The sequence below is a fragment of the Brevundimonas sp. NIBR10 genome, assembly GCF_027912515.1.
Taxonomy (GTDB): Bacteria; Pseudomonadota; Alphaproteobacteria; order Caulobacterales; family Caulobacteraceae; genus Brevundimonas.
In genome coordinates this window covers 1-55,127 of the sequence record NZ_CP115464.1, presented here as the reverse complement: position 1 = coordinate 55,127, position 55,127 = coordinate 1, and the positions used below count along the sequence as shown (strand labels likewise).

At 68.0% G+C, this 55,127-nt stretch carries 55 protein-coding genes (1 of these 55 running past the window's edge); 28 read left to right on the top strand and 27 right to left on the bottom strand.

Going from position 1 to position 55,127, the window contains the following annotated elements; translation table 11 throughout:
• From rplU to O5K39_RS00265, 3 genes are all read left to right on the top strand, one after another.
• Positions 1-474: the 3' portion of a 50S ribosomal protein L21 gene (rplU, locus tag O5K39_RS00275; RefSeq protein ID WP_271145307.1), read on the top strand. Its footprint begins 72 nt before the window's first position; only the last 474 of its 546 coding nucleotides appear in the window; its start codon lies off the left edge, out of view; its stop codon occupies positions 472-474.
• A gap of 87 nt (positions 475-561) precedes the next feature.
• Positions 562-846, top strand: coding sequence for a 50S ribosomal protein L27 (gene rpmA, locus O5K39_RS00270; RefSeq protein WP_271145306.1), 285 nt, complete (start codon positions 562-564; stop codon positions 844-846).
• A gap of 165 nt (positions 847-1,011) precedes the next feature.
• Positions 1,012-1,545: a GNAT family N-acetyltransferase gene (locus tag O5K39_RS00265; protein WP_271147201.1), complete on the top strand. Its 534-nt coding sequence runs from the start codon at positions 1,012-1,014 to the stop codon at positions 1,543-1,545.
• 19 nt (positions 1,546-1,564) lie between these two features.
• On the opposite strand, the gene O5K39_RS00260 is transcribed toward O5K39_RS00265, so the two are convergent.
• From O5K39_RS00260 to O5K39_RS00245, 4 genes are all read right to left on the bottom strand, one after another.
• Positions 1,565-2,236 carry a hypothetical protein gene (locus O5K39_RS00260; protein ID WP_271145305.1) on the bottom strand — a complete coding sequence of 224 codons (672 nt, stop codon included), beginning with the start codon at positions 2,234-2,236 and terminating at the stop codon, positions 1,565-1,567.
• 153 nt (positions 2,237-2,389) lie between these two features.
• On the bottom strand, positions 2,390-2,587 hold the full coding sequence (locus O5K39_RS00255; protein WP_271145304.1) for a hypothetical protein: 198 nt from the start codon (positions 2,585-2,587) through the stop codon (positions 2,390-2,392).
• A 98-nt stretch (positions 2,588-2,685) separates the two neighbouring features.
• On the bottom strand, positions 2,686-3,312 hold the full coding sequence (locus tag O5K39_RS00250; protein ID WP_271145303.1) for a BA14K family protein: 627 nt from the start codon (positions 3,310-3,312) through the stop codon (positions 2,686-2,688).
• 56 nt (positions 3,313-3,368) lie between these two features.
• Complete coding sequence (locus tag O5K39_RS00245; protein WP_271145302.1) at positions 3,369-3,911, bottom strand: hypothetical protein; 543 nt, start codon at positions 3,909-3,911, stop codon at positions 3,369-3,371.
• Between the two features lie 153 nt (positions 3,912-4,064).
• Here O5K39_RS00245 and O5K39_RS00240 point away from each other — a divergent pair, with 153 nt between their 5' ends.
• Together O5K39_RS00240 and O5K39_RS00235 are read left to right on the top strand one after the other, a co-directional pair.
• Positions 4,065-5,267: a threonine ammonia-lyase gene (locus O5K39_RS00240; protein ID WP_271145301.1), complete on the top strand. Its 1,203-nt coding sequence runs from the start codon at positions 4,065-4,067 to the stop codon at positions 5,265-5,267.
• A 16-nt stretch (positions 5,268-5,283) separates the two neighbouring features.
• Positions 5,284-5,841 (top strand): FKBP-type peptidyl-prolyl cis-trans isomerase, encoded by a 558-nt coding sequence (locus O5K39_RS00235; RefSeq protein ID WP_271145300.1) that lies wholly within the window; start codon positions 5,284-5,286, stop codon positions 5,839-5,841.
• 147 nt (positions 5,842-5,988) lie between these two features.
• Here the strand turns inward: O5K39_RS00235 and O5K39_RS00230 are convergent, their stop codons facing one another.
• Positions 5,989-6,840 carry an FkbM family methyltransferase gene (locus O5K39_RS00230; RefSeq protein WP_271145299.1) on the bottom strand — a complete coding sequence of 284 codons (852 nt, stop codon included), beginning with the start codon at positions 6,838-6,840 and terminating at the stop codon, positions 5,989-5,991.
• A 4-nt stretch (positions 6,841-6,844) separates the two neighbouring features.
• On the bottom strand, positions 6,845-7,870 hold the full coding sequence (locus tag O5K39_RS00225; protein WP_271145298.1) for a 2'-deoxycytidine 5'-triphosphate deaminase: 1,026 nt from the start codon (positions 7,868-7,870) through the stop codon (positions 6,845-6,847).
• Between the two features lie 121 nt (positions 7,871-7,991).
• Between O5K39_RS00225 and apaG the strand changes: the two genes are divergently transcribed.
• A complete protein-coding gene (gene apaG / locus O5K39_RS00220; RefSeq protein ID WP_271145297.1) occupies positions 7,992-8,399 on the top strand; it encodes a Co2+/Mg2+ efflux protein ApaG in 408 nt (135 codons plus the stop codon).
• 347 nt (positions 8,400-8,746) lie between these two features.
• On the opposite strand, the gene O5K39_RS00215 is transcribed toward apaG, so the two are convergent.
• A complete protein-coding gene (locus O5K39_RS00215; protein WP_271145296.1) occupies positions 8,747-9,280 on the bottom strand; it encodes a GcrA family cell cycle regulator in 534 nt (177 codons plus the stop codon).
• A gap of 240 nt (positions 9,281-9,520) precedes the next feature.
• Between O5K39_RS00215 and O5K39_RS00210 the strand changes: the two genes are divergently transcribed.
• Positions 9,521-10,777, top strand: coding sequence for a cation:proton antiporter (locus O5K39_RS00210; RefSeq protein WP_271145295.1), 1,257 nt, complete (start codon positions 9,521-9,523; stop codon positions 10,775-10,777).
• Between the two features lie 59 nt (positions 10,778-10,836).
• Here O5K39_RS00210 and O5K39_RS00205 read toward each other — a convergent pair whose 3' ends face one another.
• Positions 10,837-11,610, bottom strand: a complete 774-nt coding sequence (locus O5K39_RS00205; RefSeq protein ID WP_271145294.1) for a PhoH family protein — start codon at positions 11,608-11,610, stop codon at positions 10,837-10,839.
• Between the two features lie 338 nt (positions 11,611-11,948).
• On the opposite strand from O5K39_RS00205, the gene O5K39_RS00200 reads away from it, so the two are divergent.
• The gene (locus tag O5K39_RS00200) at positions 11,949-12,476 is read left to right on the top strand and encodes a gamma carbonic anhydrase family protein (RefSeq protein WP_271147200.1); all 528 of its coding nucleotides are present in this window, start codon (positions 11,949-11,951) and stop codon (positions 12,474-12,476) included.
• Here O5K39_RS00200 and O5K39_RS00195 read toward each other — a convergent pair.
• Positions 12,473-13,000: a PAS domain-containing protein gene (locus O5K39_RS00195; RefSeq protein ID WP_271145293.1), complete on the bottom strand. Its 528-nt coding sequence runs from the start codon at positions 12,998-13,000 to the stop codon at positions 12,473-12,475. The genes O5K39_RS00200 and O5K39_RS00195 overlap by 4 nt on opposite strands.
• Before the next feature lie 162 nt (positions 13,001-13,162).
• On the opposite strand from O5K39_RS00195, the gene O5K39_RS00190 reads away from it, so the two are divergent.
• Positions 13,163-14,158 (top strand): hypothetical protein, encoded by a 996-nt coding sequence (locus tag O5K39_RS00190; RefSeq protein ID WP_271145292.1) that lies wholly within the window; start codon positions 13,163-13,165, stop codon positions 14,156-14,158.
• Between the two features lie 121 nt (positions 14,159-14,279).
• On the opposite strand, the gene O5K39_RS00185 is transcribed toward O5K39_RS00190, so the two are convergent.
• Entirely contained in the window at positions 14,280-17,153 is a 2,874-nt protein-coding gene (locus O5K39_RS00185; RefSeq protein WP_271145291.1) for a M16 family metallopeptidase, read from the bottom strand.
• 208 nt (positions 17,154-17,361) lie between these two features.
• Here O5K39_RS00185 and nadA point away from each other — a divergent pair, with 208 nt between their 5' ends.
• From nadA to nadC, 5 genes are read left to right on the top strand one after another with little or no spacing between them, the layout of a single operon-like run.
• Positions 17,362-18,441, top strand: coding sequence for a quinolinate synthase NadA (nadA, locus tag O5K39_RS00180; RefSeq protein WP_271145290.1), 1,080 nt, complete (start codon positions 17,362-17,364; stop codon positions 18,439-18,441).
• Positions 18,441-19,334 carry a site-2 protease family protein gene (locus O5K39_RS00175; protein WP_271145289.1) on the top strand — a complete coding sequence of 298 codons (894 nt, stop codon included), beginning with the start codon at positions 18,441-18,443 and terminating at the stop codon, positions 19,332-19,334. The genes nadA and O5K39_RS00175 overlap by 1 nt, the downstream gene beginning before the upstream one ends.
• On the top strand, positions 19,331-20,854 hold the full coding sequence (locus tag O5K39_RS00170) for an L-aspartate oxidase (RefSeq protein WP_271145288.1): 1,524 nt from the start codon (positions 19,331-19,333) through the stop codon (positions 20,852-20,854). The genes O5K39_RS00175 and O5K39_RS00170 overlap by 4 nt, the downstream gene beginning before the upstream one ends.
• An 8-nt stretch (positions 20,855-20,862) precedes the next feature.
• A complete protein-coding gene (locus tag O5K39_RS00165; RefSeq protein WP_271145287.1) occupies positions 20,863-21,465 on the top strand; it encodes a Uma2 family endonuclease in 603 nt (200 codons plus the stop codon).
• Positions 21,462-22,322: a carboxylating nicotinate-nucleotide diphosphorylase gene (nadC, locus tag O5K39_RS00160; RefSeq protein WP_271145286.1), complete on the top strand. Its 861-nt coding sequence runs from the start codon at positions 21,462-21,464 to the stop codon at positions 22,320-22,322. The genes O5K39_RS00165 and nadC overlap by 4 nt, the downstream gene beginning before the upstream one ends.
• A gap of 295 nt (positions 22,323-22,617) precedes the next feature.
• Here nadC and O5K39_RS00155 read toward each other — a convergent pair whose 3' ends face one another.
• A complete protein-coding gene (locus O5K39_RS00155; RefSeq protein WP_271145285.1) occupies positions 22,618-23,697 on the bottom strand; it encodes a cell wall hydrolase in 1,080 nt (359 codons plus the stop codon).
• Between the two features lie 461 nt (positions 23,698-24,158).
• Between O5K39_RS00155 and O5K39_RS00150 the strand changes: the two genes are divergently transcribed.
• Together O5K39_RS00150 and O5K39_RS00145 are read left to right on the top strand one after the other, a co-directional pair.
• Positions 24,159-24,347: a hypothetical protein gene (locus O5K39_RS00150; protein WP_271145284.1), complete on the top strand. Its 189-nt coding sequence runs from the start codon at positions 24,159-24,161 to the stop codon at positions 24,345-24,347.
• A gap of 250 nt (positions 24,348-24,597) precedes the next feature.
• Positions 24,598-24,957 (top strand): DUF6481 family protein, encoded by a 360-nt coding sequence (locus O5K39_RS00145; RefSeq protein ID WP_271145283.1) that lies wholly within the window; start codon positions 24,598-24,600, stop codon positions 24,955-24,957.
• Positions 24,958-25,016: 59 nt separating this feature from the next.
• On the opposite strand, the gene O5K39_RS00140 is transcribed toward O5K39_RS00145, so the two are convergent.
• Positions 25,017-29,045: a PAS domain S-box protein gene (locus O5K39_RS00140; protein ID WP_271145282.1), complete on the bottom strand. Its 4,029-nt coding sequence runs from the start codon at positions 29,043-29,045 to the stop codon at positions 25,017-25,019.
• A gap of 251 nt (positions 29,046-29,296) precedes the next feature.
• On the opposite strand from O5K39_RS00140, the gene O5K39_RS00135 reads away from it, so the two are divergent.
• The 5 genes from O5K39_RS00135 to O5K39_RS00115 all read left to right on the top strand — a co-directional run bounded on the left by O5K39_RS00135 (position 29,297) and on the right by O5K39_RS00115 (position 33,704).
• Positions 29,297-29,770 carry a Dps family protein gene (locus O5K39_RS00135; RefSeq protein WP_271145281.1) on the top strand — a complete coding sequence of 158 codons (474 nt, stop codon included), beginning with the start codon at positions 29,297-29,299 and terminating at the stop codon, positions 29,768-29,770.
• A gap of 124 nt (positions 29,771-29,894) precedes the next feature.
• Positions 29,895-31,061: a cell wall hydrolase gene (locus O5K39_RS00130; RefSeq protein WP_271145280.1), complete on the top strand. Its 1,167-nt coding sequence runs from the start codon at positions 29,895-29,897 to the stop codon at positions 31,059-31,061.
• A 96-nt stretch (positions 31,062-31,157) separates the two neighbouring features.
• Positions 31,158-32,714: a PAS domain-containing protein gene (locus O5K39_RS00125; protein WP_271145279.1), complete on the top strand. Its 1,557-nt coding sequence runs from the start codon at positions 31,158-31,160 to the stop codon at positions 32,712-32,714.
• 25 nt (positions 32,715-32,739) lie between these two features.
• Positions 32,740-33,180, top strand: coding sequence for a response regulator (locus O5K39_RS00120; protein WP_271145278.1), 441 nt, complete (start codon positions 32,740-32,742; stop codon positions 33,178-33,180).
• The gene (locus O5K39_RS00115) at positions 33,177-33,704 is read left to right on the top strand and encodes a BLUF domain-containing protein (protein WP_271145277.1); all 528 of its coding nucleotides are present in this window, start codon (positions 33,177-33,179) and stop codon (positions 33,702-33,704) included. Before O5K39_RS00120 ends, O5K39_RS00115 begins: the two co-directional genes overlap by 4 nt.
• 6 nt (positions 33,705-33,710) lie before the next feature.
• On the opposite strand, the gene trxB is transcribed toward O5K39_RS00115, so the two are convergent.
• Positions 33,711-34,730 carry a thioredoxin-disulfide reductase gene (trxB, locus tag O5K39_RS00110; protein ID WP_271145276.1) on the bottom strand — a complete coding sequence of 340 codons (1,020 nt, stop codon included), beginning with the start codon at positions 34,728-34,730 and terminating at the stop codon, positions 33,711-33,713.
• Positions 34,731-34,803: 73 nt separating this feature from the next.
• On the opposite strand from trxB, the gene O5K39_RS00105 reads away from it, so the two are divergent.
• Positions 34,804-35,100 (top strand): hypothetical protein, encoded by a 297-nt coding sequence (locus O5K39_RS00105; RefSeq protein ID WP_271145275.1) that lies wholly within the window; start codon positions 34,804-34,806, stop codon positions 35,098-35,100.
• Here O5K39_RS00105 and O5K39_RS00100 read toward each other — a convergent pair.
• From O5K39_RS00100 to O5K39_RS00070, 7 genes are all read right to left on the bottom strand, one after another.
• On the bottom strand, positions 35,097-36,089 hold the full coding sequence (locus O5K39_RS00100) for a mitochondrial fission ELM1 family protein (protein ID WP_271145274.1): 993 nt from the start codon (positions 36,087-36,089) through the stop codon (positions 35,097-35,099). The genes O5K39_RS00105 and O5K39_RS00100 overlap by 4 nt on opposite strands.
• Positions 36,080-36,553 (bottom strand): transcription elongation factor GreA, encoded by a 474-nt coding sequence (gene greA / locus O5K39_RS00095; RefSeq protein WP_271145273.1) that lies wholly within the window; start codon positions 36,551-36,553, stop codon positions 36,080-36,082. The genes O5K39_RS00100 and greA overlap by 10 nt, the downstream gene beginning before the upstream one ends.
• A gap of 150 nt (positions 36,554-36,703) precedes the next feature.
• Positions 36,704-36,901 carry a hypothetical protein gene (locus O5K39_RS00090; RefSeq protein ID WP_271145272.1) on the bottom strand — a complete coding sequence of 66 codons (198 nt, stop codon included), beginning with the start codon at positions 36,899-36,901 and terminating at the stop codon, positions 36,704-36,706.
• Positions 36,902-36,964: 63 nt separating this feature from the next.
• Positions 36,965-37,630, bottom strand: a complete 666-nt coding sequence (locus O5K39_RS00085) for a glutathione S-transferase (RefSeq protein WP_271145271.1) — start codon at positions 37,628-37,630, stop codon at positions 36,965-36,967.
• A gap of 63 nt (positions 37,631-37,693) precedes the next feature.
• The gene (locus tag O5K39_RS00080) at positions 37,694-37,918 is read right to left on the bottom strand and encodes a cysteine protease (RefSeq protein ID WP_271145270.1); all 225 of its coding nucleotides are present in this window, start codon (positions 37,916-37,918) and stop codon (positions 37,694-37,696) included.
• An 83-nt stretch (positions 37,919-38,001) separates the two neighbouring features.
• Positions 38,002-39,315: an amidohydrolase gene (locus O5K39_RS00075; protein WP_271145269.1), complete on the bottom strand. Its 1,314-nt coding sequence runs from the start codon at positions 39,313-39,315 to the stop codon at positions 38,002-38,004.
• Positions 39,315-41,501: a discoidin domain-containing protein gene (locus tag O5K39_RS00070; protein ID WP_271145268.1), complete on the bottom strand. Its 2,187-nt coding sequence runs from the start codon at positions 41,499-41,501 to the stop codon at positions 39,315-39,317. Before O5K39_RS00070 ends, O5K39_RS00075 begins: the two co-directional genes overlap by 1 nt.
• Before the next feature lie 109 nt (positions 41,502-41,610).
• Here O5K39_RS00070 and O5K39_RS00065 point away from each other — a divergent pair, with 109 nt between their 5' ends.
• Entirely contained in the window at positions 41,611-42,918 is a 1,308-nt protein-coding gene (locus tag O5K39_RS00065; protein ID WP_271145267.1) for a dicarboxylate/amino acid:cation symporter, read from the top strand.
• 13 nt (positions 42,919-42,931) lie between these two features.
• Here O5K39_RS00065 and thrS read toward each other — a convergent pair whose 3' ends face one another.
• From thrS to O5K39_RS00045, 4 genes are all read right to left on the bottom strand, one after another.
• A complete protein-coding gene (gene thrS / locus O5K39_RS00060) occupies positions 42,932-44,854 on the bottom strand; it encodes a threonine--tRNA ligase (protein ID WP_271145266.1) in 1,923 nt (640 codons plus the stop codon).
• The gene (gene yidD, locus O5K39_RS00055; protein ID WP_271145265.1) at positions 44,851-45,105 is read right to left on the bottom strand and encodes a membrane protein insertion efficiency factor YidD; all 255 of its coding nucleotides are present in this window, start codon (positions 45,103-45,105) and stop codon (positions 44,851-44,853) included. Before yidD ends, thrS begins: the two co-directional genes overlap by 4 nt.
• Before the next feature lie 38 nt (positions 45,106-45,143).
• Complete coding sequence (locus O5K39_RS00050) at positions 45,144-45,599, bottom strand: iron-sulfur cluster assembly scaffold protein (RefSeq protein WP_271145264.1); 456 nt, start codon at positions 45,597-45,599, stop codon at positions 45,144-45,146.
• A gap of 209 nt (positions 45,600-45,808) precedes the next feature.
• A complete protein-coding gene (locus O5K39_RS00045) occupies positions 45,809-46,621 on the bottom strand; it encodes a tetratricopeptide repeat protein (protein WP_271145263.1) in 813 nt (270 codons plus the stop codon).
• Between the two features lie 140 nt (positions 46,622-46,761).
• Between O5K39_RS00045 and O5K39_RS00040 the strand changes: the two genes are divergently transcribed.
• On the top strand, positions 46,762-47,250 hold the full coding sequence (locus O5K39_RS00040; RefSeq protein WP_271145262.1) for a peptidase S1: 489 nt from the start codon (positions 46,762-46,764) through the stop codon (positions 47,248-47,250).
• Positions 47,251-47,354: 104 nt separating this feature from the next.
• On the top strand, positions 47,355-48,740 hold the full coding sequence (locus O5K39_RS00035; RefSeq protein ID WP_271145261.1) for a leucyl aminopeptidase family protein: 1,386 nt from the start codon (positions 47,355-47,357) through the stop codon (positions 48,738-48,740).
• A 618-nt stretch (positions 48,741-49,358) separates the two neighbouring features.
• Here O5K39_RS00035 and O5K39_RS00030 read toward each other — a convergent pair.
• Complete coding sequence (locus O5K39_RS00030) at positions 49,359-49,490, bottom strand: hypothetical protein (RefSeq protein WP_271147230.1); 132 nt, start codon at positions 49,488-49,490, stop codon at positions 49,359-49,361.
• Here O5K39_RS00030 and O5K39_RS00025 point away from each other — a divergent pair.
• Together O5K39_RS00025 and O5K39_RS00020 are read left to right on the top strand one after the other, a co-directional pair.
• Positions 49,476-50,732, top strand: coding sequence for a M10 family metallopeptidase C-terminal domain-containing protein (locus O5K39_RS00025; RefSeq protein ID WP_271147199.1), 1,257 nt, complete (start codon positions 49,476-49,478; stop codon positions 50,730-50,732). The genes O5K39_RS00030 and O5K39_RS00025 overlap by 15 nt on opposite strands.
• A gap of 136 nt (positions 50,733-50,868) precedes the next feature.
• Entirely contained in the window at positions 50,869-51,675 is an 807-nt protein-coding gene (locus O5K39_RS00020) for an NlpC/P60 family protein (protein ID WP_271145260.1), read from the top strand.
• A 374-nt stretch (positions 51,676-52,049) separates the two neighbouring features.
• Here the strand turns inward: O5K39_RS00020 and O5K39_RS00015 are convergent, their stop codons facing one another.
• Complete coding sequence (locus O5K39_RS00015) at positions 52,050-52,787, bottom strand: cytochrome c family protein (protein WP_271145259.1); 738 nt, start codon at positions 52,785-52,787, stop codon at positions 52,050-52,052.
• 184 nt (positions 52,788-52,971) lie between these two features.
• On the opposite strand from O5K39_RS00015, the gene O5K39_RS00010 reads away from it, so the two are divergent.
• Positions 52,972-53,694 (top strand): 3-deoxy-manno-octulosonate cytidylyltransferase, encoded by a 723-nt coding sequence (locus tag O5K39_RS00010; protein ID WP_271145258.1) that lies wholly within the window; start codon positions 52,972-52,974, stop codon positions 53,692-53,694.
• On the opposite strand, the gene dnaA is transcribed toward O5K39_RS00010, so the two are convergent.
• Positions 53,691-55,127, bottom strand: coding sequence for a chromosomal replication initiator protein DnaA (gene dnaA, locus O5K39_RS00005; protein WP_271145257.1), 1,437 nt, complete (start codon positions 55,125-55,127; stop codon positions 53,691-53,693). The two genes, O5K39_RS00010 and dnaA, sit on opposite strands and share 4 nt — an antisense overlap.

Below are 55,127 nucleotides of genomic sequence, written 5' to 3'. Positions count from 1 at the left end.
CTTGACGGCGACGCTGGCCAGGAACTGAAGTTCGACAGCGTCCTGATGCTGGGCGGCGACAACGGCGTCACGCTGGGCGCTCCGATGATCGACGGTGCCTTCGTCGGCGCGACCCTGATCGAGACCCGCAAGGGTGAGAAGATCAAGATCTTCAAGAAGACCCGTCGTCAGGGCTATCGCCGGACCAACGGCCATCGCCAGATGGAATCGGTCCTGCAGATCACCGGCATCGAAGGCGCCGGCGAGAGCGCCAAGTGGGACGGCACGGTCAATCTGATGACCAAGGCCGAGATCAACCTGCGCGCCCGTGGCCTGGCCAAGCGCGAAGCGACCTCGGACCTGGGTTCGACCGAAACCGTCGTCGCCGATCATGACGGAGCTCAGGTCGACGCCGTCGTCGTCGAGAAATCCGCACCCGCCAAGAAGGCCCCGGCGAAGAAGGCTGCCAAGCCCGCCGAGACCGACGAAGCCTAAAGAACAACCGCGCTACCCAGCGCGACCCCACGAGACGCGCTCAACCAGGCCGCAAGGCCGGTAGCGCAGAGAAAGAGGAGCAAACCCATGGCTCACAAGAAATCCGGTGGTTCGTCGCGTAACGGTCGCGACTCCCATTCCAAGCGCCTCGGCGTGAAGAAGTTTGGCAGCGAGCAGGTCGTGGCCGGCAACATCATCGTGCGCCAACGCGGCACGACCTTCCACCCCGGCGACAACGTCGGCATGGGTCGCGACCACACCCTGTTCGCCCTCGAGCACGGCGCGGTGAAATTCACCAAGAAAGCCAACGGCCGTTGTTACGTGTCGATCCTTCCGGCGAACGACGATCAAGTGGCGCTCGCCGCCGAGTAGCACGACTGGAAATCCCGGATCGTGTTGCTTGAAACAGCAGCCGATCCGGACCAGGGAAATTTTCCGCGGGGAGTCTGGATCACAGGCTCCCCGTTTGCGTTTCCCCGCCTCGAAGTCCGCCCGAGCCCTCAAAAGGAGGCGGACCGAATGAGAGAGGCGAACGCCATGTGCATCATCGAAACCTCCCCGGTCATCGAGACCCGGCGACTGGTCCTTCGTGCGCCCGCGCCCCAGGACGTGAGCCGCATCGCCGCCCTGGCCAATGATCCCGACATCGCCCGCATGACCTGCCGGATGCCCCATCCGTTCGGCACCGGCGACGCCGAGGACTTCGTGATCTCGGTCGCGGGCCAGGACCCGGCGCGGGCCAACACCTTCCTGATCGAGCATGAGGACGCGGGCCCTGTCGGGGTCATCGGCCTGTTCGAGAGCGGGGATCGGGTGCCCGAGACGGGATACTGGATCGGGCGCGAGTTCTGGGGCCGGGGCTTTGCCACCGAGGCGCTGGAGGCGGCCACCGTCTGGGCCAGCCGCAAGTGGCGCAGGCGGGCGTTGATGGCCGGCCATTTCTCGGACAACCCGGCCTCGGGCCGCGTGCTGGAAAAGGCGGGGTTTTTGTACACCGGCGAGACCCGGCGTCAGTTCAGCCGCGCGCGGGGTGAACCCACCGATACGCGGATGATGGTCTGGCTGGCCTGACGCGTGGACAGTCGGGAGGTCAGCCGACGAGGCCGGCCGCCCATCCCGCGAAGGCCAGCCACGCCGGCGTCATCCAGACCATCGGGGTCGCGATCATGACCACGGCCACGACCAGTCCGCCGATCAGGGTCGCGGGATGCACACGCTTGAGCGTGTAGAGATCCCATAGGACCAGGGCGACGACGAACAGCAGAGGTAGCAGCCCCTTGAACGGCTGATCGATCGGCAGTGTCATCCGACCGAGAGAGGGCTGGAGCATGTCGAACATCGCCAGCATCATCAGCCGCTTGTGCGTCGCCGGTGTCCTACGGAAGGCCAAGGCCGCCACGATCAGTCCGCAGAAGACGGGGATGTCGAGCAGCGGCACCGCGAGCCAAGACAGCGGCGGAATTCCGGGTGGTGCCGTGAGCGGCCGGTCGACGCCGTGCAGCGCCACCAGGATCGCCAGCGGAATCATCAATGTGACCAAGACCAGGCCTGCGACGCCTAACCGCCTGTGGACAGCGACCTTGCCGCCGGCGACCAGCCCCGCCTGAACCGCGAAGAGCAGGATCCAGAGGGAGAAGACCAGTCCATGCAGATGGACCAGCAGATTCAGCGGCTCATAAGGGTGGGCCGGGGGGAGGGTTCCCCGCAGATAGTAGCTCGGCGCGAAGCCCACGATCGTGCTGATCAGCACGATGATGGCCATGGTGGTGAAGAATATCCGGTCGCGAGGCAATCGCGGCCTGGCGGAAACGCGTGGTTCAACCGCTGCGATCATGTCCAGACCCCCGAGTAGGACCCTAGACGATCATGGTCGAACGGTGTTGTCCAGAGCGTGATGCGTCATTGCCGTGACGGCTCAGCCGCCCGCCAGACCCGGTCCGAACAGGACGATCGCGCCGACGACTCCGCCGACGATCGCCGCCGCTGCACCCGCCACGAAGGCGATGGCGGTGCGGGTGCGTCGGCGACGCATGCCGCCGGTGCGGACGTTACGGATATAGACCTTGGGCGTGCGGTCGAAGGCTTCGGATCCGCTGATGTTATGCTGGGACATGGACGCGCTCCCCACTGAACTGAAGGTTCAGTCAGGGACGCCCGGAAAGGCCAAACAAAGGCGAACGGCGCTCGACCGATCACCTTTCCGTGGACGGATCAGCCGCAGAAGACCCGCTGGCCGCTGTAGGCCGTGTAATAGCCGGTCGCGGGGTCGTAGGATCGGTACTCGGCGCAGCACCAGTTGATGCGCTGAGGATCGCGGCCATACTGGGCGTAGGTTGTGTGGTTATGGCCGTGCGGGTCGGCATAGGTCTGGCCATGGCTGTAGCCCCCCGAATAGACGACGTCGGGGCGGCCGTACTCGCCGGGATAGATCGCGGGCCCGCCATAGCTGGGGCGGCTGGTCGAATAGGAGCGTCTCGGCGTGCCGCGATATTGTCTCTGGTCCCGCCAGCGGGCGTCGCAGTCGGTGCGGCCCCGATCCCAGTAGGCGTCGCAGCGGAAGTCTCCCGGCACGTCCTGCTGGCCGTTGAAGGCATAGGGTCGGCGTGGACCACGATCGTGGCGACGGTCGCAGGAGGAACCGCAGGACCGGTCATAGGATGAGGCACGACCCTGGCCATAGCCGTAGCCCTGGCTGGAGTAGGTCTGGCTGGAATAGCCGTAGGATTGCGCGCCATAGGACTGCGCTGCATAGGCCTGGCTGGTATGGACCTGGGCCTGGACTGCCGAGGACGTCCCGAGGATGAGGGCCGCAGCGGCGACGATGATACGCGAAATCATGGTGAACGCCTCAGGCCAGGCGGAGCCGTTCTGGCTCCGTTAACCATGGAACAGCGTTACAGGGTGACGGTCAAGACGCGGCCGCCCCGGGTCACCACCCGGCGCATCAGGATCACCCGTTCTCCGCCGGCGCTGACGGGGGTAATGATGAACCAGCCACCGTCCGGCAGGCCCGCAAAGGTGAAGCGGCCCTCGGTGCAGGTCGTGGAGCGCACGAAGGAACGATAGTCGGCGTTCGGATCGGCGACGGTGCGGGCACGGACCACGGCCTCGGGAACCGCTGCCTGACTGGTCGAACCGTACAGGGTCGCAAACCGCTGGCGCGTGTAGGGGGTGTCGGGCGTCAGGGCGACCGAGCCGGTGCAGGCATAGGCCGCGCCCTCGCGCTGGAAGCTGACCCTGCCCTCGATCCCGTTACGCCCGCCCGCCGTGGACCAGGCGAAGGCTTCAGCGCTGAAGGCCGTCGAGGGTGGCGGCGGCGGCACCATGGGGCCGCTCATCGTCGTCGGGGCGCAGGCGGCACCCATCACGGCCATGGCGGCGAGCGACAGAACGGTCAGCGGCCGAACTGCCAGCGGTGGACGCAAACGCGTGGTCATGGTGCGGTTCCCTAAACCCGTCCGATTCTGCGCGACCGGACCTTGGGCGACATACGCCAAACGCGGGGCCCAAGGTCAAGGTTGCGAGGACCGATGACGCGCGCCACAAGTCGGGTCGGGCGAGAACGAGGCCCGGTGTCGGAGTGTGGTCCCATGAGCGTCGTCTTCGCCGATATCCAGGCCGCGCAGGGGCGGATCGCCGGTCAGGTGGACCGGACCCCCGTGCGTCACTCTCGCCGCCTGTCCCAGCTGACCGGGGCCGAGGTCTGGGTGAAGTACGACAACCTCCACTTCACCGGCAGCTTCAAGGAGCGCGGCGCGCTGAACCGTCTGCTGTCCCTGACCGAGGACGAGAGGCGGCGCGGCGTGGTGGCGGCCTCGGCCGGAAACCATGCCCAGGCCCTCGCCTATCACGGCGGACGGCTGGGCGTGCCGGTGACCATCGTGATGCCCGAGGGTACGCCCTTCACCAAGGTGGACGGCACACGCAGCCACGGGGCGACCGTGGTCATCAAGGGCTCGGACTTCACCGGCTCGACCACCGAGGCGCACCGGTTCCGCGACGAGGAGGGGCTGGTCTTCATCTCGGCCTTTGACGACGAAGGCATCGTGGCGGGCCAGGGTGTCTGCGCGATCGAGTTCCTGGAGGATGCGCCGGATCTCGATGTCCTCATCATTCCCATCGGCGGCGGCGGGCTGATCGCCGGATGCGCGGTGGCGGCCAAGGCGATGAAGCCGGACATCCGCATCTTCGGCGTCGAGGCCGAGATGTATCCGTCCTTCGCGGCGCGGCGCGCGGGCGTGGACTCCAAATGCGGCGGGGCGACGATCGCCGAGGGGATCGCGGTCAAGGACGTCGGCGACATCCCCTTCGCCATCGCCAATCCCCTGGTCGAGGACGTTCTGGTCTGCGCCGAGGAGGATTTCGAGAAGGCCGTCGCCTTCTATGCGACCTATGAGAAGTCGGTGGCCGAAGGGGCGGGGGCCGGGGGGCTGGCGGCCCTGCTGCGCTATCCCGAAAAGTTCGCGGGGATGAAGGTCGGACTGGTGCTGTGTGGCGGCAATATCGACGCGCGGATGCTGGCCGTGGTGCTGAACCGCGAGATGGTCCGTGAACGGAGGTTGCTGACCTATCGCATCCTGGGCGACGACCGGCCGGGGATGCTGTCGGCCATGGCGGCGGTGATCGGGGGGCTCGGAGGCAACATCATCGACGTCGTCCACAACCGTCTGGCGCTCGACGTCCCGGCCAAGGGTGCCGAGTTCGACATCATGGTCGAAACACGCGATAGCGCCCACGCCGACGAGATCGGGCAGGCGTTGAAGGACAAGGGCTATGCGCTTCGGATGGGTTAGAGCGTTTTCAAGCGAATTGGACACCGGTTCGCGTCAAGAAAACGCGACCAAACTAATCTTTGCGGCGGCGACGGCCGCGGCGATTCTGGCCGTGGCGGCCTGTGGTCGGGCTCACGAGGCGGTGCCCAGCGTCGATCCGGCGAAGAACGCCGAGGTCGCAGCGGCGTGGATGGCGAACAACGCCAAGGCGGCGGGGGTGCAGACCCTGCCCAGTGGCTTGCAGTACAAGGTCGTGCAGTCGGGACCGCCGGGGGCCCCGACGCCGGACCGCAACGACCTGGTCATGGTGGATTACGAGGGCGCGCTGACCGACGGGACGGTTTTCGATTCCTCGTTCCAGAAGGGCGTGCCCTATGCCACCCACGTCGATGAGGTCGTGCCCGGCTGGACCGAGGCGTTGCAACGGATGAAGGCCGGTGACGAGTGGGTGCTCTATGTGCCGCCGGCGCTGGGTTACGGCGATCAGGACAAGGGCGACATCCCGCCGAACTCGGTGATGGTGTTCCGGATCAAGCTTCTTGCCGTCGAGCCTGTAGCGGGCGGTGGCCGCGGTGTAGGGCTGGCGAACGGCTGAAACCACACTTCCGCTCACCCCGGCGAAACCCGGGGCCCAGTTCTTTCGCGAAGCTCTGTGTCCGGGATGGAGGGCTGACCCCACGGTCGTTGTCCATCGCCCAAAGCACGGGGTCCCGGCTTTCGCCTGGATGAGCGGAGGAGAGAGTTATCTGCATCGCGGATCGCGGCGGCAGGCGACGATGTCGGTGTGGCCTGCCGCCTTGAGGGCATCGATCGAAAGGGGTGTGAGCCTGGCGTCGCGTTCCATCCGCCAGAACCGGAACCCGTCGGCGGCCATTCGATCGACGAAGGCGGCCGGGTCGGTGCGCGACACGATCTGGACCGGGCTCCATTCCATGCAGACCACGATGTCGGGATTGTCGCTCAGGATGCGTTCGGCACCGGTCATGACGAAGGGCTCGGAGCCCTCGGCGTCCATGCGGATCAGGTCGACGCGACCCTGGATCAGGTCGTCGAGCCGCGCGGCCGGGGCCTCGATGACTTCGGAATCGGCGAACGGCGGCTGGTCCAGCACGGCGACATGGCCGCCGCCGGAGACGGTGCGCGAGGTCACGAAGGACACCGTCCCCATTCGGTCAAGCGCCGCCTGGGCCAGCACGCGCGCACGATCGTCCAACCCGTTCAGCGCCAGCGACCGCTGGGCCAGGTCGGCTAGCCGGGGATTGGCCTCCAGCGCTAGCACCGAGCCGGTCGGCCTCACGGCATCGGCCATCAGTACGGTGTAGTAGCCGAGGTTGGCGCCTACCTCGACGATCCGGTCGCCGGGACGGATGAGGGACAGCACCGACAGGGTGGTCCACCGCTCCCAATAGCCGCGCCGGATCAGACTGCCGCTGATGTCGCCGTCCTGGGGATCGACGTAGAGCGAGAGCCCGCCCGCCAGCCGCACGCGACCCAGATCGGGACCCAGGGCTTCATAGTGGTCGGTCGTGACCGCCTGGGCCGCCGGTCGGAACCGCCGGGTCAGCCGGGCGAGGGTGCGCTTCAGGCCGCCCACCCGGTCAGGCCCAGGGGCTGAAATGTTTCGACAGCTTCAGGCCCTGGCGCTGGTAGTGGCTGCCACCCTCGCCATAGAGGCGTGTCGGTTTTTCGGTCAGGGGTTCGTAGACCAGCCGGGCGACGATCTGGCCGTGTTCCAGCAGGAAGGGGGTGTCGTGGGTGCGAACCTCCAGCACGCCCTTTGACCCCGCGCCATGCGCCTCGTCCGTGCCGAAGCCGGGGTCGAAGAAGCCGGCGTAGTGGACGCGGAACTCGCCGACGCTGGGGTCGATGGGGGTCATCTCGGCGGCCTGGAGCACCGGGATCTCGACCGCCTCGTTGGACGCCAGGATGTAGAACTCGCCGGGGTCCAGCAGCAGTTCGCCGCGCCGCAGGGTCAGGGGCTCCCAGAAGTCGCGCGGGTCGTGGCCGTCGATGCGGTCCAGATCGACGACACCGGCGTGGCGACGGCCGCGGAAGCCGACGACATCGCCGCCCTGAAGATCGACGCCGACGCTGCGGGTCTCCAGCCTGGGCGGCTCGCCGGCCTTGAGCCGCAGCTGGTTCAGCCGGGTTCCGGGCCGGACCAGGATGGAAAAGGTCTGGGGCGCGATCTCCAGATAGAGCGGCCCGTCATAGCCTTCCGCCACATCGTCGAAACTGGCGCCCCGGTCGGTCAGCAGGCGCACGAAAACGTCGATGCGGCCGGTCGAGGACTTGGGGTTGGCGCGCGCGATCAGTCCCTTGGGCAGGCTGAGCCGCTCCTGAAGCTCGGCGATGTAGACGCAGCCCTTTTCCAGCACGACGCCGCCCGACAGGTCGATCGAATGCATGGAGACGTCGGCGATCCGGTCGGCGACCAGCCTCTGGCCCGGCAGGAAGGAGGCTCGCACCCGCCAGGCGCGGTCGGACAGGCGCAGGTCCAGGCTGGCGGGCTGGACCTGATCGGCGTCGAACGGAGTTTGCGAGGTGATCGCGCCCGTGGCGATCAGGGCCTCGATGGACTGGCAGGGCAGGATGCCCGGTCGGGAAAGGTCGATGGAGCTCATCCTTGAAGCCAATACACGGCAACGGCGCAAAGGAAGAGGGTTGAAGCGAAAGCCTGACGGCGCGACACCGCATTGGGCCCTGACGGCCTCAAGTAGCGCGACCGCGCGATAGGCCCAAAGAATGTACGATACGCCCGCCTACACCGCCGAAACCGAAGGCGTCCTGGTCAAGGTTCGGCCCAGCTATCTGGCGGGCCAGTCCGATCCGCAGGCGGGGCGCTGGGTCTGGGCCTATCAGATCGAGATCGTCAACCTGAGCGCGGCACCCGTGCAGTTGATTTCGCGCCACTGGATCATCACCGATGCCCATGGGCGGGTCGAGGAGGTGCGCGGGCCTGGCGTGGTGGGCGACCAGCCGGTGATCGCGCCCGGCGACAGCTATTCCTATGCCTCGGGCTGTCCGCTGCCGACCCCGTCAGGCTCCATGGTCGGCACCTATGCGATGACGGACAGCGCGGGCCGGGTGTTCGAGGCGGCGATCCCGGCCTTCAGCCTGGATGTGCCGGGTCATAAGCGGGTGCTGAACTGACGACGCCCGCGCCTTCGCGCTCAAGCAGCGGAGCCGTCGCGTGGCGAGCGGTAGCGCAAAAATCCGGCGCTCAACCAGCGGAGCCGCCGCGCGGCGAGCGGTAGCGCAAAAAACCTGCGCTCAAGCAGCGGAGCCACCGCGCGGCGAGCGATAGCGCAAAAAGGAGCGGTGGCTGGGGCTGCGTCAACCCGGATAACCGCAGCCCCGCCCCGTGTCCCGCCGACTGGGGAGCCGGTGCGGGGTGGCTTGTAGACGCCATCGAGCGCCGATGATCTGGCGGCGGCCCTTCTGGTGAAGAGACCCGTCGCGCTCAGGCAGCGCGCGACCGCCTCGCGAGCGGTAGCGCCCTAGACATACCTGCGCAGCGAACGCGCCAGTTCGGTGGCACCGTTCTTCTTGATCTGGGGCTGGTAGGCGACGCGGGCGTGTTCGCCGCAGTAGACGCCTTCGGAAGCGCGACGGCCGCAGAAGCTGAACTCGCGCGAGGACGGATCACCGATCGGCCATTTGCACATATGGGCGCCGAGGGTCAGGACGGTGGCGGTGCCGGGCAGTTCGGCGACGACGGCCAGAGGCGTCGGGGGAACCGGAACATTGGGGCGCGGCGCAACGGCTTCGATGCGCCCCGCCTCGACCCGACGGGGTGCGGTCGGCTGGACCGGCGGGGTGGTGCGGGTCTTGGCCGGGCGGAAGGTGGTGGCGGCGCGGGCCGGTTGCGACGGGGTGGCGCGGCCCGACAGGCCCAGGCGATGCACCTTGCCGATGACGGCGTTGCGGGTCACGCCCCCGCCCAGTTGCTTGGCGATCTGGGACGCGGATTGCCCCTCCAGCCAGAGCTTCTTGAGAGCGCCTACGCGGTCTTCGGTCCAGCCTGCGGTCATGGCACCCTCCGGGGTATTGGATTCAACATATGGCGCCGACGTCAGCCCTGACATCGTTTCGCCTACCACTAATCGTAAACGGAACGTTAAGGGACGCAAGATGTGCGAATCAGTCGTCCACAGACTTCTAGATGTTGAATCACCCGGTCCGGGACGCGCGAAAGCCTTGCCGTAAGGGGCCCGGACGCCCATCTGGAGCGTTCACCTCAAGAGAGACACCCCGCCCGCACAGGAGCGCCGATGCCGCACGCCGACAGCCTGATCCTCACCCTGGTCGGAGGTTTCGTCCTCGCCTTCGTGTTCGGCATGTTGGCCCACCGGCTGAAACTGTCGCCCCTGGTCGGCTATCTGGTGGCGGGTGTCCTCGTCGGTCCGCACACCGCCGGCTTCGTCGCCGACACCGAACTGGCGCCTCAGCTGGCGGAGATCGGCGTGATCCTGCTGATGTTCGGCGTGGGCCTGCATTTCTCGCCCGCCGACCTGATGAAGGTGCGCAAGGTCGCGGTGCCGGGCGCTATTTTCCAGATCCTGGCGGCCACCGCCCTGGGCTGGGGTCTGGGCCGACTTCTGGGCATGGGCGATCTGGAGGCGGCCCTGATGGGGTTCACCCTGTCCGTCGCCTCGACCGTCGTCCTGCTGCGCGCGCTGGAGGAACGCAAACAGGTCAAGGGCGAGGTCGGCGGCATCGCCGTGGGATGGCTGATCGTCGAGGACCTCGTCATCGTCATCGCCCTGGTCCTGCTGCCCCTGCTGATCGTACAGCCGGGCGAGACCCTGAGCGGACCGGAACTCGCCAAATCCATCGGCTGGACCCTGGGCAAGGTCGCCGTCTTCGTCGGGGCCATGCTGGTCATCGGGCCCCGCGTCCTGCCCTGGGTGCTGGTCAAGATCGCCCATACCCGGTCCAGGGAGCTGTTCACGCTCGGCGTCCTGGCCATCGCGCTCGGCATCGCCTGGGTGGCCTATGCGATGTTCCACTCGTTCGCCCTGGGGGCCTTCCTGGCCGGGTTGGTGCTGAACTCGTCGCCGCTGGGCCACAATGCGGCGGAGCGGTCGCTGCCGTTGAGGGACGCCTTCGCCGTGCTGTTCTTCGTCTCGGTCGGGATGCTGTTCGACCCGATGATCCTGGTCGAGAAGCCGCTGACGGTGCTGGGCATCCTCGGCATCGTCATCCTGGGCAAGGCGTTGGCGGCGCTCGTCATCACCTTCGCCTTCAAGCTGGATCGCGCCACCAGCCTGACCATCGCGGCGTCTCTGGCCCAGATCGGCGAGTTCAGCTTCATCCTGGCCGCGCTCGGCGTATCTCTGGGGGCCCTGACGCCCCAGACCCACGACCTGATCCTGGCCGCCGCCCTGCTGTCGATCTCGCTAAACCCGTTCGTCTTCAAGCTGACGGATCGATTGGGTGGCAGGCCGAAATCCGGCTCGCCGGGGGCCAAGGCTCTGGCGGTCGAAACGGCGGCCGAGGCGAAGAAGCCGAACCCGGCGACGGCGTAAAAAATGAAGGGCCGCCGGATGTCTCCGGCGGCCCTCGCCTTGTCGATTGCGGACCGGGCCTACAAAACCCCGATCATGCTCGCGACCAGCGGATGACGGACGATGTCCTGTTCGGCCAGGCGGACGACGGCAATCTCAGGCACCGCTTCCAGCCGGTTCGCGACGTCGGCCAGACCCGAGAGGGACGGCAGCAGGTCGGTCTGACCGGGGTCGCCCGTCACGACCATCGTCGAGTGCCAGCCCAGCCGGGTCAGCAGCATCTTGAGCTGGACGTAGGTGCAGTTCTGGGCCTCGTCGATGACGATGAAGGCGTTGTTCAGGGTGCGACCGCGCATGTATCCGACGGGTGCGATCTCGATCAGACCCTCGGCCATCAGGGCCCCGACCCGTTTCATCGTCAGCCGGTCCGACAGGGCGTCGTAGAGCGGCCGCAGATAGGGGGCCAGCTTGTCCTCCATGGCACCGGGCAGGAAGCCGATCGATTCCCCGGCCTCGACGGCGGGACGGCTGAGGACGATGCGGCCGACCTTGCCGGCCTCGAGCGCCTCGACCGCCTTGGCGACGGCCAGATAGGTCTTGCCGGTGCCTGCGGGCCCGAGCGCCACGCACAGATTGTGGGTGTCGATGGCGTTCAGCAGTTCGGCCTGGCCCTCAGACTTGGGCTTCAGGGTCTTCAGATAGCTCTGGTCCCGGTCGTCGTTGGAGGGGTGGGGCGACCAGGCCGAGGTCGTGTGCGGCGTCGGCAGGCGGCGGACTTTCGAATCCTCCGAGAACTGGCGCGAATCGAAGACCCCTTCACGGGTCTGGCGCTTCATGGCTGCACGCTTGGTCATGGTTGCCTCATTCCTTGGGACGCCGGCGGGGAGAGCCGCTCGGCGCGGGGCATGAAAAAAGGCGATGCTGCAAAAGCATCGCCTCGGACGAAGACGGGAAGGATTTGGGCGACGCCGACAGGGCATCCGGGATCGGAAGAAGGGCCAACTTCCGGCGAGAGGACTCGCCGCCGAACCGAACGCACCACGCACTCGCCCCCGCATATGACCGGACCGGGCTTGATCCGGCTTCGGATAAGGGGTCGAAAGACAGGCCCCGAATCACTTCAACACCTTGAGCCTATCGTGGTTCATGAAGTGTTAAAGGGCGCATTTCGTTCAGATATGACGGTGTCGTGATGACTGTGTATGCGCTGGGTGACAAGAAACCGCAGCTTCCGCCGCCAGGGGAATACTGGATCGCGCCCAATGCCGTGGTGCTGGGCGATGTCATCCTCGAATCCGGTGCCAGTATCTGGTTCAATGCGGTGCTGCGTGGAGACACCGATACGCTGAGCGTGGGTGAGAACAGCAATATCCAGGACGGCAGCATACTGCATGCGGACGAAGGTGTGCCGCTGCTGATCGGGCGTGACGTCACCGTGGGGCACAAGGCGATGCTGCACGGCTGCACCGTCGGCGACAACGCGCTGATCGGGATCGGGGCGGTGGTGCTGAACGGGGCGGTGATCGGAAAGAACTGTCTGATCGGGGCGAACAGCCTGATCCCCGAGGGGAAGGTGATCCCCGACGGGTCGCTGGTCATGGGCCAGCCCGGCAAGGTCGTCCGGGAACTGACGGACAGTCAGGTCGCGGGGATCACGATGAGCGCGGCCCACTATGTGCAGAACTGGAAGCGGTTCGCCGCCAACCTGCGCGAACTCTAGGCGATACGGCGGCCGTCGATGGCGGCGAGGGTGAGGGGGGCGCGGGCGACGGGGCCGACGCCGATCGACAGCCGGGCCGAGAGTGAGCCGACGCCGTCGGCCTGACGATCCGCAGCATGGGGGGGCTGATACAGGCCCAGGATCCGGTCGGCCTCGCCGGAGGCGCTGCGCAGGGGGGCGATGACGATCTCGAGCGGTCCGCTCAGCCCCTCAGCCTCGGCGACCAGGACGACGGGACGGGCTTCGCGAAAGGTCTGGACGATGGCGGCGGCGACCATGGGGCGACCGTCCTCGCGCCACAGGGTCAGCCAGTCGACACCCCCCATGGACCCGCCATGGGCGCGTTCGATCCAGCCCCCGGCGAGGCGGAGCCGCGCGCCCGGATCGGTGCGGTCGGCCATGAACAACTGCGGCATCAGGCCGGCCAGGGCCATGGGATCGAAGGCGGCGCGCGCAGGGATGCGGGCGGCCTGCGGCAAGGCCAGCCAGTGGTCGATCAGGGTCTGCGTGCCGGAATGGAACATGGACGGGTCCTTCGCAGACCTCGCCGCAAGCCCTGCGCCGATCGGCAACAGCGTTAAAATCGCAACGGAAACGCAAGGGTTTTGCCCGCAGATACGCTTTGGACCCGTCCGCGCGCCTTGCACGGATGGCTTTGAGTTGACTGTTTTTCGGGAGCCCAGCCCATGCGGGTGAGGATCAAGACCTGGCTGCTCGCGGCCTTCGGAGCGTTCGTCCTGGCGGCGATCGGAGGCGAAGCGGCGGCCCAGTGTACCTCGGGCTGCACGCCTGCGCCCCCGCCGTGCTGCACCGCGCCGCCGACGCCGTCGTGCTGCGAAAGCCCGCCGCCGCCGCCCAGCCCGCCGTCGCCCCCCAACAGTTGCTGCGAGATGCCGCCGCCGCCCAACTATCCGGGTGGCAACATCAACGGCAATTTCAACGTCAATGTGAACATCAACGCCAACGCCAATTCGAACTCCAACAGCAACTCCAGCGACAATCTGATCCGCGCGCGCGGGGCCGGTGACGTCTACGTCAGTGGCGGGGGCGGGGCTTATTTCACGGTCGACCAGCCCTATCCGACGGTGATCCAGGGGCTGAACGTCGAAGGCGGCGCGGCCGCCCAGGTCATCCAGCAGGCGGTGCAACGGTCGCGCTGGGCTGCGACGCGCGTCGTGATCCAGGCCCTGTGCATCGACGACCGTAACATTCCCCACCCGGCGTCCCAGGTGCAGCCGGGTCGCGACATCGCGGCGGGCTACAACGGCGAGATCTATCGCTGCATCGCCGGCTCGCGGCTTCAGTACACGATCGCCCAGTTCGCCGAACAGATCAGCTTCGACCACGGCGAGACCGTGATGTGCCAGAAGGGCGAGAGCCTGTGGTATTCCGAAGGTGCCGCGGCCGGCAGCGCGTCCGCCTATGCGGCCCAGTATGGCGGCCAGCCTGGCCCCGGTGGGCCGGTCGGCAGCGGCATCGTCGAATGCAGGCCCCAGATCAACGAGCGGGACTGCAACGAGCGGTCGCTGCTGCGTCGCTACGGAGCCGGGATCAAGATCCTGACCCTGTGGCGCGAGGAGATCCACACCGAGTACGAGGAACAGGTCGTCCAGGCCTCGTCGTCGATGTCGGTGGGTTACAGCCTGACCCTGGACGGCGGCGTCGGCGGCCGGGTGTTCTGAACCCGCTCGAACGGACCCGTTCAGCCTGGCGACAGGCACGACCCTCTAGATTGATCAGTGTCGGTCATCGCCGATCCTGAAAGAAACTGGCCCCGGCGTGCGAACGCCGGGGCCTTTTTTCTTACTGGGCCGCCGCCTGGGCGGTGACCTGGGCCCGCCAGGCGCGGTCGGGCAGCAGATAGTTCTGGGCCGCCTTCTGGATGTCGGCGGGGGTGATAGCCTCCAGGTCCGAGATCGAGGTGCGGATGGCGGCCAGCTGGGTCGCATCGTCCTGGACGTTCTCCAGCGCACCGAGCCAGTAGCCGTTGGTGGCCTGGCTGCGACGGATGGACTCCACGGCGGACAGGCGGGCGCGGTTCAGTTCGTCCTCGGTCACGGGCGCATCCCGCAACGCCGCGGCGACATCGTCCACGCTCTTGAAGAAGCCAGGCAGGGCGTCGGGCGGGGTCTCGGCCTGCACGAAGGCGTAGCCATAGTCCGGGAAGACGGTCGAGGCGGTCGCCGAGGCACCCGGCGAATAGGCCACGCCCTGCTTCTCGCGCAGTTCGTCGGTGACACGTAGTTGCAGCACACGCGCCAGCAGGCTGACGGTGCGCGACGGCTTGCGGTCGCCGATGGCGTCCAAGGTCGGCCAGGCGACATAGCCCAGGGCCTGGGCGGCCGCACCCGTGTGATGGATCGTGACGGGCTCGGCGGTCGGGGCCGGGAAGCGGATGCGGGCCGAAGCCTCCGACGGAGTCATCGCCACGGGACGGGTCGGCAGGGCGCCGAAGGTGGCTGCCGTCTGGGCGATGGCGTCCTCGACCGTCACGTCGCCGATGACGATAACCTCGACCGGGCCGCGCGCGATCGAGTCGGTGATCACCTGACGCAGGTCACTCAGTTGCGCCGCCGCGATATCGGCCGGGGTCGGCAGGCCGAACCGCTTGTCGCCGCTGTAGAGCATGGGCACGCCGTAGCGGCCAAAGGCTCCGCCGGGGGTCGCCGCGATCTGGTCCAGCTGGGTGCCGATCTGGCCCTTGACCTGATCGAAGGGCTCGGGCCGCCAGCCGGCGTCGGTGAAGTAGGCGGCGAGAAGCTGCATCTGCAGCGCCAGATCCTCGGGACGGGTGCCGCCCGAGAACTGGAAGGCGTCGGGATCGGCCCCGAAGCCCGCGCCCACGACGTTCGACGCCGTGACGCGGTCCAGCTGGGTCTTGGTCAGCTTGCCCAGGCCGCCTTCGGTGACTTCCGAACCGGCGGCCCACATCGGCACGGCGCGATCACTGGGCAGGTCCAGGGTGCCGTTGCCGGCGCGCACCGAGACCAGGATCTGGTCGTCGTCGAAGGTCGTCGGCTTGACCGTCAGCTTCACCCCGTTGGCGAAGGTGACGAAGGTGGTGCCCAGGTCGGCGACCTCGGTCCTGGCCGTGACCGTGCCGGGCGTCCCGAAGTCGGAATAGGGCCATTCGACGGCGGCGGCGACGGCGGGCGCGGTGACCGCGACCTGACGCGAGGCCTCGATGGCCGCGGTGACGGCCGCCTCGCCGCCCTCGATGGCGACGGGGGTGGTCACGAAGGCCAGGGGCCCGTTGCCGGCAAAGGTCTCGGCGGCGGCGGCATTGACCTCGGCCAGGGTCAGGCCGGCGACGGCGGCCTCGAACAGTTTCAGATCGTCGGCCGGAGCGGTGAAGACCTCGTCATCGTTGACGGTGTTCAGCAGGGATCCGGCGAGACCCGTCGTCTGGCGCGTCCCGGCGCCGGCGACCGAGGCCGTCAGGGCGGTGCGGTATTCGGTGATCTCTCGATCCAGCTCGTCCTGACCCACGCCGTACTGGACCAGACGGCGCTGTTCCTGTTCCGCCGTCTCGATGGCGCGCTGCCAGCCGCCGGGGTTGAAGACGACGACCAGGGTGGCGGCATCCACCGCGTTGAACAGCGACTGATAGCCCGCGCCGCCGCCCAGGAAGGGCGGGTTGGCCGAGCGCGAGATCTCGGACATCCGCCGGTTCAGCACGGCCAGGGCCAGGCCGCGCACCAGGTCCTTGCGGCGCGTCGCAACGGAGTCGGGGGCCGCGTCATGAACCTTGGTCCAGTAGATCTGGGCGGTCGACTGGGTGCCCGGCTCGACATGGATGCGGGTCTCGGCCTCGCGCGGCTGAAGCTGGCCCAGGTCCGGATCGGCGCCGTTGGGGGCGGGGTTGGTCCAGTCGGCGAATTTCTCGCGAATCTTGGCTTCCATTGCATCGACATCGAAGTCGCCGACCGCGATCAAGGTCGCGCGTTCGGGCCGGTAATAGGCGCGGTAGAAGTCGACGAACCGGTCACGCGGGGCGGTACGGATGATGTCCAGATCGCCGATCGGCAGGCGGTCGGCCAGACGCTGGCCCGGTGCCAGGAAGGGCAGCATGGCCTTGGTGGCCCGGAAGGACGGCGTATCGCGGGTGCGCTCCTCGCCGACGATGACCCCGCGTTCGCGGTCGACCGACTCCGGCGTGAACAGCAACTCGCCGGCGACCTCGCGCAGGGCGAACAGGCTGGCGTCCACCACCTCGTCCGAGGTGTTGGGCAGGTTCAGGGTGTAGGCGGTCTGGTCAAAGGAGGTGAAGGCGTTGGTGTCGCCGCCGAACGACAGGCCGAGGCGTTCGAGATTCTTGGTCATCTCGCCTTCGGGAATGTTGGTCGAGCCGTTGAAGGCCATGTGTTCGAGGAAGTGGGCCAGACCCTTCTGGTCGTCGTTCTCCGACAGCGATCCGGCGTCGATGCGCAGGCGCAGCGCGGCCTGACGCGGGGGGGTGGCGTTCCTCATGATCGCATAGCGCATCCCGTTGGGCAGGCTGCCGAAACGGACGGCCGGGTCGGCGGGCAGGTCGCTGGACGCCTGGGGCCAGGCGGCGGCCTGTTGCGTGGCGGAGGCCGGCGCGGCCTGGGCGAGGACTACGGCCGGGGCGGCGGTCGCCGACAACAGGACAGCGCCCGAGACGCAGGCGAGCAGAAGGCGGCGGGGGGACATCATGAAACGCTCCGACAGGCGGCTGCACGGTTCGCGGGTGCGACGCCGTGACGGGAACGGCGGTTGTAGAGGGGCGGGACGGTGGCGTCGAGCGGCGCGGTTGACGCGCCGCACCCCTTGCATCCCCCGGTCATCGGCCTACATTGAGAGCTCTTATGTTCACATTGAGCATAAGTCGGGAGGCGACGGAGTTCGCCGGAGGAAGACGGCGATGGCCGACGGTATGTTCGGACTTTCGGAAAGCACGGAACGCGCGACCGCGCCGGTGTGGGAGAAGGTCAAGTCGCACGTTACGCCGATCGAATGGCCGGCCCAGGCGGAGCTGATCGTCGAGATCAATCGGCTGAAGGCCGAACGCGACGCCGTCATCCTGGCCCACAACTACATGACGCCCGAGATCTTCCACGGGGTCGGCGACTTTGTCGGCGACAGCCTGGGCCTGGCCAAGGAGGCGGCGCGATCCAAGGCGAAGGTGATCGTCCAGGCGGGCGTCCACTTCATGGCCGAGACGTCCAAGATCCTGAGCCCCGACAAGACGGTCCTGATTCCCGACCTGAAAGCCGGCTGCTCGCTGGCTGAGGCGATCACGGGGGCGGACGTGCGGCTGATCAAGCAGCGCTATCCGGGCTTGCCGGTCGTCACCTATGTCAACACAACCGCCGACGTGAAGGCCGAGACCGACATCTGCTGCACCAGCGCCAACGCCGTCCAGGTGGTGGAGTGGGCGGCCAAGGAATGGGGCGTCGACCGCGTCATCCTGATCCCCGACGAGTTCCTGGCGCGCAATGTGGCCGCTCAGACCAATGTCGGCATCATCGCCTGGAAGGGCCGCTGCATCGTGCATGAGCGGTTCACTGGCGAGGACATCGCGGAGATGCGCGCGGCCTATCCCGGCGCGGAGATCCTGGCCCACCCGGAATGCCCGGAAGACGTCCTGTCGGCCGCCGACTTCGCCGGATCGACGGCGGCGATGACCGACTATGTGATGGCGAAGAAGCCGAAACAGGTGGTGCTGATCACCGAATGCTCGATGGCGTCCAACATCAAGGGTGACGTGCCCGAGGTCGACTTCATCGGCCCGTGCAACATGTGCCCCTATATGAAGCGGATCACGCTCGAGAACATCCGCGACTGCCTGCTGCACATGCAGTTCGAGGTGACGGTGCCGGAAGACATGATCGTCAAGGCGGCCCTGGCCGTGCAGCGGATGATCGACCTGCCGCCGCCCGCGATTCCGGCGCGGTACGACCTGGTGAAAGCGAAACACCATGTCGCCGTGGAGCTGATCTGATGAGCGCCGAACAGGGCCCCTGGGGCGCGCGGGACGGGTCGAGCCCGCCGTCGGCTCCGTCATCGCCTTCGCGTGAGGTGAAGTCCTGGCGGCTCGGGCCCATTGGGGTGCGGGTCGAAAAGGTCCAGGCCCCGGCCGCTGACGCCGCGCCTCTCGACAAGGGCCAGCATCCCGTCTGGGCCATCGTGTCCACGGCCCTGCTGGCGGGCTTCATCTGGTTCGTGAGCGGAAGCTGGATCGTCGCCCTGGCGGTGATCGTCGGCCTGTTCGTCCACGAATACGGCCATGTGCTGGCGATGAATCGCTACGGCATGGGTCCGGCGCGGATCTATGTCGTGCCCTTCTTCGGCGGCTATGCGCGGGGCCAGAGGCCGCCGCAGAGCCAGTGGGACGGGGTCAAGATGTCCCTGGCCGGGCCGCTGTTCGGCCTGCTGGCAGCCGTGCCCTTCTTCGGCATCTTCGCGCTGACGCGGCAACCTGACTGGCTGGTCGGGGCCTTCGCCATCGCCATGGTCAATCTGATCAACCTGGCCCCCGCCCCGCCGCTGGACGGGTCGCGGGCGCTCGGGCCGGTCATGGCCAAGGTGCATCCCGGTCTGGACAAGATCGCCCTGGTCATCGTCGGACTGATGGTCGTGGCCTGGGGCCTGCTGAACGGCTTCTATTTCCTCGCCATCGTGCTGGGCATCGCCGTGGTCGGGACGCTGAAGCGCGGCCTGCCTCAGGAAGGCGGACGCGTGCTGACCGTACGCGAGGCCTGGTTCAGCGTCGGGCTGTTCCTGGCCAGCCTGGCGGCCTGCGCGGCCGTGGCGGTAGCGGCGCTGACGCCGCTGGCGGGGTCGATCGAGGGATCGGTGGCGTTTGGGCTGAACTATCTGGGCTTCACGCGATGAGCCGCCTTCATCACGACGGCCCCCTCGTGATCGGCGGGGGGTTGGCCGGGCTGTCGGCCGCGCTGGAGGCCGCGCCGGCCCGGGTTCTGGTCGTGTCGCCGACGCCCCTGCTGGAAGCGGCGTCCAGCGCCTGGGCCCAGGGCGGAGTGGCGGCAGCGCTTTCGCCATCGGATGCCCCGGCCCTGCACCTGAAGGACACCGAGGCGGCGGGTGCCGGTCTGGTCGACCACCACGCGGCCGAGGTGCTGACCGACGACGGTCGGGCGACCGTGGAGTGGTTGGCGGCGCTGGGCGCACCCTTCGACCGCGAGGCCGACGGCGGGTTTTCCGTGTCGCGCGAGGCGGCGCATTCGATGGCGCGGGTGGCACGGGTCGGCGGCGACGGGGCGGGGCGGGCCATCCTGTCGGCCCTGGCCATCGCGGCGCGGGCGGCCGAGCACATCACGGTCTGGGAAGACGGTCGGCTGACCGGCCTGCTTCAGGACTCGACCGGCCGGGTGGTCGGGGCGGTGATCGAGCGGGGCGGTGACCGGGTCGAAGTTCTGGCGACGGCCGTAGTGCTGGCCACCGGCGGCGCGGGCGGATTGTTCGGCGAAACCACGACCCCGCGCGCCCTGCTGGGCGAAGGGCTGGGCCTGGCCTGGCTGGCGGGGGCGGAGATCCTCGATCCCGAGTTCGTGCAGTTCCACCCCACCGCCATCGACGTCGGTCTGGACCCCATGCCTCTGGCGACCGAGGCGCTGAGAGGCGACGGGGCGCGGCTGATCGACCGGGACGGTGCATTCGTTCTCGGCCCGGCGGCGGACGCCGATCTGGCCCCGCGCGACGTGGTGGCGCGGGCTGTGCATCAGGCACGGGCCGAGGGGCGAGGCGCCTTTCTCGACGCGCGGACGGCCATCGGGGATCACTTCCCGCAGGCGTTTCCGGCGGTGTTCGCCAGCTGCATCGCGGCAGGGCTGGACCCGCGCGTCCAGCCGATCCCGGTCGCTCCGGCGGCTCACTATCACATGGGCGGGATCGCCGCCGATCCCGAGGGCCGGACCAGCCTGAAGGGGTTGTTCGCGGTCGGCGAATGCGCCGCGACCGGGGTGCATGGGGCCAACCGGCTGGCGTCCAACTCCCTGCTGGAGGCCGCAGCCTTCGGGCGGCGGACCGGGCGGATGGCGGCGGCGGAAACGGCCGGTGGAGCGCCTGTCGATGGGACGCCAGCGATGGCCCATCTCCCCGCTGAAGCCCTGCTCGCGCTTCGCAAGGCGATGAGTGCAGAGGCAGGCGTCGTACGCAACGCCGAGGGTCTGACGCGTCTTCTGACGCGCATCGACGGAATTGAGGCCGCGCATGGATCGGCCCTGCCGCTCGTGGTCTCGCGCCTCATCGCCGAGGCGGCTCTGGCGCGGCACGAAAGTCGGGGCGGGCACTATCGGTCCGACTATCCCGAGACGTTTATGGCGGCGCGACACACGCGCGTGGTAAAGCCGGAGGTTGAATCCGCCTTGCCTCGCGCGGCGGGTTGGGCATAGTCCCGGCCATGGCTGACCCGCACAACATTCTGGGCGTGGCGGAAGGGGTCCGACCCTTCCTGTTCGACTTCGCCGATTATGAGCAGTTGGACGAACTGGGCGTCTTCTCGGACCGTGAAGGTCAGATTGAACTTATCGAAGGGGTAATCGTCCAAATGGCTCCACCCAGCGGTGAACATACCGATGTCACCAGCGATATGGTGTTGGGCCTCGGTCTGGCCGTTAGACGCTCGCCCAACCTCGGCCTCAAGGTGCTGACCCAGGGCACCCTCAAGATCGGCGATCATAGTGCGCCAGAGCCCGACGTGTTCGTGGCCCGGCCCAGATTGGCAGGAAAAAAATACTACGAGGCTGCCGACGCGGTCCTGGTGGTCGAGGTGTCGATCTCCACCGCCGACGCGGACAAGACGGTCAAGGCACCGCTCTACGCGCGGGCGGGTATTCCTGAACTGTGGATTGTCGAGCCGGAACAGACGTCGGTGACGGTGTATCGTGGTCCACGTCCCGACGGCGAATGGGCCGACATCCAGACCGTGACCGAGGGCGCGGTCAGTCCTCTGTTTTCGCCGGAGATCGCGATCGTCCTCGCCGACCTGTTTCCCGCCGCATGATCCGCCAGCTTCCCGACATCATGATCGATCCGGTCGTCCGCATGGCCCTGGCCGAGGATCTGGGTCGGGCGGGCGATGTGACGGCCCAGGCCTGTATTCCGGCCGGCTCGCGGATGCGGGCCATCGTGGGGGCGAGAAAGCCCGGCGTCCTGGCCGGGATGGGCTGTATGCGGCTGGCCGTGCTGGCGATGGACCCGGCGGCGAAGATCGTCGAGCATGTCGCCGACGGCGAGGCGTTCGAGGCGGGCACGGCCCTGGCCGAGATCGAGGGCGATGCCCGGGCCCTCCTGTCGGCCGAGCGGACCGGACTGAACCTGCTGGGCCGGCTCAGCGGCATCGCCACCCTGACGCGGGACTATGTGCGAGCGGTCGAGGGCACCAAGGCGCGAATCGCGGATACGAGGAAGACGACGCCGGGCCTGCGGGCGCTGGAGAAGCATGCGGTGGTCTGTGGGGGCGGGATCAACCACCGTTTCGGCCTGGATGACGCCATCCTGATCAAGGACAACCACGTCGTGGTCTGCGGCGGGGTCGAGCCGGCGGTGACGCGAGCCCGGGCCATGGCCGGGCATCTGATGAAGATCGAGCTGGAGGTCGATGGACTGGCCCAGCTGGATCAGGCGCTGGCCCTGGTCGATCAGGGGCGCGGGCCGGACGTGGTGATGCTGGACAATTTCACGCTGGAGATGTTGAGCGACGCTGTGGCCCGGACGGCGGGGCGAGTGACGCTGGAGGCCTCGGGCGGCGTCAATCTGGCGACGGTCCGTGGCATCGCTGAGACGGGCGTCGATGTGATCTCGGTCGGAGGGCTGACCCACTCGGCCAGCGTGCTGGACATCGGTCTGGACGCCGTCTGAAGACCGGCGGTCTGGAACAGGGGCGGGGGCTGCGGGTTGTCCGTGCCGACGCATGGAGCCCCGGAATGATCAGAACCCCGAAGATTTCAAAGGACCGCCGCCATCCGGTAGGTCGGGGGCGTTCTTTAACCGGGAGGGCAGACGACGCCAGCCGGTGCGTGTCCCTCCCTGTCGCCGAACAGGGACAGCCGGGCGATGTTCCGAAAAGCGAACCAATGCGCCGCTACGGCGATCTGTGGCACAACATGACGGCCCGGTGGCGGGTCCATCAGCGCTGACGGCAGGCTGAAAGCGCTCAGGCCGAAGGCGAGGCGGTCGAGGCCAGGGCGGCCGATGCACCGGGAGCCGGCGCTGTCGGTGCAGGGACGACCTCGATGCGGGGCTCGGGGGCCGGGGTCGCAGTCTCGGGCGCGGCGCGGCCTTCCTGAGCCAGGAGCGCCTGATAGGCGACGGCCTGACCGACCTGACGCGCGGTGTCGGCGGGGTTCAGGCTGGCCTGCATCAGCTGCGAACGATCCCCGGCCGTCGACGGGCGGGCGGCATAGCTGAAGGCCGCGCTGGAGCCCGACCGGCCGCCGAAGCGATAGAACAGATGCTGGCCGACCTGACCCACCCGGATCAGGGAGTTGCGCCAGCCGGGCGAAACGCCGGTGGTGTGGAAATGGGTGGCGTTGCCGACGGCGGCATAGACGGCACCGGACAGCGCCTTTGACGCCACGTCGCGGGCGCGGTTCCAGGCTGCTGGATTGACGCGAGCACGCATAGATCCGTCGCAGGTGAAGCTGAACTGGCAGCCGGTGCGACGACCGGCCCCCTGGAACACCACGCCACAGACGCTGTTGGGGAAGGCGGGATGGCGGGCGCGGTTGAGAACGACCTGGGCCACGGCCTGCATCCCGTCCGAACCCTCGCCGCGCGCTTCGTAATAGGCGGCCTGGGTCAGGCATTCCAGATCGCGCGAGGCGTCCAGCGCATTGCCGAGACGGAAGGGGCGGGCCGCATCGGTGGTCAGGCTGACCCGGCGCAGGGCGGTCTCGGCGGGCACGCCGCGAAGCTGTTCCAGGCGGGCGGTCAGAAGGGCGGCCTGGCGGTCACGCTGGGCGGCACCGGCGACGGTATAGGGATCGTGGCGGCGGGCGATGGTCAGGGCGCTGTCGTCCAGGCCCCCTGCGGCGGCGGCCAGGGCCTCTTCGGTGAATCCGGCGGAGGTGGCCCCATCCAGGCGCTCGGCCTGGGCTCGGATCGTCGTCGATTTGGCCACCGACCCGCCCAGATAGGCGCAACCGATTACAAGACCCATCAAGGCTCCGAACAGCGCCGCCGCGGTCGCCGGCCGGATTCGGGCCTTGCGATCGAAGGGTGCGTCGGTCAGCACGGATGGATCCTGAAACAAAGGCGTCGTCCTGTTCAGCAGGGCGAGAAACGCAGCCCCTGGGCAGATCACGCGAAGCCAAGGCACGAGCCCCGGACACGCGGAAACTCGACGATCAGCGTTAGGGCCGACCGACGAGGCCGCGCCTTAAGCCACCCATTTATGGCCTCAATGTGTTTGATTCGCAAGGAAGGGGTGCGGTGCAGCAATTTCGCGTCCCATCAGTGCATCCGATCCAAGATGTTCGAGGCGGCCAGAGTGAATGCATTAGTCCGTATGCTCGATACTGTATTGGCATTGCTCTGAGCAACTCAGAGTGTCGCCATGGGTTGGATGATCAACTCTCGCCGTTCGGATATGTTGTCTTCGGCCGTTGGTGCAGGATACGGGTTGCTGTGGCTTCCAGGCGACGGAACCGTCTCCGGAACGCCACGTTGAAGCGGGACCATTCAGGGAGACCCTCCATGCAACGTCCCATCCTGTACGCCATCCTCTTCGCAGGCACCGCCGTGCTGGCCGCCTGTGGCCATACGATCGAACAGAAGGCCGCGACCGGCGCGGTAGCCGGTGCCGTCGTGGGCGGGCCTGTCGGGGCGGCCGTCGGCGGGGCCGCGGGAGCCGCGATTGGTCAGGCCCAGAAGCCCAACCGATAGCCGGCCCTTCAAAACGGGTAAACGGTGCCCATATGGGTCAAGGCCGTCGTTCAGGGCGTGCTTTCGCGATGACTTCCGGCCTCATAGGGGCCCGACTTGTCGTTTAGCGGACGGCAAACCTTGATTTTCGGCCCGGTTTCCGCTTTGCCAGCGCCCCGGGCTGTGTGAGCCACGCCTGACACCCTCTGCGATCCGCCGCATCCGCCGCCGGTCGCTCCATTGATCTGACCAAGGACGCCCGACCCTACGCATGAGAGACCTCAAACAAACCGGCTTCAGCGATCGCATCAGCACTCAGCAGGAGGCCAAGAAGGCCCTTCTGGCCAAGTTCAAGCCGAAGCCCGCCGCGCCCGACCCCGAATTCGAGAAGCTCGCCCTCAAGCGCGCCGAAGAAAAGGAAGCGCTCCGCCAGCAGCATGAACTGGCCAAGGCCGAACTGCGCCGCGAGAAGGCGGAAAAGGAAGCTGCGCGCCTGGCCGCCGAGGCCGCGTCCCAGGAAGCGGTCGATGCCGAGAAGCGCGCCGCCCGCAAGGAGCGCAAACAGCTGACCAAGGAAGAACAGAAGGCCGCCCGCGACGCCCGCTACGCCGCCCGCAAGGCGCGTCGCTAAACCGACCTGAGCCTCTATCCTTCGAGCCCGCCGCGACGACGCGGCGGGCTTTTTCGTGCCTATCCTGCCGACGGATCCTCGCCACGTGCCAGCAGATCGCCCAGCGCCTCGCGCAACTGCTCGCTGGAGTAGGGCTTCCTGAGGAAGGGCCAGGGCGCGTCGGCCAGCGCTTCGTCGACGTCGTCGCCGGCATAGCCTGAGGTCAGCAGGATCGGCAGGCCGGGGTGCCGCTCGCCGCACAGTCGCGCCAACTCGATCCCGGTCATGCCGCCGGGCATGACGACGTCCGAAACCATCACGTCGAAGCGGCCTTCTGCCAGAGTCTGTAGCGCCTCCGGACCCGTCTCGACCGCCTCGACCTCGAAACCCAGCCCCGTCAGCAGGTCGACGGCGATGGCCGAGACGTTCAGGTCGTCCTCGACTAGCAAGAGCCGCGTCCCCGGGGCGATGATGCCGGACCCCGCGATCTCGTCCTCACTGGCCAGGCTGTCGGTCGGGTCGAGTGGCGGCAAATAGAGGTGGATTTCGGCCCCCTTCCCCGGTGCCGAGACGACGCGCGCAGCCCCGCCGCTCTGGCGCGCGAACCCATAGACCTGGCTGAGGCCCAGACCCGTGCCCTTGCCGATCGCCTTGGTGGTGAAGAAGGGCTCGAACACCCGGACCAAGGTGTCGGCGTCCATGCCCGCCCCGTTGTCGGCGACGGTGACGCAGACGTAGTCGCCGGGTGCCAGGTCAAGGACCTCGCCCGGCGCGACTTCGCAGCGCAGGGTCTGGACCGTGATCCGGCCCTTGTGTCCCGGCTTGTCCCCCATCCGGGCCGCGACGGCGTCGCGCGCATTGACCAGCAGGTTGATCAGGGCCGCTTCGAACTGTGACGGATCGACATTGACCCGGGCCCCCCCGCGACGAAGCTTGAACCGCAGGTCGATCGTCTCCCCGACCGCGCGACGCAGCAGGGGTTCGCCCTCGTGGATCTGGGCGTTCAGGTCGATCGCCTGGGGGCGCAGGGCCTGGCGGCGCGAGAAGGCCAGAAGCTGATGGGTCAGGCCCTCGCCGCGTCGGGCGGCGGCCAGGGCGGCCTCGCCCAGCTTCTTGCGCCGGGCCGCGTCGTCGGGCGAGCGCAGCATCATGTCCAGCGCGCCGATGACGACGGTCAGCAGGTTATTGAAGTCGTGGGCCACCCCGCCAGTCAGACGACCCACCGCCTCCATCCGCTGGGCGTGCATCAGGTCGGCCTCGGCCTTGGCCTTTTCGGCGAGGGCCTCGCCGACGCGCTCCTCGAGCAGTTCGTTGATGCGTTTGAGGTCGTCCTCAGCCCGGCGGGCCTCGGTGATGTCCAGGCTTGCACCGACATAGCCCTGGAACACGCCGGCGGCGTCGAAGCGTGGGATGCCTTCGCTGCGCAGCCAGCGCAGACCCTCGGTCGGGTGGGTGACCCGCATGATCGCCTCGAACCGCCCATGGGCCTTCAGGGCCGTCATGAAGGCGCGGGTAAAGGGCTCCAGATCGTCGGGGTGGACCCGGCTCTGCCAGCGTTCCCCCATCAGTTCGCCGGTATCGACCCCGAAGACGGAGGTGTAGCGCTGGTTGACGAAGACGATCCGGGTGTCAGCATCGGTCATCCAGATGAACACGGGCGCGCTGTCGGCGACCGTGCGGAACCGGGCCTCGGATTCGCTGATGCGGTGCTCGGCGTCGATGCGGGCGGTCTCGTCGCGCAGGGTCAGGACCGCGCCGATCCGGGCCCCGTCCGGGCCGGTCACGGGGCGGGCGTTGCCGACGGCGATGACCTCGGTGCCGTCCGGGCGTCGGATGCGCCAGCGGGCGTCGGTGACGATCTCGCCGTGCAGGACGGCCCGCGCCAGGGGCAGCTCCAGCGGCGGATAGGGCCGACCGTCATCGGTCAGCAGATGATAGGTCTCCGAATAGGCCTCGGGCGTGACGCCCAGGTCTGCGACCCCGTGCAGGCGGCTGGCTGCGTCATTGACGAAACTGATGGCGCCCTCGCAATCGGTGACGATCACGCCCTCGCCCAACTGACCCAGGATGGCATCGCGTTCTGCAGCCAGGGTGGCGAGGCGGGCGTTGGACTCTCGGATGTCGGTCACGTCGAAGGCCACGCCGACGAAGCCGATCACCTCGTCGGCGATGCCGAACCGGGGCCGGGAGAAGGACTTCAGCCACCGGTACTCGCCGTCGTGCCGCAGGTACCGGGCCTCCAGCGAGAAGGGCTCTCGCGTGGCCTCCCCGGCGAGGGATTCGGCGACGAGCCGATCCTGGTCTTCCGGGTGGATGAAGCTGCGCCAGTCGGCCAGGCGCACGGTCTCGTAGTCCCCGCCCATGAAGGCGACATAGGCTTGGTTGACGAAGGCGCGGGTGCGGTCCTCGCGGGTGACCCAGATCAGGACGGGGGCGGTGTCGGCGATGGCGCGGAACCGGGCCTCGCTCTCGGCCACCTCGGCCTGGGCGCGGGCGCGCTCGACCTCGGCCCAGGTGCGTTCGGCGACATCATCGAGCAAGCCCATCTCTTCCGCTGTCCAGACGCGCGGCTCTGAACTGTGCACATTCATGAAGGCGTGCATCTTGCCACCCCGCATCAGCGGCGTGGTGGCGAAGGCACGCACCGCGATCGCATGATAGGCGTCGGCCGTTGAAGCGGTGCGCCGGTCGAGATCGACGTCCTCGACCATGACCATGACGCCGGCTTGGAGGTCCTGCTCCAGGGCGCCGGCAGCGTCGGACAGCGGCCATTCGCCGGCGCTGGTCGCCGCGCCGTCGGTCCAGTCGGGATAAAGCCGAAACACCCCGTCGATCCGGTCCAGTTCGCCGAAGCCGGCGCGGCTGACCCCGAGATGTTGGCCCAGGGTACGCGAGGCCTCGGCCATCACCGCCTCGGTGCCGGTCAGTTGCCGCAGACGGTCGCTGAGCGCCAGCAGGAAGCTCTGGCGGCGTTCCTGGACGGCGAGGGCGTCGAGAGCGTCGCGCTTTTCAGTGACATCGAACGCCATGCCGACATAGCCGCGGAAGGCTCCAAGCCCGTCGAACCTCGGATTGACCGAAACACTGGACCAGCGCCAGGCGCCGTCATGGCGCTGGAACCGGCACTCGAACCCATAGGGCAGGTGATAGGGACGCGCCGCCTCCTGCGCCTGCGCGACCGCGGCGATGTCATCGGGATGGATGGTCATGCGCCACGCCTGTCCCATCAGCTCCCTGGCCGGTCGGCCGTAGAAGCTGACCAGGGCCTTGTTCACGAACTCGACGTCGCCCGCCTCGTCGGTCAGCCACACCGGCGACGGGGCGGTGTCGGCCATCAGGCGGAACCGTTCCTCGCTCTCGCGCAAGGCGGCCTCGGTCGCCTTGGCTTCGGAGATGTCCAGGATGACCGCGATGAAACCGCGCGGGCGGCCTTCGTGATCAAGCAGTCGCTGCAAACTGGTCACGGCCCAGACGATCGAGCCGTCGGGTCGGATATAGCGCTTCTCCACTTGACCCGCCCCGCCCGCCAGGGCTGAGGCCAACAGGGCCCGGGTAGGCTCGATGTCGTCGGGATGGGTCACGTCGCGGGTGCGAATGCCGACCAGACGCTCCGGATCCAGCCCCAGCATCTCGGCGAAGCGGGCGTTGGCGCTGATGATGGCCCCATCCAGGTCGACGCGGACGATTCCGGCGGCCGCCTGGTCGATCATGGCGCGCAGTTCGACCTCGGTCTCGTCGATGCGGGCATCGGCGGCCTGCTGGGCGGCCTGGACGGCGGTCAGCCGGGCCATGATCTTGCGCAGCGACGCCCCGACCCAGGTGCAGAAGATTCCGACAATGATGAAGTTGACCGTGGCGACGGCATTGAGCCGGGTGCCCATGCCGGCGTCGCCGGTGCTGAGTGACACGATCAGCCAGCCGCCGCCGAGGCAGGCGGCCGTGGCGGTCAGGCCGGCGATCCGACCTCCGGCCAGGGCCGCCAGGATCACCCCGGGCAACAGGATGATGAAGCCGCTGATCTCCTGGTACAGGGTGCTGGCGGCATAGCGGATGGCGAGGACGGCGATGGCCCAGAGCAGGCCGATCACGGCCGAGCGCCACGGGGACACGGGCCTGGACCTCGCGAGACGAAGCAGGCCTGCGTCCGTGTCGGCGATCCGCCTGATAAACCCGACCCAGTCCATTCATCCCCCGACCCGCAAGCGCGCCCGCGAGATCAACGCAACGCCAGCCGTTGGCCTGCCGTTCCCTGACTGCATCACCGTCGCTGGCACGAATGTCGAGCCTGGCCGGTTGGCGATGGAACCGCGAATGACTACCTGCGTCTGACGTTACGAAGTTTCGTCATCCAGGAGCAAGCATGTCCGAAAAAATCGACACCGGCATCGGCAAGGCCGAGCGCACCGACGTGGCGGGCCACCTCAGCAAGGTGCTGGCCGACAGCTATGCCGTCTATCTAAAGACGCACGGCTACCACTGGAATGTGCGTGGCCCCGAGTTCTTCTCCCTGCACGGGCTGCTGGAACAGCAGTACCGCGAGATCTGGGACGCGCTGGACACCATCGCCGAACGTATCCGCGCTCTGGGCGAACTGGCCCCCATGGGCGGGTCGGCCTTCGCCAACCTGACCTCGATCAAGGACGGCGATCCGGAGAAGGATTCCCAGGCCATGCTCAAGGAACTGGTCAAGGACAACGAGACCCTGATCGCCACCGCACGAACTGCTCTTGAGGCCTCCGAAAAGGATGGCGACGACGTCTCGGTCGATCTGATGACCCAACGGCTGGCGGCCCACGAAAAGGCAGCCTGGATGCTGCGCGCCTCCATCGCCTGAAAGAAAAGCTGACGGATCGGGCCGGCGGACGCGTTCAACGACGCGACGGCGGCCCGAAAACCGCCGCTATGCCCGTGCAAGGGCTCTGCCCTTCCGGCGCATCCCGCCGTCATTCGGACCCATGATGCCCATCGACTGGACCAGGACAAAGGCTTCCGCCCGCAGAGCCGCCACCGGCCTGCCCGCGATGCTGGCTGCCCTGGGCGTGGCAATGGCGGCGAGCTCTGCGCCCCGGCCGGAGATTGACCGCACGGCCGAGGCGGTGGCGCGGGTCACCCACGGCGACCTGTCCGACAAGGGCCTCGCGGCCCTGGCGGCGCGGCTGGATCCCTCCCAACTGGCCCAGGCCATGCGAGCCGATCCAAGCCGCCGCGACCCGGCGTTGTATGGCCTGACCCCGGGGTGGGAGAGCCTGACCCTGGCCGGCAAGCCGTCGCTGGATTTCGGGCCGACCGGCCTGGACGCCCAGCGCCTGAACGCCGCCATGCCCTCGATGACGGGGGCCCTGCGCCCCGCCCTGCCGTTCGTGTTCAAGGCGGCCAGCGAGGCCGATCGCAGGCGCGCGCTGCGCTGCCTGACGCAGGGCATCTATTACGAGGCGGCTCTTGAAAGCACCGAGGGCCAGGAAGGCGTGGCCCAGGTCATCCTGAACCGTGTCCGCGATCCCAACTACCCCAACACCATCTGCGGCGTCGTGTTTCAGGGTGCCGAGCGCACCACCGGCTGCCAGTTCAGCTTCACCTGCGACGGCGCCCTGGCCAATGCCCCCGTCGGCTGGGCCTGGGAGCGCGCCCGCAGCGTCGCCGAGCGCGCCCTGGCCGGCCACGTCGCCGTGCGCGTCGGGACCGCGACCCACTATCACGCCGACTATGTGCATCCCTGGTGGTCGCCGACCCTGGCCAAGATCACCCAGATCGGGGCGCACATCTTCTATCGGTGGAAGGGGGCAGCGGGCGAAACCGCATCCTTTGCCCAGGCCTATGCGACCCGCGAGCCGGTGATCGACGAGGCGCGCTTCTCGAGTCCGCGCCTGATGCTGGCCTCCGCCGAAACCCCGACCGATGCCCAGATCGCGGCGGGCGCGCCTGTGCTCAAGACCGTCGAGGTCGATGGCCAGACCCGCGTCGTCGGCGTGGTCAGCCTGGGCGGGCGTCGTCTGCCGACCCCGGAGGAAGTCGCGGCCATCAATGCGCGGATCAAGGCCTTCGAGACGCCTGCGCCTGCGCCGCGCATCGAGGTTCCGGGGGCTGTCGCGATGGACGTCGAGGAGGTCGGCAAGCCCGCGTCTTGAGCCGCTGATCCCGCCTCAGGCTTGCCAATATGGACAGAGAGTCGCATCTGTTCGGGAACGAAGGCGCGTTCGCCCGGTTATGTTCGGGTGCCCGCCGTGAAGCTTGATCAACCCGCACCGATCTGGACCGAAGCCGACCGCGTTTCGGCCCTCCACGGCTACGGGATTCTCGATACACCCCGCGAGGAGGCGTTCGACAAGGTCGTGCGTCTGATCGCCAGGGTGTTCGACGCCCCGATCGCGGTGGTCAATCTGATCGACACCGACCGGCAGTGGTTCAAGGCCGAGACCGGGCTGGGCGTGCGTGAGACGCCGCTGGAAACGTCCTTTTGCGCCCATGCCCTGCTTCAGCAGGACGGGATGGTCGTGCCCGACGCGACCGAGGACCCCCGCTTCCAGTGCAATCCCCTGGTCACCGGCGACATGGGTCTGCGCTTCTATGCCGGCCGGCTGTTGAAGACGCCGGAGGGCCTGCCTCTGGGGACGCTGTGCGTGCTCGACGACAAGGCGCGGCCCGAGGGGATCACGCCGCTTCAGGCCGAGACCCTGGACGTCCTGGCCGAGCTGGTCATGGAACAGATCACCCTGCGCCGGTCCGAGCGCGAGCGGGCCATCGGCGAGGCGGCTCTCGACGTCAGCGAGGCCCGGTTCGCGGCCATCGCCGATTCCATGCCCCAGATGGTCTGGTCGACCCGGCCGGACGGATTTCACGACTACTACAACGCGCGCTGGTACGAGTTCACCGGCATGCCGACGGGATCGACCGACGGCGAAGGCTGGAACGGCATGTTCCACCCGGAGGATCAGGAACGCGCCTGGACCCTGTGGCGGCACTGTCTGGCGACCGGCGAGCCCTATGAGATCGAATACCGGCTGAGACGGCATGACGGTCTCTATCGCTGGACCCTGGGCCGGGCCATGCCGATCCGTCACGCGGATGGAACCATCGTGCGCTGGTTCGGCACCTGTACCGACATCGACGACCTGAAGCGGATGGAGCAGGGCAAGGAACTGCTCAGCCAGGAGCTCAGCCACCGTATCAAGAACATCTTCGCCGTCGTATCGGCCCTGATCGCCCTGTCGGCCCGTGAGTATCCCGAGGCCAAGGCCTTTGCCGTCGCCGTGCGCGACCGGATCGCCGCCCTGGCGCGCGCGCACGAGTTCGTCCGGCCCCACACCGAGGTGTCGCGCCCCACGGTCGGGGCCATGACCCTGCACGCCTTCCTGGAGGCCCTGTTCCGACCCTACGCAGCCGATGACGGGTCGGCGCGGGTGCGCCTGAGTGGCGACGACGCCCGGTTCGACGATCAGGCGGCGACGTCTGTGGCGCTGCTGTTCCACGAACTGGCCACCAACGCCGCCAAATACGGAGCCCTGTCCCTGCCGGACGGCCATGTGGACCTCGAGACGCGGCTGATCGAAGACCGGTTCGTCCTCACCTGGAAGGAGAGGGGTGGTCCGCCCGTCGCCGGCAAGCCGGAGCGCAGCGGTTTCGGCTCGTCCCTGGCCACCGTGTCGGTCGAGGGGCAACTGGGCGGTCGGCTGGAACGAAACTGGGCGCCTGGGGGTTTGACCGTCGTGGCGGATCTACCGTCCACCGCGTTGTCTCGACGCAAGGCTGCGGAAAACATCTCGCAGATGCGAACAGCGTGAAACCCGCAAGGGCATTCCGCGTTATTTGGCGGAACGTCGATCAAGCAACCCGGCTGTAATGACTGCGCGCATTCTCATTATCGAAGACGAGGCCCTCGTGGCCATGGAACTTCGGTTTGTGCTGGAGGATCTCGGTTATGAGGTCGTCGGCAGCGCGGCTGATGCCCGGACCGCGCGCGATCTGGCCAAACAGGCTGCGGTCGATCTGGCGCTTGTCGACATCCATCTGTCAGATGGGCCCACCGGCGTGGACCTCGGCCGCGACCTGGCCCAGGAAGACGGTGTGACCGTCGTCTATATGACCGCGAACCCCGGCATGGTCCGCAACGGCGTGGCCGGCACCATCGGTGTCCTGTCCAAGCCTTCGGACGAGCGCGCGGTCGAGCAGACCGTCGCCTACGCTCTGGGCCGACGTCAGGGCGTCCCTGTCGAATACGCACCGCCTGAACTGCAGCTGTTCGCGTGACGGTCAAACTGTCCATCGGCGGCCTGTCCGACAACGGCGCGCTGGCCCAACTCGTCTATCGCAGCACCAGCGTCACCGGCGTGACCAGCGCACTGGAGATGTCCGACATCCTGGCCGAGGCCCGTCCGCGCAATGCCCAGCTGGGTATCACGGGGATCCTGACGGCTGTCGATGGCATGTTCGTGCAACTGATCGAGGGCCCGGTCGCAAACATCGAAGGCCTGCTGGTCCGCCTGGCCCAGGACCGACGCCACACCGATCTCGAGGTCGTGGATCGTCGCCTGACCGACGATCGCGCCTTCGGCGACTGGGACATGGTCAGTCCCCGCTTTGCACCCGCCGAGCTGACCGCCCTGTCGAAGCTCCTGGCGAGCGGAGCGCCGTCGCTGGATGACTTGATCGAGGTCCTGTCCAGCGCGCTGAAGCGGCAGGAGGCCGTGATGGAAGGCCGCGATCGCCCGCTCGGTCAGGCTGCGCTGACCGAGCCCGGCTTCCTGGCAGACAGGGTCGAACCCGAAATCTGATCGGGCCTACCAGACGCCGATCTTCTGGGCCTCGTGGTGGCTGATCGGGTGGTGGGCCTTGGCGTGATCAACCTCGGCCAGAAACCGCACGGCGTCCAGAGCGGCCATACAGCCCATGCCGGCGGCGGTCACGGCCTGGCGATAGATGTCGTCGGTCACGTCTCCGGCAGCATAGACGCCCTCGATCGCCGTGGCGGTCGAGCCCGGCTTTACCACCAGATAGCCGCCCTGTTTGGTCTCCAGCTGGCCCTCGAAGAGCTCCGACGACGGGGCATGGCCGATGGCGATGAAGACCCCGTCCGCCGCAACGACCTGTTCAGTACCCGACGTCACGTCCGACAGTCGCACGCCGGTGACGTTGGAGGCGATGCCGTCGCTCTGGCCCAGGATTTCCTCGACCTTGTGGTTCCAGATCACCTCGACCTTGGGATGGGCGAACAGACGGTCTTGTAGGATCTTCTCGGCCCGGAACTCGTCCTTGCGGTGGACGACCGTGACCTTCGCCGCGAAATTGGTCAGGAACAGCGCCTCTTCGACGGCGGTATTGCCGCCGCCGACCACGACGACAGTCTTGCCGCGATAGAAGAAGCCGTCGCAGGTGGCGCAGGCCGAGACGCCGAAGCCTTGGTATTTCTGTTCGCTGTCGAGCCCCAGCCATTTGGCCTGGGCGCCGGTCGAAATGATCACCGTCTCGGCCAGGAGCTCGGTGCCGGAATCCAGCTTCAGCCGGAACGGACGCGACGACAGATCGGCAGAGACGACGATGTCCTCGATCACCTCGGCCCCGACATGCTCGGCCTGGGCGCGCATCTGGTCCATCAGCCAGGGGCCCTGGATGGTCTCGGCGAAACCCGGATAGTTCTCGACGTCGGTGGTGATGGTCAGCTGGCCGCCCGGCTGAAGCCCCGCGATGATCACCGGCTCCAGCATGGCGCGCGCCGCATAAATGGCGGCGGTCCAGCCGGCGGGGCCCGAGCCGATCACGGCAAGGCGGACGGAACGGGGTTCGGAGCGGACTTGGGTCATGGCCGCCTATGTAGTGGCTGATTCCGTTTCGTGCGATGCTGTGACGACAAACTGTTCACAGGCGGAGGCGCGTATGGCGCAGTCGAGTTTCATGGGCGTCGGGATCGGGCTGGGCCTGGCCCTGGGCGCGGCCTTCGGGATCATCACCGACAACCTGGCGCTGGGCCTGGGGGTCGGCGTTGCGATCGGGGCCGGACTGGGCGTTGCGATCGACGCGAGCAAGAACAAGGCGGCCGCGCGCAAGAATGACGGCGGCGACGGCGGGGTTGTCACCACGAGTGACAGCGGCGGACGCGACAAGTCGGCCGACAATGACGGCGCGATGGATGGTGGCGACGGCGGCGGAGATGGTGGAGGGGGCGGGGATTAACCCCGCGCGCCCATCGCCTCCAGCACGGCGCGGGCCGCACGGTCGGTCTCGCGCAGGGGCCCATAGGTCCAGGTTTCCAGCACCCCGTCGAACGGCCGGGTCGCGCCGCGTTCCTCGAGGTCGGCGTGCAGGGCGGCGAACTTTCCGGGGGCCTTCAGCGGAACCATGGGCAGGATATGCACCGGCTTGCCGGTCGAGGCGGCCTCGGCGGCCATGTTGGCGCTGTCCTCGGTCACCAGGATGTGGTCGGCAGCGTCCAGCCAGGCGAACAGCGGGTTGGCCCCCGTCCCGTCCCAGATCAGTCCGGGCAGGGCCTTAAGCCGCTCTGTCATCGCGGCGCGCGCCGCATCCGGCGTCCGGCGCGAATAGGTCAGCAGCAGGGAGCCCCCGACCGCCCGGACCGCTCCCGCGATCTCGTCCGCCATATCTGCCGCATGGGCCTCGGGCAGATCGAACGCCCTGGACCGCCCGCCGATCAGGACGGCGACGCGCGGGTGGGGCAGGGGGTCGATCTGATCGGCAAATGCCGGGGCGGCCTCCGCCATTCGCTCGGGCGTCACGCGATGGGGCGAGCCGGTGATAGGAAAGACATTGTCGCCCTCCAGGTCGTCATGCGCGGGGGCCACGACCATGTCGAACCGCGCGGGGTTCAAGCGAGGGTCCTGGGTCTGGACGACGAAGGTCTTGCCCCCGCTCAGGCGGCGCACGCCCAGCGACAGCGGCAGGGTCGCCCGGCCGGTCGCGATCCACAGGTCGGGCCATGCCTCGCCGGGCGCGGGGAAGGGGTGGTCTGACGTCGGGTCCAGCATGGCCGGCGTCTTCAACGCGACCGGCAGCCGGTCGAACAGCGGCCGCCAGCGGATGCGTTTGTTAGTGATCTCTGCGGGGGTCAGGCGCTGGATCGCCTCGGCGAGGCCCAGCGCCTGATTCTCGATTCCCGCGCGGCCGTCCGAGACGACCTGGATTCGCAGGGGTGAGCCTACTTCCACTCGACCTTGAGGATCTCATAGGCCTTGACCCCGCCGGGGGTGTTGACCTCGACGACGTCGCCGACCTCCTTGGAGATCATGGCGCGGGCGATGGGCGAGGAGATTGAGATCTTGCCCGCCTTCACATCGGCTTCGTGCTCGCCGACGATCTGGTAGCGGCCCTCGTCCTCGGTGTCCTCGTCGACCACGGTGACCGTGGCGCCGAACTTGACCTGGCTGCCCGACAGTTTCGAGACGTCGATGACCTGGGCGCGGCTGATCTTGTCCTCGATCTCGGCGATCTGGCCTTCGATCCAGCCCTGGCGTTCCTTGGCGGCGTGGTACTCGGCGTTTTCCGAAAGGTCGCCGTGTTCGCGCGCTTCGGAAATCGCCGCGATGACGCTGGGACGCTCTACCGACTTCAACTGCTTCAACTGGTCGTCGAGGACGCGATAGCCCTCGCCCGTCATAGGCACTTTTTCCATAGGGATCAGGAGTTTCTTGGATATCGCCCGGGGTACCGGAGGCGGACTGAAGGGATTGTCTCGAGAAAGGAGCGGTCGCTGGGCGCGCGCGACCGGCCAAAGAGACTAGGGCGCCTGACGGCAAAACTCAAGTCAGAGGCGGATTTGCCGTCAGGACGGGGTCACATCGCGCGACCGCCGCTGGCTCAGCATCCTTTTGGCGATGCTGTAGGTGACCCAGCCGAGCGCCGCCGCCCCGACCAGGGCAAAGACGAACGACACCAGCGCCACCCCCGCCGAGATGAAGGCGATGACGAAGGCGATGGCGGCGACGACGCCGAGTGTGATCTGGAGGGTCTGGATACGCATCCGTCGTTAACGCGGCCCGACCCCGCCGGTTGCCCAGATCACCGCAATGTCGGACGCGCCGCCTCAGGCGTAGGCGTAGGGCCCGCCCCGTTCCAGCGCCCGCTGATAGGCCGGGCGGGCGTGGATGGTCTGGAGGAAGGCCTTGAGTTTCGGCTTTTCGGGACCGAACGGCACGCGGCTGGAGGCGGCCTCGATCGGGAAACTCATCATGATGTCGGCGGCGCTGAACGCATCGCCCGCAAACCACGGTGATCTGGCCAGTTCGCCTTCCCAATAGGCGGTGTGTGCCGCGATCTGCGGGTCGATGAAGCCGGACTGAGCTTTGGACGACACCGCCTTGACCACCGGGCGGACCAGGCCGGGCGCGCGTCCGGGCAGGGCCCCGAACACCAGCTTGAGCAGCAGCGGTGTCATGGCCGACCCCTCGGCATAATGCAGCCAGTAGGTCATCCGCTTGGCCGCCTCTGTCCCGGCGGCGGGCATCAGGGCGTTGCCGGGGTTCTGGGCCAGGATGTGCTCGATGATGGCCCCGGTCTCGGCGGTGGTGCCGGTCTCGTCCTCGATCACCGGCGACTTGCCCAGGGGGTGGATGGCGCGCAACTCTGGCGGGGCCAGCATGGTCTGGGCATCCCGCTCATAGCGTTTGACCTCGTAGGCGACGCCCAGTTCCTCCAGCAGCCACAGCACCCGCTGCGAGCGCGAGTTGTTCAGGTGGTGGACGGTGATCATGGCGCGCTTCCTCGTTTTCGCCAGCTTACGCCGGTTGACGCGAGGGAGCGCAAGCCTCGTGAGTCAGACGCGCCGTCCGCTCCAGCGGGTCCGGCTTTGCGGGCGAGGCGGAGGCGGGGCCGCCGTCGCTTGCGGCCCGGTCGGCACGGCCTTGTTGCGGTGCTGCTGATACAACTCCCAGGCCAGGGTCGCGAGCGCCAGCTTGCCCGCATGACGTCCGGCGAACCGACGTCCGCCCTTCGAGATCAGCAGGCCGCCGAGGACAGTGGCGATACGGGACAGGGCCATGGGTCTTCTCCAGATTGCCGGGATCAACGCCGATCCGACGGCAAAGGTTCAGCCCAAGCGGCAAGACGCCTCAGCCTGTGGGATCAGCTCTTGGCCAGCAGCGCCAGCCCTGCGACCACCATCGCCTCCGTCCCCGTGGTGACCGAGGGTTCGGGGTCGATCTTGAACAGGGGCGAGTGGTGGCCGGGGGCGGTGTCCACCTCGGCAGCGGGGGTGCCTCCGACGCTGAAATAGACGCCCTTCACATCGCTGTCGGGGGTGACGAAATAGGCGAAGTCCTCCGCCCCCATCCCGGTACGCGGCTGGTCGATCAGGACGCCGTTCCCCATGGCGGCGACGATCGCGTCGCGAACCCGCTGCGCCGTTGCCGGGTCGTTGTGGGTCGCCGGCGTGGTCTCGGTCGGGGACCGGACGACGTCGGGCAGCTTGTCCTCGGGCACGCCCAAGGCCTCGGCCGTACCGCGCGCGACCCGGTCGATACCATCCAGCAGCCGGGCCCGGACCTCCGGCGTGTCGGCCCGGACGGTCAGTTGCAGATCGACGCGGTCGGAGATGATGTTGTGCTTGATCCCGCCGTGGACGGCGCCGACGGTGACCACGGCCCCCTCCAGCGGATTGATCTCGCGGCTGCGCAGCGACTGCAGATTGACGACGATGGACGAGGCGACCAGCACCGGATCGACGCCCAGGTGCGGATAGGCACCGTGCGTCCCCACGCCGTGGACCGCGATATCGACGCTGTCCGAGCTGGACGAAACGATGCCCAGGGGCACCTCGACCCGGCCCGTCGGCAGGTCCGCCGCGACATGGAAGGCGATCGCATAGTCGGGCTTGGGAAAGCGGGAATACAGGCCGTCCTCGATCATGGCCCGGGCACCGAAGATCCGCTCCTCGGCCGGCTGGACGATCAGGACCAGGGTGCCGGACCAGTCACCCTTGCGCTCCATCATCTGGCGCGCCGCCCCGACCAGGGCGGTGATGTGAACATCGTGGCCACAGGCGTGCATGACCGGCTTCTCGGTCCCGTCGGCATCGACCTGGGTCACCGTCGAGGCATTGGCGAGGCCGGAATTCTCCTTCAGCGGCAGGCCGTCCATGTCGGCTCGCATCATGACCGTGGGGCCGTCGCCGTTCCTCAGAACCGCCACCACGCCCGTTCCGCCGACCCCGGGGGTGACGTCATAGCCCAGACCGGTCAGCAGCGCCGCCATCCGGGCCGAGGTCCGCACCTCCATGCCCGACAGTTCAGGGTGGCGATGGAAGTCGTCGAAGATGGCGCTGAGGCTGGTCTCGTAATCCCGCTGGATTGCGTCCTTGAGACTGTTCGAGGTCTGGGCGGTGGCGGAACTGGCCGCGGCAAGAATCATCAGGGCTGCGGTCGTCGCCAGTGTGCGCATCAATCGTCCTTGGGGTCGGAGGAGGGTTCGGGGGAGGGGGGAGGAACCTCGGGATCGGCGGGCTCATCGGCGGCCGGCGCTGTTGTGGAAGGCGCTGGCGTGGATGGCGTGGTCGCGGGTGCCGTCGATGCCGGCTCCGATCCAGGCGGTGTCGCCGCATTGCCGCTGGCCGGCAAGCCTGTGCCCGACACGGCCGGGCCGCCGCTGATGTAGACGGGCGGGATCACGGTCACGATCGTGCCGTCGGGCCGCACCGTTGTCGCACCCTCGGTGGAGGGGCCGGGCGAGGTCTGGGCCCGCACCGCCGTCGTCCCCCCCGCAGGGACCGAGGCGACCGCGCTCAACGGCGAGACGCCGGTGTCGCCGAACGCCTCGACCGCGAAGAAATAGTCGACCCCGACGTTCAGCGCCCCGATCTCGACCTGCCCACCGCGCGCGGCCAGTTCGTCGGCCCAGACCTGATAGGTCAGGTGCAGCCTGTCGGCCCTGACCCCCCAGCGGATATTGTAGCCCAGGATACGCCCCCCCGTCGGATCGGCGACCGGGGCGACCCTGACCGTGGCGTTCCTCTGGTCCGTGCCGCGCGTGACGGTGATCTCGGCGGGGGCAATGGGAACGGAGCCCGTCGCATTGCCGAAGACCCGCAGGTCGGCGATGGCCAGATGGGCACCGGGCGTCTCGCCGTGCTGATAGCGGATGAAGCGCGCCCGCGTCGGGCGCTCGGCCTGGACATAGGCGTTGGGGCTGTCGCGGTTGGACGACATCCGGTTGGCCAGGGTGAACCATTGCTCGCCGTCCAGCGACCACTGGATACGGAACCGGGTCCGCTGGTTCGGAGCGTTCTCGAACATCCCGGACTGGTAGTCGGCATAGTTGACCTGGACCGACTGAACGACCTTCACGCCGCCGAGGTCGAGGGTCAGGGTCTGGTCCGGGGTGTTGCTTTCCGCGACCCAGAAGGTGCGGGGATCCTCATCCACGGCCCGGTCGGCGGTGAACACGCCTTCGGTCGAGGAGGCGGTCGCCATCGCCTTGTACGACAGAGGCATCCAGCCGGTGAACAGGGTCTCGGGGTTCAGCACCGGCCCGTCCGGCGTCCGCTGCGGGAAGTCGCCGAACCGGCTCGAGAAATACAGCTGGCCGTCGGTGTGGAAGGCACCCGGGAACATCGCCACCCGGCGCTCGAAGCTCCAGTTCAGCCCGATCCAGGCCCCGCCGGTGTTCCACCAGTTGCCGTAGCGGTCCTGGAAGGTCGAGCCGTTGCCGGCCCCCTGGACGAAGCCGCCGGGCTTGTAGCTGGTCGGGTTCCACGGCGCATAGGTGAAGGGTCCTAGCGGTGACGTCCCGACATAGGCCCCGTTGGCCGAGCCGTTGTATTCCGCGCCGGGTGCCGAATATTGCAGGTAATAGCGCCCGCCGTTGCGGGTCATCGAGGCCCCGTCGATATAGGGGGCGACCGGCGTGCCGTCCGGCAGGGTGCCCGAATGGTCCTGGCCGTACCGCTCCCAGCCGTGACGGGCCGGATCGAGCCGGAACATGGTCGTCGGCTCGTCGATGAAGGCCATGGGCGAGATCGGATCGATCTCCGATCCGTACAGCGGAAATACGTCGGACGACCCCCAGTACAGGTACCAGCGATTGTCGTCGTCGATAAACAGGTCGGGCGACCACGGCCCGGCCGGCAGGTCGGTGTTGGGGCCCGGCGCCGGGTCGCGTCCGGTCACGGCACCGGGGATGCGCGGCATGCGGCGGGTATAGAAGTCCCACCGCCCGGTCTCGGGCCGGTCGCTGGCCAGCATGCCCAGCGGATCCAGCGACGACTGCATCAGATACAGCCGCTCTCCGTCCGACACGGCGGCGGGCCCGACAGACCCGTCCAGCGGCCAGCGACTGGGCTGGACGAAGCTCCATTCCGCCAAGTCGCGCGACACCCAGTATCCATCGGCCTGGGTCACGAACAGATAATAGCGGTCCTGATGCAGGACCACGGTCGGTTCGGCCCCGGTGCGATAGCTGACGCCCTCGTGGGTCTGCTCGAAATTGTATTTGTAATCGATGTCGACCGGGTTGGCCCAGGTCCGCCCGATCGACTGGGCGGCGGCGGGCCCGGCGGCCAGCATCGACACCAGGGGGGCCGTGGCGGCGGTAAGCAACAGGGCGGCCAGGACCGGGAACGATACGCGCATGTCGCGATGCTATCACGGCTTTGGCCCGTGGCCATGGGGGGTCGCGCGTGACGCGTGCAACGGGCTCTCTGGCGTCCTGACGCGGGAATGTTAAGGATGACGAATGCCGATGTCTCGCCCCCGATCGCGCCTGCGCGCCCTTCTGTCGTCGATGAGCCTGTGGGTGGTGGTGGCCCTGATCCTGGGCCTGGTCGTAGGGGCCCTTGTCGAGGTGTCAGGGTCGGCGGCGCTGACCGGTGCGATCGAGGCGGTCGAACCCCTGGGCGGGGTCTGGCTGAACGCGCTCAGGATCACCGTCATCCCCCTGGTCTTCGCCATGCTGGTCACCGGGATCGTCTCGATCGCCGACGCGGCCTCGACCGGGCGGCTGGCGGTGCGGGCGCTCGTGGTGTTCGGCATCATGCTGACGGCGTCGACGATCTACGCCATCCTGGCGGGGCTGGGTCTGCTGAACCTCTGGCCGATCGATCCGGTGGCGGGCCAGGCCCTGCTGTCGGGCATCCCCGGCGATACGATCGCCGCCGTGGGCGAGGCCGCCCACACCGACGGCCTGCGGGCCTTTCTGAACAGCCTGGCTCCCTCCAACCTGATCAAGGCCGCAGCCGACGACGGAGTTCTGGGCGTCGTCGTTTTCGCCATCGCCTTCGGCTTCGCCGCGACCCGGCTTGAACCCCGGCTGCGCACCCCGCTCGCCCTGTTCTTCGAGGCGACCGCCGAGGCCGTGGTGGTCATCGTCCACTGGGTCCTGCTGGCCGCCCCGATCGGGGTGTTCGCCCTGGCGCTGGGCGTCGGCCTCAGGGCGGGTGTGGGCGCGGCCGGGGTGCTGGGCCACTACATCGCCATCGTCTGCCTCAGCCAGATCGGCGTCATCATCCTGGTCTATCTGGCGGTGCGGGTCTTCGGAAAGATCGGCTTCGGCCGGTTCAGCCAGGCCATCGCCCCGGCCCAGGTCGTCGCCTTCTCGACCCAGTCGTCCCTCGCCAGTCTGCCGGTGATGGTGGAGCGCGCGCGGGACTATCTGGGCGTCTCCCATGCCTCGGCCGGTCTGGTCCTGCCGCTGGCGGTGGCGGTGTTCCGCCTGACCAGCCCCGTCGCCAACCTGGCCGTCTGTCTCTACGCGGCCCAGTTGTACGGCGTGCCGCTCGGCATCGCGGCCCTGATCGCAGGGGGGCTGACCGCCATCGCCGTCTCGATCGCCTCGGTCGGCCTGCCAGGCCAGGTCAGCTTCTTCGCCTCCGTCGGCCCCATCTGCCTGGCCATGGGCGTCCCCATCGGCGTCCTGCCCCTGCTGCTGGCGGTCGAGGTCATCCCCGACATCCTGCGTACCATCGGCAATGTCACCGCCGACCTGGCCGCGACCCGGATCATCGCCGGGGATGACGAGGCGGAGACGGAGACGGCGGCAGCGGGGATCTAAACGGGGAGAGGCGCTATTTCAGATCCGGCGGCGTCGCCTCTTCCGTCAGGATGCGGATCGCTTCGTCCAGCGACACCACCTGCTGGGCCTGTGAGCCCAGGCGACGGATCGCCACCTCGCCCTTCTCGGCCTCGTTGCGGCCGACCACGGCGATCACCGGTACCTTGCCGACCGAGTGCTCACGCACCTTGTAGCCGACCTTCTCGTTTCTGAGGTCGGTCTCGACCCGCAGGCCCGCCGCGCGGAGTTTCGCCGCGACCTCCTCGGCATAGCCGTCGGCGTCCGAGGTGATGGTCGCCACCACCGCCTGGACCGGCGCGAGCCACAGCGGAAAGGCTCCGGCGTAGTTCTCGATCATGATGCCGATGAACCGCTCGAACGAGCCCAGGATGGCCCGGTGCAGCATGGCCGGCCGGTGCTTCTGGCCGTCCTCGCCGACATATTCCGCCCCCAGCCGCTCGGGCAGGACATAGTCGAGCTGCAGCGTGCCGCAGGTCCATTCGCGGCCGATGGCGTCCTTGACGATGAAGTCCAGCTTGGGCGCATAGAAGGCCCCGTCGCCCTCGGCGATGACCGGTTCGACCCCGGCCAGACGCGCCGCCTCGGCCATCTGCCCCTCGGCCTTGTCCCAGAATTCGTCGGTGCCCGCGCGCTCTTCCGGGCGGGTGGCCAAGTTGATGCGGTGGGTCTCCATGCCGAGGTCGGAATGGATCATCCGGGTCAGTTCGATGAACCGGGCCGTCTCCTCGACGATCTGGTCCTCGCGACAGAAGATGTGGGCGTCGTCCTGGGTGAAGCCGCGCACCCGCATCAGGCCGTGCAGGGCCCCCGACGGCTCGTACCGGTGACAGGCCCCGAACTCGGCCATCCGCAGCGGCAGTTCGCGATACGACCTCTGGCCCTGATCGAAGATCTGGACGTGGCCCGGACAGTTCATGGGTTTCAGCGACAGTACCTCGCCCTCGACCGTCTCGCAGACGAACATGTTTGGCCGGTACTTGTCCCAGTGGCCCGACTTCTCCCAGAACGTCCGGTCCAGAACCTGGGGCGTCTTGACCTCGACATAGCCGGCGGCGTCCAGGCGGCGGCGCATATAGGCCTCAAGCACCCGCCACAGCACCCAGCCCTTGGGGTGCCAGAAGACCATGCCCCGGCCCTCTTCCTGCATGTGGAACAGGCCCATGACCTTGCCGATCCTGCGGTGATCCCGCTTCTCGGCCTCCTCGATGCGAAGCAGGTATGCGTCCAGATCCTCCTTCGAGGCCCAGGCGGTGGCATAGATGCGCTGCAGCTGGGCGTTCCGATGATCGCCGCGCCAATAGGCCCCGGCCAGCTTGGTCAGCTTGAAGGCCTTGCCGACGAACTTCGTCGAGGGGAAGTGCGGCCCCCGGCACAGGTCCTGCCAGGTCGCGCCCTGGTGATAGACGCTGATGTCCTCGCCCTGCGGCAGGTCGCGGATGATCTCGGCCTTGTAGGTCTCGCCCATGGCCTCGAACCGCGCAATGGCTTCGTCCCGGGGCAGGACCTCGCGGCGAATCTTTTCGTCGCGATCGACGATCTCGGCCATCCGCTTCTCGATCTTGGCGAAGTCGTCGGTCGAGAAGGGCTCGTCGCGGGCGAAGTCGTAGTAGAAGCCGTCCTCGATCGCCGGGCCGATGGTGACCTGGGTGCCGGGGAACAGCTCCTGAACCGCTTGCGCCATCACATGGCTGGCGTCGTGGCGCAGGGTATCCAGCGCCTCCGGACTGTCGCGCATGATGATCTTGAGCGCGCCCGACCGGCCCACGGGGGCGTCGAGATCGAGCAGGGTCCCGTCCACCGCGATCAGGGCCGCCTTCTTGGCGAGCGATGGCGAGATCGAGGTCGCCACGTCACGGCCCGTGGCGTCGGCGGGGTACTGGCGCACGGCGCCGTCGGGGAAGGTCAGGTCGATCATGGAAGCTTGGTCTCAACAGGCGGAACCGGGTCGTATCCCGACCCGCCGAAGGGGTGGCATTTACAGAGCCTGCGCACGGTGAGCCATCCCCCTTTGACCGGTCCGTGCTGGATCAGGGCGTCGCGGCCATAGTCCGAACAGGTCGGCAGGAACCGGCAGGACTGCCCGAACCAGGGGGACAGCGTCAGCTTGTAGCCCCGATGGGCCGCGCGGACGCCGCGTTCATAAAAGGATGTGCCGGAGCGGGCCATGATGTCTGCGCATACCCCGCTTCGGGGCCGGGCGGAACTCAGGCGGCGCCGGCGAGGCTAGTTCGCGACGTCCGGGCCATACGCACGGCATCCAGCGTCGCCTCGATCGACACTAGGGTGGAGGCGTGCCGGGCCGGATAGTCGGCGACCAGCTTCAGCGCACGCAGGCCCTCGAACCGACCGACAGGCCCCTCGCCGGCGGATTTCAGCATGGCCAGGGTGGCGTCGCGGGCGGCCTCGATCTCGGGCTCCGTTGACCCGATCACAGCCTCGCCCAACACCCCCGCGGCGGCCTGACCCAGAGCGCAGGCCTTCACGTCCTGAGCGAAGTCGGTGACGCGACCAGCATCATCCAGCACGACATCGACGACCGCCTTGGACCCGCACAACTTGGCCACCCGCTCTCCGGTGCCCTCGGGTGCAGGTAGCCGTCCGCTGTGCGGCAGGTTCGCCGCCAGCGACAGGATACGCGCGCTGTAGAGCTCGTCGATCATGGGGCGTAGATAGTGTGATCAGAACCGGCGATCAAACCGATCCTCCTTTCGTCATTCCGGGCGTAGCGAAGCGGAGACCCGGAACAGGGCGGCGCCGAAGCGAAGCGCAGGCGAAATGCCGGATGCAGACCCGTGCGTTACAGGTTCGCGCTCACGCGCGCCGCCTCGTTCCGGGTCTCCGCTTCGCTGCGCCCGGAATGACGATGAGTCTACTGCCCCTGCAACGAGCCCCAGGTCCGGGCCATGGCCGGCGATGCGCCGTCCGTCTGCACCGGTACCGCGGCCCCCGCCGTCTTGTCGCGCAACCAGGCCAGATTGCGGTCGGCGGCCTCGGGCGGCAGGGCGCGGCGGACGATCTGTTCGGCCTCGCCCATATTGCCTTGCAGACCCAGGACCAGGGCCAGGTTCAGCTGGGTCTTCAGGGTCGCGCCCGGCTGGGCCACGGCGCGACGCAGCAGGACCTCGCCGCCGCGCGCATCGCCCTGGGCGGTCAGGGCCATGGCGGCATTGGTCAGGATGTCGGGGTTGTCGCGCGACAGCCGCAGGCCCTCGTTCCAGGCCGCCTTGCCGTCCTCGATCCGCCGCACCTGGGTATAGGCCACGCCCAGCAGCGACAGCGGCCGCCAGTCGTTCGGCGCCAGGGCCCGCGCCTGTTCCAGCGGCCCGATGCCGTAGAAGGCCTGGCCCCGCGCGATATGGGCGCGCCCGACTTCCAGCATGGCCTCGACGTTGGACGACTGTGTCAGCAGCACGCTCTGGGCCAGGGTCGCGGCCTGATCGTACTGACCCAGTTCCCTCAGGGCCTGGGCCGCCTTGACCCCGGCGACCGGGTCGGACGGATCGATCTCGTTCTGACGGCCCCAGAACACCGAGCGGGTCAGGGGGTCGGCGCGGTCATAGTTGGCCCGCTCGACGGAACCGGCCGGCGTGGGGGTGGCGGCAGGCGCGGGCGTGCGCTCTTCGGCCAGGACGGGGCTGCCGAGAAGGGCGATGGCGGTGGCGAGGATGGCGAGGCGCGACATGGGCGATCCCTGCGTAAATCGAGCGTCGAGAATCCCCTTTCGGCGTCAAGCATTGGTTAACGACCGCCCCTTCAGCTTCCGTTCATCCGGCATCCGGCTTACGATGGTATTCGGGCCTGTTGCCCGCTGGGGGACTATCCATGAAATCAACAATTTCGATGCGCCTCGGCGCGGCTGCGATCGCCTGTTCCATGATGGCGGCGGCGATGCCGGCAGCGGCCCAGGATCCGTCGCTGCGGCCCAATTTCGGCTCGGTGAACCTGAATGCCGGCTTCACGCCCGACCCCTATACGGTGCGGATCACGGCGGGCGGCGACCGCAACGCCAACGATGCCTCCTCACTGGGCGGCGAGTGCGTCGGCATGATCACCGAGGCCCCCGACTTCCGCATCACCTACGGCGCACAGCAGGGCCTGGCCCTGACCATCCGCGTCGACTCGCGCGAGGACACCACCCTGGTGGTCAACGGCCCGGACGGCCAGTGGTACTGCGGCGACGACCTGCAAGGGTCGCTGAACCCCGGCGTCATCTACCGGACCCCGCTCAGCGGCGTCTATGACATCTGGGTCGGCACCTATGGCGAGACCCCGGCCCCGGCCCAGATCCGCATCACGGAAATGGAGCAATAGGCACGGCGATCCTCGTCGCGGTCGAAATGATCGCGGCGACCCGCTAGACCTTACAGGGTCCGGACGTTTCGCGTCCGGACCCTTCTGCATTCTGAGGTTCCGCCATGTCGCTTCATCCTCCGATCCTGATCGCCGAAACCGACGTCGTCGCCGTTCCGGTCCGTCTGGTTGGACCGGACGCCGCGCTGGAAGGCCACGTCGGAACCTGGGCCGCAGCCAATGCCTTCACCGGCAAGGCGGGGCAGATGCTGCTGGTCCCCGGCCATGACGGGGCATTGTCAGAGGTCCTGTTCGGGACGGGCAAGACGTTCGATCCGAAATCCATGCGCGGCCTAGCGGCGAAACTGCCCGGCGGGGTCTATCGGCTGGAGGGCCTCGCCGAGGCGGACGGGGCGGCGGCCGCCCTGGCCTTCCTGCTCGGCGGCTATCGCTTCGATCGCTACAAGACCCGCGACGGCGGCGAGGCCGCGCGGCTGGTCGCGCCCCCCGGCGTCGATGTCGAGGAGACGCTGCGGATCGCCGCCGCCTGTGCTCTCGCCCGGGAGATGGTCGATACCCCCGCCGCCGACATGGGTCCGCTCCAGATCGAGACCATCGCCCGCGAGATCGCCGAAAGCGTCGGCGCCTCCATCGCGGTGATCGAGGGCGACGCCCTGCTCGACGAGAACTATCCCGCCGTCCACGCGGTCGGCCGCGCTGCGACGACCCAGCGCGCGCCTCGGGTCATCGAGATCGGCTGGAACCTGACCCGCACCGACCTGCCGCTGGTGGCCCTGGTGGGGAAGGGGGTGGTGTTCGACACCGGGGGGCTGGACCTCAAGTCCGCCGCCGGGATGCGAAACATGAAAAAGGACATGGGCGGTGCCGCCCACGCCCTGGCCCTGGGACGTCTGGTCATGCAGGCCGGGCTGGGCGTGCGGCTGGTGGTGCTGGTCGCGGCGGTGGAGAACGCTGTCTCGGCCGACGCCTTTCGCCCGGGCGACGTCCTGTCGAGCCGCAAGGGCCTGACCATCGAGATCGGCAATACGGATGCCGAAGGCCGCCTGATCCTGGCCGACGTCCTGACCCGGGCGGGCGAGCATTCGCCGGACCTGACGCTGGATTTCGCCACCCTGACCGGTGCCGCCCGCGTCGCCCTCGGTCCCGACCTGCCACCGCTCTATACCGACGACGAGGCTCTGGCCGCCGACCTGCTGAGCGCCTCGGCGACAGTCGGCGATCCCCTGTGGCGGATGCCGCTGTGGGCCGGCTACAAGCCCTCGATCGACAGCGAGATCGCCGATGTCCGCAACGATTCCGCCGCTTGGGCCCAAGGCGGCTCGATCACCGCCGCCCTCTTCCTCCAGAAATTCGCCCCCGCCACCGGCGCCTGGGCCCACATGGACATCTTCGCCTGGAACAGCCGCAACCGCCCCGGCTGGCCCGAAGGCGGCGAGGCCCAGGCGATGCGCGCCTGCTACGAGATGCTCAAGCGGCGGTATCCGGTCTGACTTTGAAACCGTTAGCGCGCTGTCCATGCGTGTGCCCGTGCCGGTCACGGCAAACGCGATGGAGAAAGCCCTGGAAGCCTCAAGGTTGAACATCGGGATCACCAGGAAGTAGGGTACCGAATACCTCAGGAGCAGTTCATGCCGACATTTACCGGAACAAGCGGCAACGATACGCTCACTGGATCCCTTGGTCCTGATACGATCACTGGACTGGCTGGAGATGACGTCCTGATCGGGCTCGACGCTAGCGATATCCTCAATGGCGGCGATGGTGATGATGTCCTGCGCGGAGGACGAGGCAGCGACACGATATCGGGCGGTGCCGGTCGCGATGTGTTCGTGTTTGTGGCTGGCGATTCCACCAATGGGAGCGCTGACTCAATCTCGGATTTTGAAACCGGCATAGACACGATCATCGTTGAAGGAGAAATTCTCTCTCAAGTCCCCAACTCCGTGAACTCCCTGTACATCGGTCGAAATCCGAATGGGACGACATTGGTGCGAGTGGATCATCCGGGTAGCCAGACGGAAATTGTCGTCACGGGTGCGGTTCAGGCGGGGGACGTAACAGGAAGCGGCGACCGATTTCTTCAGGCGTTCATGAGCGGGTCCTCAGAGTCAGACCTGCTGATCGGAGGTCGGTTGGGCGATACGATCCTGGGTGCTGCTGGCGATGACATAGTTGATGGAGGCCTCGGCGATGACCTCCTTTATGGAGCGGCTGGTACAGACGTTATTGCCGGCGGCCAAGGCAACGATCTACTGGCTGGCGGCGGGGGGGCTGACATCCTCACGGGGGGCACTGGCTCAGACATATTTCAGTATCAGATCTCATCGAACTCGATGGCCGAGTCGTCGGATATCATCACCGACTTCGTGACCCAGTTCGACGCCATCGACCTGACCGCCCTGAGCGCGACCTCGATCAGCGTGGCGCGGTTGAACGGAGCCTCTGTGGTCTATGCCCAGACGCCGGGCGGGGCGTTCCAGTTGTTCGCCACGGGTGCGACGCTGAATGCGAACGACTTCACCTATACGGGATCGTTCGGAGTTTATGTCATCGGCTCGGAGGGGAATGACACCATCGTCGGCTCGTCACGTCCCGATCCTCTTGTCGGCAACGACGGGGCCGACACCATCACCGGCGGCGGTGGCGCGGACGCCATAGCGGGTGGGGCCGGGCGTGACGTGTTCCGCTATGTATCGCAGGGAGATTCCAACCAGACGACCGGGTTCGACAACCTGTACGACTTCGTCACGGGCGAGGACCGGGTCGACCTGCAACTGATCGGCGCGACCTCGATCTCGATCCTGAGGACCGACAACGGCTCCAGCTTCATCTACGCCGAGACGGCCCAGGGCGTGTTCCTGACCACGGCGGCGGGACGGACGGTGCAGGCCACCGACATCACCTATGGCAACGGGTTCGGCATCTATCTGGTCGGGTCGAGCGTCAATGACGTACTGATCGGGACGTCGCTGGCCGATCCGATCGCTGGAGGTGCGGGCAACGACACCATCACCGGCGGGGGTGGGGCCGACGCCATGTTCGGCGACGCGGGGGCGGATACCTTCGTCTATGTGGCGGCCTCGGACTCGACGGCGGCGGCGACGGACGGCATCTTCGGCTTCGTGTCCGGGACGGACAGGCTGGACCTGCGTCTGGTGCGGACCGGGGCGGCGGACACCTTCGGCATCGCCTATCTGCAAGGGGGGTCGTTCCTGTTCGTGGACCTGGGCGGCAACGGCTCGACCGACATGGTCATCGGCCTGGCCAACACGACGCTGGTGGCGTCCGACATCCTGTGGGCAACCGGGGCGATCGGCGAGGAACCGGCGGTCAAGGATGCCGGGCCCCAGACCCTGCCGGGAGCGGACGAGATCGATGTGTTCGACACGGACATGGCCTTCGACCTGTCGCCGCACAGCGGCCGGTACATGCTGGACCTGGAGGGCGCACGCGGCTTCCACGGCCAGGACTGGTATGTGTGAGTTTGCGCGAAGGTCCGCATTCCCTCGGAAGTAGCAGACGCTGAATTCGGCCCGCAATGCATCGAGAACTCCCCGCCCTTAACCGGACCTTGGGATTCCCGTGCGACAACGCCGGTCCAACTGCACGAGCCTTCGCTTGACCCTATCCGCAGCCCTCGATGAGCGCACCGTGCTCGCTCGGCCCGATCTGGCCGAGCTGGGGCTCGAGGGACTCGTACGCGCCAAGGCCTACCGTCCGCTCAGCGCCATGCACGCGACCGTCGGCGTCCTCGACATCCATGACGGCGTCGATCCCGCGACCGCGACCCGCGTCGATCAGCTGCTGTTCGGCGAGGCCTTCGACGTGCTGGACCGGGACGGCGACCGGGTCTGGGGTCGGGCGCGGCGGGACGGGACGGTGGGCTGGGTCAACCGCTGGGCCCTGGCGGCCGGTGCGCCCCTGGCCACCCACCGCGTGGCCTCGGTCTCGGCGGTGCTGCCGCTCAACGCCCTGGTGCATCATCAGTGGTCGGGCGTCGCACTTGAGGACCTGTCGCCCATCGGCGAGTTCGAGACCGATCCCGTTTCGGTCGCCGAACGGATGCTGGGCGTGCCCCATGCCCTGGGCGCGCGCTCATCGACCCTAACCGACTGTTCGGGCCTGGTGCAACAGACGCTCTACGCCTGCGGCCGGGAGGGGCCGCGTCATTCGGACCGGCAGGCCGAACTGGGCCGCGCGGTGGACCGCGCCGACCTGCGACGCGGCGATCTGGTCATCTGGCTGGCCCCGTCGGGCGAAACCGCCTTCACCGGCCATTCCGCCATGGCCCTGGACGGCCAGACCCTGATCCACGCCACCGGCCATCACGGCGCGGTCGTCACCGAGCCCCTGGCGGAAGCCGAGGCCCGCTATGCCGAGGGTGGGTTCCAGCCGCCTGTGTTCCGCCGGCTGGACACCTTCTGATCGGACGCCTGATCCCGGGCCGGATTCGCCGCGCACCGAAAGACAGGAATAAATTCTCCCCTCGGCCTTGCGCTGGATCGTGCCCGCTCCCACCTGCCCCGACAGGTCTTTGAAAGGTTCGGGTCCGAACACCGCATCAGCGATTTGAATTTCTCATAATCTGGCGGTGTAGTCCGTGCCGGCCGTTCAAGTCCTTGATTTGTATGGAGCGCGCCTGGCGGTTTGGCGGTCTGGCGGTCGGTTTTCAGGCCGCCAGTGCCACGATCAGATTGCCCAGAACGACAAAGACCGCGCTACGCCATGAGAGACGCGCGCGGCCTTCGGTCTGTGCGGCGGGATCGGGATCGACCGTCATCCGCGTCGGGTCCGGGGGATCAGCTGTTCGGCGGCGCCGGGCTGGTCGCGGCCGCCGGAGCGGCCGGGCTGGTCTGGGTCGCGGCGGCGCCGACGGGAGCATCCGCCGGAGCGGCGCCGGCCGGGGCCGTTGCGCTATCGGGGGTGGTTTCGGCAGGGGCACCCTCGGCCGGAGCGGCGGCGGGGGCGGCGCCGGGCTGACGGGTGGGATCCGGTGCCGGAATGGCGAAGCCGGTCGAGCCCTGGCTGATCAGATAGGCGATCAGGTTGACCCGGGTCGGGGTGTCACGCAGGCCGGCGAACGACATCTTGGTGCCGGCGACGACCTTCTGCGGGGCCTTGATGAACTCGTCCAGCGCGTCCAGCGTCCAGGTCGCAGTGTCTGCGACATGGCCCTTCATGGCGTCGGAATAGGCGAAGCCGGCGTGGCCCGCGACGGGACGACCGACGATGCCCCACAGGTTGGGACCGATGCCGTTGGGGCCGCCGTTGGAATCGGTGTGACAGGCCTTGCAGCGCGCGAAGGCGGCTTCGCCGGCCGCGACGTCGGCGATCGGCAGGACCGTACCCCAGTCGGGCAGCAGTTCGACTTCCTCGGCGCCGCCCTCGGCCTCTTCGGGCGCGTTGATGAAATAGCCCATCTTCTCGGGCTCATGGGTCGCATACAGGTGCGTGGACACCTGCTGGACGCCGATAATCACGAAAGCCGTCGCCAGACCGGCGCCGAAAATCTTGTTCCACTTCAGATCGCCGCTCATACGCGTCGTCGCATCCCGTCTCTGGGCCCGGACGTACAGCACGATTGCGCTGCACGGATGGGCGATATCCTTGCGTGGGCGTCTCTGACACGGCCCGGCGAGGTTCGCAACCGGCCGGGAGCGGCTTCCCCCTGAAACGATGACGCTCTAGCGTCGCAGCCTAATCCAGTTGCGAAAGACCCGCATGAATCCCCTCGTCCTGATCCCCGCCCGGATGGCCGCGACCCGGTTGCCGAACAAGCCCCTGGCCGACATCGGCGGCAAGCCGATGATCGTGCGCGCCTATGAGGGGGCCCTGGCTTCGGGCCTGCCGGTCGCGGTCGCGGCGGGGGACCAGGCCATCGTGGATGCCATCACCGGGATCGGCGGCACGGCCGTCCTGACCGACCCCGGCCTGCCCTCGGGATCGGATCGCATCCGCGCCGCGCTGGAGGCCCTGGACCCGGACGGCGAATACGACGCCGTCATCAACCTGCAGGGCGACATGCCGTTCGCCGATCCGGGCCTGGCCACCGCCTGCGCGGCCCTGTTGCATGGAGAGCCCACCTGCGACATCGCCACCCTGGTGGCCACGGAGGCCGATCCTTCGGACCGGACCAATGTCGATGTGGTCAAGGCGGTGCTGGCGATCGAGGAGGGCCAGCGGCACGGCCGGGCCCTGTATTTCACCCGCTCGACCCTGTACGGCGACGCCCCCGTCTGGCGTCACATCGGCATCTACGGCTATCGCCGCGAGGCCCTGACGCGCTTCTGCGCCGCCCCCCCGTCGCCGCTGGAGACCCGCGAGAAGCTGGAGCAGTTGCGGGCCCTGGAGATGGGCCTGTCGATCTGGGCCGCCGTTATCGGCGAGGCCCCCCTGTCGGTCGACAACCCGGCCGACCTCGAGGCAGCGCGAAGGCTGGCCTAGCCCCGCAGCTTGCGGGTCAGGGCCTCGACGTCGCGGGCGATCTGGTCGTCGGCGGGCAGCAGTTCCTCGATCTTGCGAACCCCGTGCAGGACGGTGGTGTGGTCGCGCCCACCGAAGCGGCGGCCGATGTCGGGATAGGACCGGGTCGTGTGCTGCTTGCACAGATACATGGCGATCTGGCGCGGCCGGGCGATGGCCCGGGTCCGGCGTTCGCTCAGCAGATCGACCTGCTTCATGTTGAAATGTTCGGCCACCGTCTTCTGGATCTCGTCGACGGTAATCCGGCGCTCTGGGCCCCCGCGCAGGGCCGCGCCCAGCAGGGTCAGGGCCTCATCGACGCCCAGGCTCGACAGGCGAGGACCGGCCGCGGCGGCCAGGGTGTTGACGGCGCCTTCCAGCTCACGGACCGAGCCGGGGGTGCGATCGACCATCTGCTCCAGCACCTCGCGCTGGGCCTCGCCCTGGACCAGGCCCAGGCGGGCAAAGGCCGCAAGGCGGTTCTGGGCCACCGCGATCTTCAGCGCCCGGTCGGCGGGCTCTACGGGGCAGGTCAGGCCGGCGGCCAGGTGGCTGCGCAGCCGGGGCTCGACCTCGGACAGGGCCATGGGCGGACGGTCGGCCGACAGCACGATCCGTTTGCCGTCCTCGATCAGGGCGGTCAGGGTCGAGAGCAGCTCCTCTTGCGTGGAGGCCTTGCCGCCCACGAACTGGACGTCGTCCAGCAGCAGCATGTCGGCCGAGCGGAGGCTCTCCTTGAAGGCGGCGGTCGAACGGTCCTGCATGGCCCGCACGAAGGTCGACAGGAAGCGTTCGGCGGTCAGATAGACCACCTTGGCCTCGGGCCGCAGGCGCTGGGCCTCCCACGCGATGGCGTTCAGCAGATGGGTCTTGCCGTAGCCATAGGGGCCGCAGAAGAAGATCGGGTTGAAATGGCCGTCGGCCCAGGACGCGGTCTGGCGCGCGATGGCCAAGGCGAAGGCGTTGCCTTGCCCCTCCACGAAACTGTCGAAGGTCAGCCGCTCCTGCAGACCGGCGGCACGGACGGCGCGCGGGCCGTCGGTGACCGGGGCCACGGTCGCCATCGGGGCAGGGGCCAAGGCCGGGGAAGCGGTGTCATTGGCGATGTTTACGGACATGGCCGGGGCCGGCGAACCGACCTCGGCGCGGCAACGGACCTCGAGCCGGCGCGACAGGCCGTCCAGGCCCAGCCACAGCTCGTTCATGCGACGCAGGGCGTTCTTGCGCACCCAGTCGCGGGCATAGGCGGTCGGGGTGACCAAGATCAGCTGGCCGGCCGCATCGGCGCGCACGGCCGAGGGCGCGATGTAGGAGCTGAACGGCCCCTCGCCGATTTCCGCGCGCAGTCGCACCGCCGCCTCGGTCCAGATCCGGTCCGGGTCCGTCATGCTCGCCACCGCCAAGCCCCCCTGCAT

Bases quoted from the DNA above. Each gene is read 5' to 3' on its own strand.
- rpmA (WP_271145306.1), top strand. From the start codon at position 562: ATGGCTCACAAGAAATCCGGTGGTTCGTCGCGTAACGGTCGCGACTCC.
- O5K39_RS00265 (WP_271147201.1), top strand. From the start codon at position 1,012: ATGTGCATCATCGAAACCTCCCCGGTCATCGAGACCCGGCGACTGGTC.
- O5K39_RS00260 (WP_271145305.1), bottom strand. From the start codon at position 2,236: ATGGCCATCATCGTGCTGATCAGCACGATCGTGGGCTTCGCGCCGAGC.
- O5K39_RS00255 (WP_271145304.1), bottom strand. From the start codon at position 2,587: ATGTCCCAGCATAACATCAGCGGATCCGAAGCCTTCGACCGCACGCCC.
- O5K39_RS00250 (WP_271145303.1), bottom strand. From the start codon at position 3,312: ATGATTTCGCGTATCATCGTCGCCGCTGCGGCCCTCATCCTCGGGACG.
- O5K39_RS00245 (WP_271145302.1), bottom strand. From the start codon at position 3,911: ATGACCACGCGTTTGCGTCCACCGCTGGCAGTTCGGCCGCTGACCGTT.
- O5K39_RS00240 (WP_271145301.1), top strand. From the start codon at position 4,065: ATGAGCGTCGTCTTCGCCGATATCCAGGCCGCGCAGGGGCGGATCGCC.
- O5K39_RS00225 (WP_271145298.1), bottom strand. From the start codon at position 7,870: ATGAGCTCCATCGACCTTTCCCGACCGGGCATCCTGCCCTGCCAGTCC.
- apaG (WP_271145297.1), top strand. From the start codon at position 7,992: ATGTACGATACGCCCGCCTACACCGCCGAAACCGAAGGCGTCCTGGTC.
- O5K39_RS00215 (WP_271145296.1), bottom strand. From the start codon at position 9,280: ATGACCGCAGGCTGGACCGAAGACCGCGTAGGCGCTCTCAAGAAGCTC.
- O5K39_RS00210 (WP_271145295.1), top strand. From the start codon at position 9,521: ATGCCGCACGCCGACAGCCTGATCCTCACCCTGGTCGGAGGTTTCGTC.
- O5K39_RS00205 (WP_271145294.1), bottom strand. From the start codon at position 11,610: ATGACCAAGCGTGCAGCCATGAAGCGCCAGACCCGTGAAGGGGTCTTC.
- O5K39_RS00200 (WP_271147200.1), top strand. From the start codon at position 11,949: ATGACTGTGTATGCGCTGGGTGACAAGAAACCGCAGCTTCCGCCGCCA.
- O5K39_RS00195 (WP_271145293.1), bottom strand. From the start codon at position 13,000: ATGTTCCATTCCGGCACGCAGACCCTGATCGACCACTGGCTGGCCTTG.
- O5K39_RS00190 (WP_271145292.1), top strand. From the start codon at position 13,163: ATGCGGGTGAGGATCAAGACCTGGCTGCTCGCGGCCTTCGGAGCGTTC.
- O5K39_RS00185 (WP_271145291.1), bottom strand. From the start codon at position 17,153: ATGATGTCCCCCCGCCGCCTTCTGCTCGCCTGCGTCTCGGGCGCTGTC.
- nadA (WP_271145290.1), top strand. From the start codon at position 17,362: ATGGCCGACGGTATGTTCGGACTTTCGGAAAGCACGGAACGCGCGACC.
- O5K39_RS00175 (WP_271145289.1), top strand. From the start codon at position 18,441: ATGAGCGCCGAACAGGGCCCCTGGGGCGCGCGGGACGGGTCGAGCCCG.
- O5K39_RS00170 (WP_271145288.1), top strand. From the start codon at position 19,331: ATGAGCCGCCTTCATCACGACGGCCCCCTCGTGATCGGCGGGGGGTTG.
- O5K39_RS00165 (WP_271145287.1), top strand. From the start codon at position 20,863: ATGGCTGACCCGCACAACATTCTGGGCGTGGCGGAAGGGGTCCGACCC.
- nadC (WP_271145286.1), top strand. From the start codon at position 21,462: ATGATCCGCCAGCTTCCCGACATCATGATCGATCCGGTCGTCCGCATG.
- O5K39_RS00150 (WP_271145284.1), top strand. From the start codon at position 24,159: ATGCAACGTCCCATCCTGTACGCCATCCTCTTCGCAGGCACCGCCGTG.
- O5K39_RS00145 (WP_271145283.1), top strand. From the start codon at position 24,598: ATGAGAGACCTCAAACAAACCGGCTTCAGCGATCGCATCAGCACTCAG.
- O5K39_RS00135 (WP_271145281.1), top strand. From the start codon at position 29,297: ATGTCCGAAAAAATCGACACCGGCATCGGCAAGGCCGAGCGCACCGAC.
- O5K39_RS00130 (WP_271145280.1), top strand. From the start codon at position 29,895: ATGCCCATCGACTGGACCAGGACAAAGGCTTCCGCCCGCAGAGCCGCC.
- trxB (WP_271145276.1), bottom strand. From the start codon at position 34,730: ATGACCCAAGTCCGCTCCGAACCCCGTTCCGTCCGCCTTGCCGTGATC.
- O5K39_RS00105 (WP_271145275.1), top strand. From the start codon at position 34,804: ATGGCGCAGTCGAGTTTCATGGGCGTCGGGATCGGGCTGGGCCTGGCC.
- greA (WP_271145273.1), bottom strand. From the start codon at position 36,553: ATGGAAAAAGTGCCTATGACGGGCGAGGGCTATCGCGTCCTCGACGAC.
- O5K39_RS00090 (WP_271145272.1), bottom strand. From the start codon at position 36,901: ATGCGTATCCAGACCCTCCAGATCACACTCGGCGTCGTCGCCGCCATC.
- O5K39_RS00085 (WP_271145271.1), bottom strand. From the start codon at position 37,630: ATGATCACCGTCCACCACCTGAACAACTCGCGCTCGCAGCGGGTGCTG.
- O5K39_RS00080 (WP_271145270.1), bottom strand. From the start codon at position 37,918: ATGGCCCTGTCCCGTATCGCCACTGTCCTCGGCGGCCTGCTGATCTCG.
- O5K39_RS00075 (WP_271145269.1), bottom strand. From the start codon at position 39,315: ATGCGCACACTGGCGACGACCGCAGCCCTGATGATTCTTGCCGCGGCC.
- O5K39_RS00070 (WP_271145268.1), bottom strand. From the start codon at position 41,501: ATGCGCGTATCGTTCCCGGTCCTGGCCGCCCTGTTGCTTACCGCCGCC.
- O5K39_RS00065 (WP_271145267.1), top strand. From the start codon at position 41,611: ATGTCTCGCCCCCGATCGCGCCTGCGCGCCCTTCTGTCGTCGATGAGC.
- thrS (WP_271145266.1), bottom strand. From the start codon at position 44,854: ATGATCGACCTGACCTTCCCCGACGGCGCCGTGCGCCAGTACCCCGCC.
- yidD (WP_271145265.1), bottom strand. From the start codon at position 45,105: ATGGCCCGCTCCGGCACATCCTTTTATGAACGCGGCGTCCGCGCGGCC.
- O5K39_RS00050 (WP_271145264.1), bottom strand. From the start codon at position 45,599: ATGATCGACGAGCTCTACAGCGCGCGTATCCTGTCGCTGGCGGCGAAC.
- O5K39_RS00045 (WP_271145263.1), bottom strand. From the start codon at position 46,621: ATGTCGCGCCTCGCCATCCTCGCCACCGCCATCGCCCTTCTCGGCAGC.
- O5K39_RS00040 (WP_271145262.1), top strand. From the start codon at position 46,762: ATGAAATCAACAATTTCGATGCGCCTCGGCGCGGCTGCGATCGCCTGT.
- O5K39_RS00035 (WP_271145261.1), top strand. From the start codon at position 47,355: ATGTCGCTTCATCCTCCGATCCTGATCGCCGAAACCGACGTCGTCGCC.
- O5K39_RS00015 (WP_271145259.1), bottom strand. From the start codon at position 52,787: ATGAGCGGCGATCTGAAGTGGAACAAGATTTTCGGCGCCGGTCTGGCG.
- O5K39_RS00010 (WP_271145258.1), top strand. From the start codon at position 52,972: ATGAATCCCCTCGTCCTGATCCCCGCCCGGATGGCCGCGACCCGGTTG.
- dnaA (WP_271145257.1), bottom strand. From the start codon at position 55,127: ATGCAGGGGGGCTTGGCGGTGGCGAGCATGACGGACCCGGACCGGATC.